Genomic DNA, 55,272 nt, shown 5'->3' with positions numbered 1-55,272 from the left:
GGGGGACGGACGAGGCGGCGGCGGCCGTGGTGAAGGGCGACGCCCGCATGGCGGAGGTGCTGCGGCGGGCGCTGCGTTCGCATGTGACGATGCCCGTCGAGCCGGTCATGGTGGTGCGCGGTTCGCGGCGCTGGCGGGTGCCCGCGTACGAGATCGAGGAGATGGTCCGGGAGCTGCTGGACCGGGACATGCGGTACGGGGCGGCGCACGAGGCGCTGCCGCAGCGCATCGCGCACGCCGTGCTCGTGCGGATGGAGGAGGCGGGCGAGGCGCCCGACGACCGGGTGCAGAACGCGGTGGCGCGGACCCCGGCGGTGAAGGCGGCCGTGAAGGCGGTCTGGCCGGCGGTCGATCCGTCGAAGCTGGTGCTGCGGCTGCTGTCGGACCCGGAGTTCCTGGCCGCGCACGCGGACGGGCTGCTGGGCGAGGACGAGCAGAAGGCCATCCTGTGGGCGAAGCCGGCCCGCAGTGTGAAGTCGGCGAAGTGGTCGGCGGCGGACGCGGTGCTGATCGACGAGGCGTCCGACCTGGTGGAGCGCACGCACTCGCTGGGCCATGTGGTGGTCGACGAGGCGCAGGACCTGTCCCCCATGCAGTACCGGGCGGTGGGGCGGCGCTGTTCGACGGGGTCGGCGACGGTGCTCGGGGACCTCGCGCAGGGCACGACGCCGTGGTCGACGCGGAGCTGGGAGCAGGCCCTGCACCACCTGGGGAAGCCGGACGCGGTGGTGGAGGAGCTGACGGCGGGCTTCCGTGTGCCGCGTGAGGTGATCGCGTACGCCTCGCGGCTGCTGCCGGTGATCTCGCCGGGTCTGACGGCGGTGGAGTCGGTGCGTGAGTCGCCCGGTTCGCTGTCCGTGCGGGAGGTGGCGGAGACCGGGGCGCTGGACGCGGCGGTCGTCGCGGCGTGCGAGGAGTCGCTGGAGCAGGAGGGGTCGACGGGTCTGATCGCCGCCGACGCCCGGATCCCGGCGCTGGAGGCGGCCCTGGAGGCGGCGGGCCACAGCTGGCTCTCGCCCGGCGAGGAGACGACGGCCGAGTCCCGGCTGACGCTGGTCCCGGCCTCGCTGGCCAAGGGTCTGGAGTACGACTACGTGGTGCTGGACGAACCGGCGGCGGTGGTCGACGGCGAGCCGGACGAGCGGACGGGGCTGCGCCGGCTGTATGTGGCGCTGACGCGTGCGGTGTCGGGGCTGATCGTCCTTCACGCGGCGGCGCTGCCGGACGAGTTGGGGTGAGGAGGAGGCGGTGTGCGGAGGTCCGCACACCGCCCCGGTTCAGCCGGCCGTGCACGCCCTCCCGTTCAGTTTGACGGTCCCGGGGTCGAGGGCCGCGCCGGTGACGCTGCTGTTGAACCCGAAGTCGACGCTCGCGCCGGGTGCGAGAGTGCGGTTCCAGGAGAGCGGGGCGGCGGTCACCGTCCGCCCGTACTGGGTGAGTTCGGCGCTCCAGGTGTGGCTGAGCCGCTGGTCGCCGGGGAGCAGCCAGGTGAGCGACCAGGGGGTGACGGCCTCGGTGCCGGTGTTCTTCACCGTGACCGTGGTGGTCGAGCCGGTGCTCCAGGGGTGCGAGGAGTAGGTGACGCGGCAGGAGCGGACCGGTCCGGCGCCGTCGCCCGCGTCGTCCAGGTAGGACGCGATGTAGGCGAGCGGGGCGTTCCAGTTGATGGCGACCTCGTTGGTGGCGTAGGAGCCGTTGTCGTCGAGGTAGCACATCGCGGCGGCGCAGCCGGTGAGCTTGGCCGCGGCCTCGGGGTCGCCGGAGGTGGGGGCGGTGAGGTTGGGGCCGCCCGCGAGGGAGCCGGCGGGCGGGTGCGGCAGGGCGGGGTTGCTCTGGTGCGCCCAGACCCGGTGGTGCTGGTTCTGGGAGCTGCGTTCGCCGTAGCCGGTGACGTAGGACTGGTTGAGGGGGTTGCGGCCGAGGAGGTAGTCGGTGCCGCGCAGGACGGCGTCGCGGTAGCGGTCCGTGCCGGTGAGGTCGGCGGCGGTGGCCAGCACGATCATGTTGTTGAGGACCTGGCTGTTGGAGCCCCAGACGTAGTTCTGGCCGGCGGGGGCGTACGGCACGCCGTAGAGCTGGTCCTCGGTCTGGGCGGCGTAGCGGTCGGCGGCCGTGGTCACCACGGAGCGGACCTCGGCGAGCTGGTCGTCGGTCAGGCCGTTGGGGACGGTGGCCAGGGTGAGGACGCCGAGCCCGGCGGTGCCGCCCCACCACATGCCGCCGTCGGCGGGGAAGGCGGCGTCGGTGTCACCGTGCAGGGGCGAGTCGAGGAGGGCCTGGCGGTAGGTCTCCTTGCCGGTGGTGGTGAAGAGTTCGGCGGCGGCCCAGTAGAACTCGTCGGAGACGTCGTCGTCGCTGTACGTGCCGCCGCCGGTGCCGTCGGCGGGGTCGGCGAGCACGTCCGGGTGGGCCTTCGCCGCGGTCCAGGCGGTTTCGGCGGCGGTGCGGCAGCGGGTGGCGAATTCCGCGTCGTACGGGGCGTAGAGCCGGGCGCACTGGGCGGCGGCCGCGGCCAGGTTGAGGGTGGCGGCGGTGGACGGCGGGTGGAGTTCGCGCTGCTGGGGGTCCTGGTCGGGCATCATCGGCAGGCCGGTCCACTGGGCGTCGTGGATCTTGTGGTGGACCATGCCGGCGAGGGGCTGTCCGGCGGGGACCTGCATGCGGAGCATGAAGTCGAGTTCCCAGCGGGCCTCGTCGAGGATGTCGGGCACGCCGTTGCCGTGTTCGGGCACGGCCAGGGCGCCGTCGCCGAGTTCGGCGGACTCGGCCGTGTCGGCGGTCAGGGTGCGCTCGTAGGTGTCCATGAGTTCGGCGACCGCGATGCCGCCGTTGACGACGTACTTGCCGTGGTCGCCGGCGTCGTACCAGCCGCCGCGCACGTCGAGCCGGTAGTCGCAGACGCCGGGCTGGCAGGGCACGTCCGTGTCTCCCTTGTTGGGGGCGACGCCGAGGTGTCCGGCGGGCCGGGCGTACTGCTCGCCGACGAGGTCGCCGTCGATCTCGATGCCGCTGCGGTTCTGGTAGAAGTACGCGAGCGAGTCGCGGCGCAGCGTGTCGTAGAGGTCGGAGCGGATCGAGAAGGGCTCGCTGACCTGGCCGTCCGCCTCGACGGTGTAGCCGTCGCCAGGGGTGGTGACGGAGCTGAAGTCGAAGGTGTGGACGTTCTGCCGGGACGTCGGGTCGGTGCCGCCGGGGACGGTGGTGCCGGTGGCGGCGGCGGTACCGTCGGCGGCGCGCAGGGTCCAGGTCAGGGGCTCGGCCGCGTCGGTGACGAGGGTGCCGTTCTTGGGACCGCGCGGGAGGTAGCCGACCTGGTTGACGCGGACCGGGGAGCCGGTGTCGGGCTCGTACACGGGCGGTTCGGCGCCGCCGCGCAGGGAGACGTCGTCGAGGCAGAACGTGCCCGCCGCGCCGCCGCCGATCTGGAAGGCGACCTGGGCCGCGTCGCGGTCGGTCGTCGCGGTGAAGACATGGGTGACCGGGACGGCCTCGGTGCCGATGGTGTCGGTGGCCGAGAGGTCGGTGGTGTACGGGTCGGTGGCCATCTGGACGTTGGTGTGGATGGCCAGCGGGGCGGTGGAGGTGGCCGTGTAGGTGAGGGTGTACGACTCCCCCGCGACGAGCGGGATGTCGTTCTGCCCGATGATCACGTCCCAGGGATTGGCGGTCCCGGCCGGCACGTCCGCGCAGAGGCGGCCGTCGGTGACGGCCGCGGTGGTGTTGGCGGTCCACCACCAGGGGGCGGTTCCGACGGAGAAGTCGCCGTTGGTGATCTGTTCGGGGGCCGGGTCGCCGTCCTCGGCGGCGGCTCCGGGGGCGGTGAGGGCGCCGCCGGCGAGCGCGGCGAGGGCCAGCGCGGCGAGGACGCGGCGCCTGCGGCGTGCGCGGGTGCGGCCCGTGGGGGGCGGGGGCGTGGAGGCGTTCACCGGGAGCCTTTCGGTAGGGGTGGGGGCACGTTCCGGCAACACGACAAACCCAGCGGTGTGGGAACGCTCCCACGGCATGCGAACAGCGCCGGGGAGGCACTGTGGGAGCGTTCCCACACCGCCGTGACGCCATTGTGAACGCCGGGGCGTTTGTTGCGCCAGGGTCATGACAGGAGCGCCTTGCCGGGCCGGGGTGCGCGTTCCGTTCGGTGGGTGGGGGTCCGGGGTCCCTCCGGGGAGACTCCTCAAACGACGAACGTGCGGGCACCACGCGTACGAACCCCGGTCTGTGTTCGTCGTTCTGCGGGGACTCCCCTGCACGCCCCCGGACCCGGCCGTCGTGCGTCTGCGACAAGTGGATCCACCGGCGGAAAGACGCTGAACCGGCGTCGGGTGGGGGCGTGCAGGGGTGTCCCCGCAGGAAATGGCGTACGACCCGAGTCCCCTACATACCCGGGTGAACACGCCATTTCCGAGGAGTCACCCCGGAGGGACCCCACCCCCACCCACCGAGCATGGGCGCACCCCCGCACCCCCGGAGGGCTACGCGTCGAGCACGTCGCGCCATTCGCGTACCGCCGCCGTGTCGACCGGCCCCGACCAGCCGCCCCGGCGGGCGGCGCCGCCGATGTGGAAGGCGTCGATACCGGCGTCCAGCAGCTCCGGCAGGTGCTCAAGACGCAGTCCGCCGCCGACGAGGATCTGCGGCTCGTACCCGGGCTCGCCCTTGCGCGCCGCCTCGACCACGAGCGTCGGGATGCCCTCGTCGACCCCGGCGGCCGAACCGGCGGTGAGATACGTGTCCAGGCCGGGCAGGTCCGCGAGGTCCTTGCGCAGTGCGTCCCGGTCGGCGGCGCGGTCGATCGCGCGGTGGAAGGTCCAGTGACAGCCGTCCAGCTCCGCCACGATCCGCTCGACGGCGACCAGGTCGGGGCGGCCCTCCGCGTCCAGGAAGCCCAGCACGAACTCGTTCGCGCCCTCGGCCCGCAGCTCGCGCGCCTTGCGCACGAGGACGTCGATGTCACCGGCCGCGAAGCCGTCGGCCACCCTGAGCATCACCCGCAGCGGAATGTCCACCGCGGCACGGATCGCCGCGAAGGTGGCACAGGACGGGGTGAGGCCGTCGGCCGCCATGTCGGTGACCAGCTCAAGCCGGTCCGCACCACCCGCCTGGGCGGCGACCGCGTCCTCCGCGTCGAGAGCGATCACCTCCAGGACTGCACGGTTGCTCATGGGAACCCAATCTTCCAGGAAGCAGCTATAGGTCTAGTCCAATGCCAGCCTACGGGGCGGTAGGCCCGGGGCGCAGCCTCACCGCGAACGTGAAGATACGCGAGGCCGGACGCCGGACCCGCGACCGGACGCGCGCGACCCCGGATTCCCCACCGGATCACCCTTGCGTTTACATAGGGGGTGGGGGTATACCTGAAGACGGAAGAGATACCCCCCAGGGGTATGAACGACCGAGTGGGAGACGACCGGGACGACACCCGGTCCGGAAACGGCCCGGTCGGGAAGGTCCCTACGAGCAAGGAGGCACCGTGTCCGCGCAGACCGCAGACACCATCGGCGTCACCGCGTCCGGTGACACCGCAGGTACCGGCGTCGCGACAGAGGTCGAACTCGCCATCGGCGGAATGACCTGTGCCTCGTGCGCGGCCCGGATCGAGAAGAAGCTCAACCGGATGGACGGCGTCGAGGCCACCGTCAACTACGCCACCGAGAAGGCCAAGGTCAGCTACCGGGGCGCGGACCTCACCGTCCAGGACCTGATCGCCACGGTCGAGAAGACCGGCTACACCGCCCACCAGCCCGCTCCCCCGGCCGCCCGGCCCGCCTCCGCGGACGCGGCTCCGGCCGGAGAGGCGGACGGGACGGCGGACGAGCTGCGCCCGCTGCGGCAGCGGCTGATCACGGCGGTGCTGCTCGCGGTGCCGGTGATCGCCATGTCGATGATCCCCGCGCTCCAGTTCGACAACTGGCAGTGGCTCTCCCTCACCCTGACCGCCCCGGTCGTCACCTACGCCGCCTGGCCGTTCCACCGGGCCGCGTGGACCAACGCCCGGCACGGCGCGGCCACCATGGACACGCTGATCTCGGTCGGCACCTCGGCCGCCTTCCTCTGGTCCCTGTGGGCACTGTTCTTCGGAACGGCCGGGATGACCGGGATGACCCACCCCTTCGAGCTGACCATCGGCCGCAGCGACGGCTCCGGGAACATCTATCTGGAGGCCGCCGCCGGCGTCACCGCGTTCATCCTGGCCGGGCGCTACTTCGAGGCCCGTTCCAAGCGGAAGGCGGGCGCCGCGCTGAAGGCCCTGCTCGAACTGGGCGCGAAGGAGGTCACCGTCCTGCGCGACGGCCGCGAGGTCACCGTGGACACCGCGGACCTGGTGGTCGGGGACCGCTTCCTGGTCCGGCCGGGCGAGAAGATCGCCACGGACGGCACGGTGGTGGAGGGCAGCTCGGCGGTCGACGCCTCGATGCTGACCGGTGAGTCCGTGCCCGTCGAGGTCGGCGTCGGCGACCAGGTGACCGGAGCGACGCTGAACGCGGGCGGCCGGCTGGTCGTGGAGGCGACCCGGGTCGGTGCCGACACCCAGCTCGCCCGGATGGCCAAGCTCGTCGAGGACGCGCAGAACGGCAAGGCCTCGGCGCAGCGGCTGGCCGACCGGATCTCGGCGGTCTTCGTCCCGGTCGTCATCGCGCTCGCCCTCGGCACGCTGGGCTACTGGCTGGGCACCGGGGAGGGTCTGACGGCCGCGTTCACGGCGGCGGTCGCCGTCCTGATCATCGCCTGCCCCTGCGCCCTGGGCCTGGCCACCCCGACCGCCCTCATGGTCGGCACCGGACGCGGCGCCCAGCTCGGCATCCTCATCAAGGGCCCCGAAGTCCTGGAGACCACCCGCCGCGTCGACACCATCGTCCTGGACAAGACCGGCACCGTCACCACCGGCCGCATGACCCTCCAGACCGTCCACACCGCCCCCGGCACCACCGAGACCGACGTCCTGCGCCTCGCCGGAGCCCTGGAACACGCCTCCGAACACCCCATCGCCCAGGCCGTCGCCACCGGAGCCACCGAGCGCACCGGAGCCCCGCTCCCCACCCCCGAGGACTTCGCGAACGTCCCCGGGCTGGGTGTTCAGGGTGTCGTCGAGGGCCACGCCGTCCTCGTCGGCCGGGAGCAGCTGCTGGCCGAGTGGGAGATCCGGCTGCCGGAGGAGCTTGCGCTCCGCAAGGCGGAGGCGGAGAAGGCGGGCCGGACCGCCATCGCGGTCGCCTGGGACGGCGAGGCACGCGCGGTCGTCGAGGTCGCCGACGCCGTCAAGGACACCAGTGCCGAGGCCATCGGGCGGCTGCGCCGCCTGGGGCTGAAGCCGATCCTGCTGACCGGGGACAACCGGGCGGTCGCGGAGTCGGTCGCCGCCGAGGTCGGGATCGACGAGGTGTACGCCGAGGTCATGCCGCAGGACAAGGTCGATGTCGTCAAGCGCCTCCAGGAGCAGGGCCGTTCGGTCGCGATGGTCGGGGACGGCGTCAACGACGCCGCCGCGCTCGCCCAGGCCGATCTGGGCCTGGCGATGGGCACCGGCACGGACGCGGCCATCGAGGCCGGGGACCTGACCCTGGTGCGCGGGGACCTGCGGGCCGCCGCGGACGCGATCCGGCTCTCGCGCCGGACGCTCGGCACCATCCGGACCAACCTGTTCTGGGCCTTCGCGTACAACGTGGCCGCGCTGCCGCTGGCCGCGATGGGGCTGCTGAACCCGATGATCGCCGGTGCGGCGATGGCGTTCTCGTCGGTGTTCGTCGTCGGCAACTCGCTGCGGCTGCGCGGGTTCCGCGCCGGCTCGTAGGCCCGTCGTACGACGGCCGGGCCCGGCTCCTCCAGGGGAGCCGGGCCCGGCCTTGTGCGGGGTGTCCGGGGCGGGTCAGCTGTCCGCCGGGACCCGGCCGCCGGTGTACCGCGCGAGGCGTTCTTCGAGGCGGGTGCGGCGCTCCGGCCACTCCTCGGCCGTGATCGAGAAGATCGCCGAATCGCGGAAGCGCCCCTCCTCGCCGGGCACGGAGGACCGGGACCAGTTGCGCAGCACGCCCTCGAAGCGCGCGCCGACCGATTCGATGGCGGCCCGGGACCGGCTGTTGCGGGCGTCGGTCTTCAGGTCGACCCGGCCCACCCCCCAGACCTCGAACGCGTGCCGGAACAGCAGGTACTTGGCCTCGGCGTTGATGCCCGTGCCCTGGGCGGAGGCGGCGAGCCAGGTGTAGCCGACCTCGATCGCGCTCAGGGTGTCCGGGCCGAGCCAGTGGCGCGGCTCCCAGTAGGACGTGGCGCCGACCACCCGTCCGGTCGTCCGGTCGATCTGCGCGTAGGGCGCGAGCTTTCCGGCGGCGACGCGGGCCAGCTGGGTGTCGATGTACTCCCCGGCCCCCTCCGGACCGGGGACCCAGGTGAATCCGTACGAGTCGCGGTTCTCCTCGGCGGCGCGGAACAGCCCTTCCGCGTGGTGGTGTCCCAGGGGCTCCAGCCGTACCCGGTCACCTTCCAGAACCGGTCCCTCCAACACGAAAGCCATCGTCCACCTGCCCAGTCGCCGTACGGAATGTCGTGCGCAGCCTTCCAGAGGCCGCGCGGCCCTGTCGTGCGGTTTTGTCCGTGCCGCGGCCCCTCAACGCACCCCCGGGCCTGCGGCGTTGTCAGTGGCCGCGCCTACGATCGGGCCCATGACGACCTGGCTGCACGACACGTTCCCCGACCATGAGGTGAACCTCGTGTTCGCCCGGGGCCTGCCCGCCGAGAGCTTCTTCGAGGGGCTGCGCGCGCAGGGCCGTCCACCGCTCGCCCACGGAGAGGCGGACGGCTGGGCCTGGGCCGTGCACGACATGATCGACGAGGAGGACGAGGACTACGAGTTGATCGATTACGACCGCGTCTGCCCGCAGGGCGCGGAGGTCGTCGTCTTCGTGACCGAGCCGTGCAGCGCGAAGGCGCACGGTCCCCAGTTCGAGTACCACCGCGACGGGCGCACGGTCCTCTTCTTCAGCTTCGAGGACTACGGGCAGCAGCGCGTCGGGGACAACCCCGACCATCTGTCGGCCGAGCTGCTCGCGGCGGGCCTGATCGGTCCCGGGTCGGAGTGCGAGGAGTGGAAGGACGGCACGCACGACTGCTCCGACCACTCGGACGACGACGAGATACGGCTGGTGCGGACGATCGCCGACGCCTTCGGCCTGCCCTCCCCGCCGCTGGCCGCCCTGCCGCCCGTCACCCGGGCCTCCGCCCCGCCGTTCGTCTCCCCCGGTCCTGCGGCCGGGGCGGGCCCGGTCGTCGCCCCGGGGACGTACGCCCTGCACGCCCGCGGGATCGGCGGGAGCGAGCTGGCCGCCGTATGCGCGGAGGCCGGGTATCCGGTCCGGACGGAGGGCGAGTCGGGCGGCTGGGCCTGGGTGACGTGGGACGCGGCGGCGGTGTCCGGCGGCAAGGTCTCCGAGCTGGCCGGTCACCTGACCGGGTACCGCTACACGGAGCGCTTCGGCGGGCCGGGCCGGGTCGAGACGGTGTTCCTCGCCGGCACCCCCGCGTGCACCTGCACGAACGGACTGAACCGCAGCATTCAGCACTGCGACGACCACCCCCTCCAGTTCATCAACAGCGGAGGAGGGTTCGGACGGACCTACTTCAACGTCAGCGGGGACCGCGCCTCACGGCGCCACGGGGATCTGCTGGTCGGCGCGTTGCTGGCGGCCGGAATAGTCGGACGTGACGCCTCTGCCGCCGGCGGTCCCCCGGTCGACGCCGACGGTTCCCTGACGCTGCGCATCATCGCGGACCATTTCGGGCTGCCCACGACCGCGTGACGGCGCACCGGCCGGGGCGCGGGCTCACCTCCGGCCGGCCGCCGGGGCGCGGACGAAGCGGACCGGGGTGCCCGGGACGGCCTGGGCGGCCGCGGCGAGCGCCGGTGCGGCGACCACGCCGACGACCGGATAACCCCCGGTCGTCGGATGGTCGTTGAGGAAGACGACCGGCCGTCCGTCAGGCGGGACCTGGACGGCGCCGAGCACCATGCCCTCGCTGGGCAGCTCGCCCGCCCGCCCGCGCGCGAGGGGCGGTCCCTCGGTGCGCAGGCCGATGCGGTTGCTCTGCGGGGCGACGCGGTAGGGCGCGGTGGTGAGCGTACGGAGGGCGGCGGGGGTGAACCAGGTGTGGCGCGGCCCGAGGTGCAGCGGCAGGACGAGCACCCCGGGCGCCCCGGCCCACGGCACCGCGTCGTCCACCGGGGCACCGCCCCGCACCGGCTGCCCGAGCGGCAGGACGTCCCCGTCGCGCAGGGGCGCCGGGCCCAGCCCGGAGAGCAGGTCAGCCGCCCTGCTGCCGAGCACCGGGGGCACCGCGACACCGCCCGCGAACGCCACATAGCCGCGCAGTCCGTGCTCCGCGTGCCCCACGTCCAGCACGGCACCGCCCGGCACCCGCACCGGGGCGCCCCACGCCACCGGCCGCCCGTCCACCGTCACCCGGCACGGCGCCCCGCCCACGACCACACGCACCGCGTGGTCCGGGCGCACCGCGCAGCCGGTGGCGGTCGTCTCCAGGAGCGCGGCCCCGGCGGGGTTCCCGGCCAGCCGGTTGGCCAGCCGCGCGGCCGGTGCGTCCAGGGCCCCGGCCCGTCCGACGCCGAGATGCGCGTGGCCCGGCCGGCCCTCGTCCTGCACGGTGGTCAGCGCACCGGCCCGGACGACGTGCAGGAAGGCGTACGGCGTCTCCGCGTCCCCGCCCTCCGTCGCCCCGTCCCGGGGCCCCGGCAGCACCGCCCCGCTCCCCGCGCCCCCGTACGGCGTCATCGCGCGGCCTCCACGAAGCGGACGCGGGTCCCCGGGGTCAGGAGGGCGGCCGGTTCGCGGGCCGGGTCCCAGAGGGGGGCGGGGTCCGGCAGATGCCCGATGAGCTGCCAGCCGCCCGGGGACGGACGCGGGTAGACCCCGGTGTACGGGCCGGCCAGCGCCACCGCGCCCGCCGGGACCCTGGTCCGGGGCGTGGCCCGGCGCGGCAGGTGGAGGGGGCCGGGCAGCCCGGTGAGATAGCCGAACCCGGGGGCGAACCCGCAGAACGCGACCCGGAATTCCGTCTCCGCGTGGATCCGGGCCACGTCTCCGGCGGCCACGCCCCAGGCCCCGGCGACCTCGGCCAGGTCCGGCCCGTCGTAGACCACCGGAAGCTCGACCACCGCACCGGAACCGGACGGCGGCGGCGGAACGGTCCAGGTCCGCAGCTCCCGGGCGAGCGCGGCCGCCCCGCCGGCGGCGATCCCGTCGAGGAGCACCGTCCGTTCGCCGGGCACGATGTCCCGCACCTGCGGCAGCGCACCGGCCGCGCGACGGCGCATCACCTCCGTGTGGAAGGCGTCCGCGTCCTCCCGGTGCGCCAGTTCCACGAGCAGGGCTCCGGGCCCGGCGGGCAGGACGGTCGGCGGGGCGGTGCGGGGGGCGGGGTGGCCGGTGTCCGTGCCGTGCCCCACGCCCACGGTCCGTTCCGCGCTCATGCCGTGAACGCCTGTACGGTGACGCCGGCTTCCTCCAGCGCGGTGCGCACGCGCCGGGCGAGGGCCGCCGCGCCGGGGGTGTCGCCGTGGACGCAGAGGGAGCGGGCGGCGACGGGTATGCGGCGGCCGTCGGCCCCGGTCACGGAGCGCTCGACGGCGAAGGCCACGCCCCGGCGTACGACCTCGTCCGCGTCGTGCACCACCGCGCCGGGCTCCGTCCGGGGGACGAGGGTGCCCTGCGGGGTGTAGGCGCGGTCGGCGAAGGCCTCCTCGACGGCGGGCAGTCCGGCGTCGGCGGCCCGGTCGAGCAGCCGGGAGCCGGGGAGCCCGAGGACGGCGAGACGGCCCCCGGCCAGCCGTACGCCCTCGATCACGGCGGCGGCCTGCTCGTCGTCGCGGACGGTGCGGTTGTAGAGGGCGCCGTGCGGTTTGACGTACGAGACCCGGGAGCCGGCGGCCTCGGCGAACACCCGCAGCGCGCCGATCTGGTAGGCGATCTCGGCGGCCAGTTCGGCGGCGGGCACGTCCATGGCGCGGCGGCCGAAGCCCGCGAGGTCGCGGTAGGAGACCTGGGCGCCGATCCGTACGCCGCGCTCGGCCGCCGCCGCGCAGACCCGGCGCATCACGGAGGCGTCGCCCGCGTGGAAGCCGCAGGCGACATTGGCGCTGGTCACGCAGGTGAGCAGGGCTTCGTCGTCGGTGAGCGTCCAGCGCCCGAAGCCCTCGCCGAGGTCCGCGTTGAGGTCCATGACCGCGACGGGGCCGGGCCGCCCCTGCGCGCCCGGTCCGTCCGTGAGTTGCGTCGGATTCGTCACGGGCGCACCGTAGCGCCCGCGCCGGGCCGCCGGTCCGGGTGTCTCAGCCGAAGAGGTTCAGCTCCGCCTCCCGTACGCCCTCCAGCGCGTACCGCGTCCCCACCAGAGGCCTGCCCGAGACCAGCCGGACGAGGGTGGCGCCGTCGCCCCGGTAGCGGCCGGGCCCGCGGTCCTCCCGCGCGGTGCCGACGGCCAGCTCCTCGCCGCTTCCGGTGAGTTCGGCGACGTACGCCGCGGCCTTGACCTGCCGGGCGCGTGGGCCGATCAGCCGCAGGGCGTACGGGAGTCCGGGCCCCTCGTACGCGCCGGGCAGGCCCCAGGCGGCGCGGACGTCGCCCGCGTGGATCCACTCGCCGAGGGCGACCGCGTCCAGCACCCCGCCCGCGGCGGCGATCGCGGCCCCTGCCTCGGTCATCCCGTGCTCCAGCTCGTCGATCACCTGCTCCACGGTCCAGCCGGCCCGCTCCGCGATGTCCCGGTCGTTGCACTCGGGGCTGAAGACGTCCGGTCCGAACCGGCTCTCCACCACCCGGTTCAGGGCGGAGCCGCAGTGCGCGAGCAGATCGCGCACCGTCCAGCCGGGGCAGGCGGTCCGCAGCTCGAAGTCGGCGGCCGGGGCGGCCCGGAGCAGCGGGACGAGGAGGTCCCGTTCGGTGCGGAGGAGGAGACCGGGCAGCTCGGGATCACGTGAGTCAGTCACGCGCCCATCCAATCACCGGGGCCCCCGGGCACCCGTCCGTGATACCGGAAACGCGCATACTCAATTACCCTGAGTATCAAGAGTGTTGGCAGTCACCCGGAGACTCCTGGAGCCGTCGTGTCCCTGTTGATCGATCTGGCCGGCCACCTTGCCCCCCACTTCTCCTTCTTCGCCTCCCGGGTGGCGGAGGGTGCCCTTCAGCGCGCCTCCGACCGGACGGTCGACGCCGGTGAGGACTTCTTCCGCGGCCTGGTCCGCCCGGACGCGCGGGCGGACGACGCCGGGGACGCGCTCCCGCCGGAGACCGCCGGTGAACTGCTCCGCATGTTCGGGGAGCTGGACCCCGCCGACCGCGCCCGGCTCGTGGAGGCGCTGCGGACCTGGCTGGACGGCTCCGCGGACGGCGCGGCCGATCTCGTCGGGCTCGTGGACGCCCGGCGGCCGGCGCCCGCTCCCGCCCCGTCGTCGATCTCGATGACGTCGACCGGCGACAACAACACGCTGATCGGCCGGATCGACCGGATCGAGAACTTCAACCCCGCCCCGAGAGCCGACCGGCCATGAGCCAGGACCCCGGCGGCGGACAGCGGGTCAACGTCCGGTCGACCGGTGACGGGAACACGCTCATCGGCTCGATCGGCGTGCTGATGCAGGTCTTCAGCCGGCGGGCCTCGTTCGTCACGGGCTGGCTGTTCCTCGTGCTGTCCGTCGTCCTCGCCGGGTACGCCGTGTGGAACTGGCCCGGCGGTTCGCGCGGGCAGTACGCCGTCTTCTTCGTCTTCCTGCTGCTCGCCTTCCTCGCCGCCGTCGCCCACATCGGCATCCGCGCGCCCGAGCGCGCCCGGACCGGTGGGGCGCACCCGGCCCCCCGGGACGGCGCACGGGCCCTGCTGCCGGATCTGCTGCTCATCGCCTCGCTCGTCTTCTCGCTGATCGGCTGGTGGTCGTTCCAGAACGTGGTGCGCGGCGGCGAGGTGACGACGGCGATCCAGGTGCGCGGGAAGCAGCCGCTGACCGACGCGCCGGGCAGTGTCCTCACGCTGACGATGCCGCAGCCGGACCGGGCCGACCGGCGGGACCGGCTGCGGCTCACCCTGGAGATCGGCGAGGACGACCCGGACGCGCCGGCCTGCTCCCACAAGACGCGGGTGGTGCTCACCGCGCTCACCGAGGGTGTCACCCCGCGCCAGTCCGACCTGCCCGCCCGTTCCACCACCGACTTCGCCCTCGGGGATCTCGCCGACCGGGCCGGTGCCTCCTTCGAACTGCGGGTGCGGACCGATGAGGGCTGCACCCTGCGGCTGGTGGACCGGCAGGGCGTCATGCACAACGACTGACGGACCACTCACCCAGGGAACGAGGCAGGAGAGATGGCAGGAGCAGCCCGGCACCGCCGGGCGAGGGCCGTCGCGGCGGCGCTCGCGGCAGCCGTTCTGTACGTGTCCACGACCGGCTGCGATTCCGACCCTCCGTCGATCCTCGACAACGACACGGAGGTCGGGGCCAAGAGCGACCAGCCCGGTACGAGCTACTCGCCGCACGACGGCGAGTACAACGGCTTCGACATCGCCGTGGTCGGCACGCTCATGAACATGCTCGGCTACGAGACCCCGCGCTTCAGCGGTGTGCTCTCCAAGAACCGGGCGAAGCTGCTGCACGACGGCGATGTGCAGCTGGTGGCGGCGACCTACTCCATCACCCCGTCCCGGATGGCGCCCAAGGACAAGGGCGGCGACGACCTCGACTTCGTCGGTCCGTACGCCTCCACCCAGCAGGGCTTCCTGATCCGGGACGCCGACCGGAGCATCCGGTCGCTGGCCGATCTCAGCGGCAAGGTCGTCTGCGTGTGGAAGGGCACCACGTCCGCGAACGAGCTGAGCAAACCGGCCCACGACAAGATCGTGAAGCGGGTCGAGGAGGACGCGAACTACTGCGTGAACGCGCTGAAGAACAAGGAGGTCGACGCGGTCTCCACGGACCAGCTGATCCTGTACGGGTTCATGGACGCCAATCCGTCGCTCCGGGTCGTGGACGGCATCAAGTTCGGGGAGCCCAACGACTACGGCATCGCCATGGCCAAGGGCCATCGCAAGGACTGCGTCCGGCTGCGCGACAAGCTCACGCAGTACCTCAGCAAGGCGACCGCCTGGGAGAACGACTTCCGGAACAACCTTCCGGCCGTCCCCAAGGCGACCCGTGACGAGGCCCGGCCCACCGAGGACGAGGTCATGGCCCTGTCCTGCGTGGACCGGCCGGGCGACAGCCCACCGGACTGACGGCCGGCGGAGAACTCCGTACAGGCCCTGGGGCGTGTCCTAGAGTCGCCGCCATGACCGAGAGCGCGCGGAGTCTCCGCACCCGCTGGCAGGACACCCTCGTCGCCGTCCGGGGCGGCGAGGGCCCCGATCCGCTGCCGTACGCCGACAACCTCCTGGCGCGGTGGGCCGAGCCCCAGCGCCGGTACCACACGACCGGCCATCTGGCGGCGGTGCTCGACCACGTCGACACGCTGGCCGCCCACGCCGAGGACGCGGACGCGGTCCGGCTGGCCGCCTGGTTCCACGACGCGGTCTACCGGCCGGACCGCTCGGAGAACGAGGAGCGCAGCGCCGTCCTCGCCGAGCGGGCCCTGGCCGAGGCGGGCGTGGACGCGGCGACGACGGCCGAGGTGGCCCGGCTGGTCCGGCTGACCGTCTCCCACGACCCGGCCCCCGGAGACCGCAACGGCGAGGTGCTGTGCGACGCGGACCTGGCGGTCCTGGCGGGGTCGCCGGAGGAGTACGCGGCGTACGCGGCCCGGGTCCGCGAGGAGTACGGCTTCGTGCCCGACGACGCGTTCCGGGAGGGCCGGGCGGCCGTGCTGCGGCAGCTCCTCGGACTGCCGAGGCTGTTCCGTACGCCGGAGGGGGCAAAGCGGTGGGAGGAGCGGGCCCGCCACAACCTCGCCACGGAGCTGGGCCTGCTCGCCGGCTGAGCGCGGACGGAAGCGGGGCGCGGGGGCTCGTGGGGCGGCTCGCCCAGACGTACGGGAATGCGGGGCACGATCGCACTGTTGCGAGGTGTCATGCCCGACTCCACCGCCAGCCGCACCCGTATGCCGCTCGCCGTATACATACTCGGCCTCTCGGTCTTCGCACTCGGCACGAGCGAGTTCATGCTCTCCGGGCTGCTGCCGCCGATCGCCGACGACATGAACGTGTCGATCCCGCGCGCCGGTCTCCTCATCTCCGCCTTCGCGATCGGCATGGTGATCGGCGCCCCGCTGCTCGCCGTGGCGACGCTCCGGCTGCCGCGCCGCACCACGCTCATCGCGCTGATCTCCGTCTTCGGCCTCGGCCAGGTCGCGGGCGCGCTGGCACCGACGTACGAGGTGCTGTTCGCCTCCCGGGTGGTCAGCGCGTTCGCGTGCGCCGGGTTCTGGGCGGTCGGGGCGGCCGTCGCCATCGCGATGGTGCCGGTGAACGCGCGGGCCCGCGCGATGGCGGTGATGATCGGCGGGCTCTCCATCGCCAATGTGCTCGGGGTGCCGCTGGGTGCCTTCCTCGGCGAGAACCTGGGCTGGCGCTCGGCGTTCTGGGCGGTCGGCGCGGCCTCGGCCGTGGCCCTCGTCGGGGTGTCGACGCTGATCCCCAGGATTCCGCTGCCCGAGGAGAAGCCGCAGCTCAAGCGGGAGATGGCGATCTACCGGGACCGCCAGGTGTGGCTGTCGATCGTGGTCACGGCGCTGGCGGCGGGCGGGGTGTTCTGCGCGTTCAGCTATCTGGCGCCGCTGCTGACGGACGTGGCGGGGCTGGACTCGGGCTGGGTGCCGACCGTGCTGGCGCTGTTCGGCGTCGGGGCGCTGGTCGGTACGACGATCGGCGGCCGGGTCGCGGACGCGCACCTCTTCGGGGTGCTGCTGAGCGGGATCGCGGCCTCGACGGTGTTCCTGGCGGCGCTGGCCCTGTTCGGGGCGAACCAGGCGGCGGTGATCGTCCTCTCGTTCCTGCTCGGCGTCTCCGCGTTCTACACCGCTCCGGCGCTGAACGCCCGGATGTTCAACGTGGCGGGCGCGGCCCCCACGCTGGCCGGGGCGACGACCACGGCCGCGTTCAACCTGGGCAACACCGGTGGCCCGTGGCTCGGCGGCACGGTGATCGACCTGGACCTCGGATACGCGGCGACCGCGTGGGCGGGGGCCGCGATGACCGTGCTCGCCCTGGCCGCGGTGGTGGTCTCGCTGCGGCTCCAGCGCCGGAGCCCCTCGGCGTCCCGGCTGGTGACGGGGGCCCCGGCGGCGGCGGCGCGGGACGCGGCGGAGGTGTGCGCGCCCACGTCGGGCGGCTGAGGGCGGGCGGTTCGGACAGGCGGCTCAGACGGACGGGAGCGGTCCGGGGGCTGCCGGGCCGGGGGCCGGGCGGCCCTTGGGGCGGCGCAGTCCGGCCTCGGTGATGCGGCGCACCAGTTCCTTGGAGCCGATCTGCCGGGCCCCGGCCCGCACGGCGTCCTCGTACCGGGCCGCCGGCACGTCGTAGTGGTCGCGTTCGAAGGCGCGGGGCGGGCAGCCGATGGACGCGGCGAAGGCGTGCAGTTCCTCGAAGGACACGTCGCTGACCAGGTGCGACCAGAACCGGCCGTGTCCGGGCCAGTCCGGCGGGTCGATGTAGACGGTCACGGCCGCAGTATCCCCGTCAGTCCGCCGACCGGGGCGACGGCCACCGCCGCCTTCGCGCAGACCCAGTGCGGGTCGGGGCCCAGCTCGGGCTCGACGTCCAGGGCGTGCGGGTCGCCCGCGTCGCAGACCGGGCAGAGCGGCCAGCGGCCGTACCGCTCCAGCAGGGCGTCCTGCACGTCCTGGGCGACGAGCCCGGTGAGGAACTCCGCTCCTTCCGGCCACTGCTCCACCCACCAGCGCCGGTGCGTCACCGCGTCCTCGACCAGCGAGACGATCTGCGCCTCCGCCACGTCTCCGGCGGCGAGATCGGCCATGACCAGTGCGCGGGCGGTGTGCAGCGCCTGCTCCAGGGGGTTCGTCTCCATGCAGCCATTGTCCACCCGGCGCCCGGACGCCCTGGCGAAAAGGGGGGTTGACGGACAGGAGGGTTGAAAATATCTTTCAAAGGTGACCCATGACCTGAAGGAAAGTTTCAGCCCGGATTCGCCGCCCGCGCCCGCCGCGCTGGCGGCCAAGGTGCGGACCCTCGCGCCGTCCATGACCCGCTCGATGCAGCGGGTCGCCGAGGCCGTCGCCGGTGACCCGGCCGGCTGCGCCGCCCTCACGGTCACCGGTCTCGCCGAGCTGACGGGCACCAGCGAGGCCACCGTGGTCCGCACGGCCCGCCTCCTCGGCTACCCCGGCTACCGCGATCTGCGCCTCGCGCTGGCCGGTCTCGCCGCCCACCAGCAGTCCGGCCGGGCCCCGGCCGTCACCGCGGACATAGCGGTGGACGACCCGATCGCCGACGTGGTCGCCAAGCTGGCCTACGACGAGCAGCAGACCCTCGCCGACACCGCCGCCGGGCTCGACACGGTGCAGCTGGGCGCCGCGGTGGCCGCCGCCGCGACCGCGCGCCGGATCGACATCTACGGCGTGGGCGCCTCCTCGCTGGTCGGCCAGGACCTCGCGCAGAAGCTCGCCCGCATCGGCCTGATCGCCCACTCCCACACCGACCCGCACCTCGCGGTGACCAACGCCGTGCAGCTGCGCTCCGGCGACGTGGCCATCGCGATCACGCACTCCGGCTCGACGGGCGACGTCATAGAGCCGCTGCGGGTCGCCTTCGACCGGGGCGCGACGACGATCGCCATCACCGGCCGCCCGGACGGGCCCGTGACGCAGTACGCCGACCATGTGCTGACCACGTCGACCGCCCGCGAGAGCGAGCTGCGCCCGGCCGCCATGTCCAGCCGCACCAGCCAGCTGCTGGTGGTCGACTGCCTGTTCATAGGGGTCGCCCAGCGGACGTACGAGACGGCGGCCCCGGCGCTCGCCGCCTCGTACGAGGCGCTGGCGCACCGCCACACCCCGCGCACCCGCTGACACCCGGCCCTCCGGCACCCGCACACACACGCACCCGCACCCGCACCCGCACCCGCACCCGCGGAACCGTACGTACGAGTTCAAGAAAGCAGAGCCGCTCTCCATGACCTCCCTCACCGACACCGGCGCCACCCCCTCCGACGGATACGGCTCCGACCGGCCCGGCTCCGACGGACCGGGTTCCGACGGATACGGCGAGCTGCGCGCCCAGCTCGCCACCCTCACCACCGAGGCGTTCCGCCCCGAGCTCGCCGAGATCGACCGGCTCGACACGGCGGAGATCGCCCGGATCATGAACGGCGAGGACCGTTCGGTGCCCGCCGCCGTGGGTGAGCGGCTGCCCGAGATCGCCGCCGCGATCGACGCCCTCGCCGAGCGGATGGCGCGCGGCGGCCGGCTGATCTACGCGGGCGCGGGCACGGCGGGCCGGCTCGGGGTGCTGGACGCCAGCGAGTGCCCGCCCACGTTCAACACGGACCCGGCCGAGGTGATCGGCCTGATCGCGGGCGGCCCGTCCGCGATGATCACCGCCGTCGAGGGCGCGGAGGACAGCAAGGAGCTGGCCGCCGCCGACCTCGAAGGCCTCGGTCTGACCGCCGACGACACGGTGGTCGGCATCTCCGCCTCCGGCCGTACGCCGTACGCGGTCGGCGCGGTCGAGCACGCCCGCGCGAAGGGCGCGCTGACCATCGGTCTGTCCTGCAACGCGGACTCCGCGCTGGGCGCCGCCGCCGAGCACCCGGTCGAGGTCGTCGTCGGGCCGGAGCTGCTGACCGGTTCGACCCGGCTCAAGGCCGGCACGGCCCAGAAGCTCGTCCTCAACATGCTCTCGACGATCACGATGATCCGGCTCGGCAAGACGTACGGGAACCTGATGGTCGACGTCCGCGCCTCCAACGAGAAGCTGCGGGCCCGCTCGCGGCGGATCGTCTCGCTGGCCACCGGTGCCTCCGACGAGGAGATCGAGGCCGCGCTCGCCGCGACGGACGGCGAGGTGAAGAACGCCATCCTCACGATCCTGGGCCAGGTCGACGGCCCCACCGCGGCCACGCTGCTGTCCGCGTCGGACGGCCATCTGCGCGCCGCCCTCGCCGCCGCCACCCCCCGCACCACCTGACCCACGCTCCACCTCCGCACCTCCCGCACAGCAAGGCACCACGCACCATGGCTACAGAAGACAAGAACCGCGCCACCGCCGCCGCGATCCTTCCGCTCGTCGGTGGCGCCGCGAACGTCAGCTCCATCGCCCACTGCATGACCCGGCTCCGGCTCGGGCTGCGCGACCGCTCCCTCGTCCAGGACGAGGCGCTGAAGGCGGTCCCCGCCGTGATGGGCGTGGTCGAGGACGACACGTACCAGATCGTGCTCGGCCCCGGCACGGTCGCCCGGGTCACCCCGGAGTTCGAGAAGCTGGTCGAGGAGGGGAAGGCCGGGGCGCCGTCCCCGGCTCCCGCCCCGGCCGACGGCGAGCCCGCCGCTCCGCTCACGGCGGAGGAGCTGGCCGCTCAGGGCGCCGCGATGAAGGCGGCCCGCAAGGCGAAGAACGCCACCCCGTTCAAGCTGTTCCTGCGCAGGATCGCGAACATCTTCGTGCCGCTGATCCCGGCCCTGATCGGCTGCGGCATCATCGCCGGCCTCAACGGCCTGCTGGTCAACCTGGAGTGGCTGCCCTCCGTCACCCCGGCCCTCGCCGCGATGGCCTCCGGCTTCATGGCGCTCATCGCGGTCTTCGTCGGCTACAACACGGCGAAGGAGTTCGGCGGCACGCCGATCCTCGGCGGCGCGGTCGCGGCCATCATCGTCTTCCCGGGCGTCGCGAACATCGAGGCGTTCGGCCAGAAGCTCTCCCCCGGCCAGGGCGGCGTCCTCGGCGCACTGGGCGCGGCCGTCCTCGCGGTCTACGTGGAGAAGTGGTGCCGGCGCTGGGTGCCGGAGGCGCTCGACGTGCTGGTCACACCGACGCTGACGGTCCTGATCTCCGGCCTGGTGACGATCTTCGGCCTGATGTACGTGGCGGGCGAGGTCTCCACCGCCATCGGCGACTTCGCCGACTGGCTGCTGTCCAACGGCGGCGCGGGCGCCGGTCTGATCCTCGGCGGCTTCTTCCTCCCGCTCGTCATGCTGGGCCTGCACCAGGCGCTGATCCCGATCCACACCACCCTGATCGAGCAGCAGGGCTACACGGTGCTCCTCCCCATCCTGGCCATGGCCGGGGCGGGCCAGGTCGGCGCGGCCCTCGCGGTCTACTTCCGCCTCCCGCGCAACGAGTCGATCCGCCGGACCATCAAGTCGGCCCTCCCCGCCGGTTTCCTCGGCGTCGGTGAGCCCCTGATCTACGGTGTCTCGCTGCCCCTGGGCCGCCCGTTCATCACCGCCTGCGTGGGCGGTGCCTTCGGCGGCGCGTTCGTCGGCTTCTTCAACCAGCTCGGCGACGCGGTCGGCTCCACCGCCATCGGCCCCTCCGGCTGGGCCCTCTTCCCCCTCCTGGACGGCAACCACGGCCTCGGCGCCACGATCGCCATCTACGCGGGCGGCCTCGTCGTCGGCTATCTGGCGGGCTTCCTCGCCACGTACTTCTTCGGCTTCAGCAAGGACCTCCTGGCCGAGTTCAACGTCTCCCAGGAAACCCCGTCCGACGCCCGCCCCCACCCCGCCCCGGACACCACCGCGGCCACCCCCGCGCAGACCCCGGCCGGGGTCTGACACCCACCCGCACACCGAAACGGCGGCATCCCCGGTCAGGGGGGTGCCGCCGTTTCTCCGTTCCGCGGATCGCCCACGGGTCACCGTTCCGCCCTCAGTGGGGGAACGCCTCCGTGTCGAGCGTGACGTCGAAGGGCCCCGGCAGCACGAGCGGCTTGCCGAACGGCACCGCGTCGGAGCGCTTGTACGTGCCGTCCTCGTTGGGCTCCGTGAACACCGTGGACATCGGGCCCCGGGTGTCGAACCGGTCGATCAGCAGATACACGGGCACAACCGCGCGGGCATAGGCGCGGTACTTCTTCGTGCGGTCGTCGCGGGCGTTGCCCTGGGAGGTGATCTCGGCGATGAGCAGCGCGTCGGCGGCGTCCATCGGGTTGTTCACCTCGGGGTCCGCCGCGTCGACCAACGCGGCCGACATCACCACGAGGTCCGGGACGTACAGCTTGTCGAGGGGCGCCACGTGAACGCCGAGGGTCTGGAAGACCTCCCACTCGTCGGGCAGGTGCGCGCACAGACGGCGGTGCACCTTGGCGGCGATGCTGTTGTGCAGCGCATGCGGCGGCGGTACCAAGACGATCTGCCCTTCGTCGATCTCGGCGCGCCACCCCTCGGGCACGTCCAGTTCCTGCCAGGTATGGAGCAGGTAGTCCCACGGGCGGCCTTCAGAGTCCTGCTGGTGCTCGACCATCGCGGCGGTCATCGCGGGTCCCTTCGTCTGAAGCCTGTCGGGTGGAGCGTAGATCGACGGTTGCGCGGCTCCGGGCCGCACGGCCCAGCGTCCCACGATCGTGTGAGCCACGCACCGAGCACCGCCCAGGGCTCACCGCCCCCGACTCACCGTTCCGACGGCTCCGGTTCCGTTTCCGTCGTCCGCGTCGGGCGGAGGGTGACGAGGGCGATGCCCGCGCAGCAGACCGCCAGGAGGAGGAGTTCGGCGGCGGAGGGGGCGGGGGCGGTGTGCAGGGCCCAATCGCCGAGGCGGACGGTGAAGGGGACGGCCAGTTGGACGGCGGCCGTGAAGACCGGGCCGCGGAGCAGGATCAGCCGGTGCTGTACGAGGTAGGCGGGGGCGTACACGACGCCGCCGAGCAGGACGATGCCGCCCATCGCCGTCCAGGTGGGCGGGTGCGCGATCAGGGCGGGCAGGGACATCGGGAGGAGCAGGCAGGTGGCGGCGGCCAGGAGCACCGGCAGGACGACGAGGGGCGGCAGCCCCGGCAGGCGTTGCCGGTAGAGGAAGCCGTAGACCGCGAAGGCGATCGTCGCGGCGGCGACCGGCAGCAGGCCCACGAGGTCCGGATCGCTCGTGTCCACGCCCAGGGCCGCGTAGCCGACGCCCGCCGCGCAGGCCAGGGCCGCGCCCGCCGTGCCGCGCGGCCCGGCCCGTTCGCCGAAGAACAGCGCGCCGACCGCGACCGACGCACAGGGCAGGAGGGCGACGACGAGGTTGGTGAGCGAGGTGCCGACCCGGGCGATGGACAGGAGCGTGCCGGCCGCGTACCCGGCGAAGCCGAGCAGGCCCAGCAGCCAGACGCTCCCCGGCCGCGCCGCGACCCGCCGCAGATCGGCCCGGCCGGACGCGGACGAGGCGGCGACGGCCGTCAGCACCAGACAGCACACGGCCGTACGGCCCACCGCGACGGTCAGCGGATCGGTGCCGGTGACCAGGGCGCCCGAGAGCAGCCAGGTTCCGGCGAGCAGCAGCACGAGAACGACCGGCAACGCGGGGCCGCCTTCCGGGAGGGTGAACGGGCCGGGGTCAGCGGACGGACGGGGCCGGGTCCTCCACCGGTACGCCTCCCGCCAGGGCCAGCAGCGCCGTGTGCGTCTCGCGGTCGGCCGCGGCGATCAGTCCGCCCGCGCCGGTGTGGACGGGGCCGCCGTCGATGCCGGTGACGACGCAGCCGGCGGCCTCGCACAGCGCGATCCCGGCGGCGAAGTGGACGCTGTCGCGCAGGCCGGTGCCCCCGTCGGTGACGTACGCGGCACGGCGTCCGGCGGCGACCCAGGCGACGGCCAGGGTGCTGGAGACGACGCGGGGGCGGAAGCGTTCCGCGAAGCCGGGGGCGGCCAGGAGGTCCACGGCGCGGAACTCCGGGGCGTGCGGGAACGGCGGGTCGAGGTTGACGTCGACGAGGGCGGAGGACGGCGAGGGGGCCGGCTCCTCGTCCACCCCGTCCCGGCGGACCCGGACCCGTACCCCGTCGGTCCAGAACACCTCGTCGTTGAACGGATCGGCGGACGCGGCGGCGGTGGTCGTATCGTCCGCCCGCAGCGCCACGTTCACCGCGACCAGCATGTTCCGCACCGCGTAGTTGAGCGTCCCGCACAGCGGATCCACCAGCCAGCGCCGCCGCGCCCCCGCCGCCCCGGTGGCACCGCCCTCCTCCCCCGTCACCGCGTCGTCCGGCCGGGCCGCCCGCAGTACGTCGAGGATCGCCTTCTCCGCCGCGAGGTCGGCGCTCGTGGCGAAGTCGCCGCCGGACTTGCCGAACGTCCGCAGGGCGGTGCCGTACATCTCACGGACCACGGCGGCACCGGCGAGGGCGGCGCGTACGGCCAGTTCGGCATCGCTCTCGGCACCGGGGCCCGCGGGCACACCCGCACTCATGCTTGTCATGCCCACAGGCTAACGAGGGGGTCCTCGCCGTCTCACGCCCCCACGTACGCCGCCAGATGCTCCCCCGTGAGCGTCGCCCGGCTCTTCACCAGGTCGGCCGGGGTGCCCTCGAAGACGACCTTGCCGCCGTCGTGGCCGGCGCCGGGGCCCAGGTCGATGATCCAGTCGGCGTGGGCCATGACGGCCTGGTGGTGCTCGACGACGATGACGGACTTGCCGGAGTCGACGAGGCGGTCGAGCAGGCCGAGGAGCTGTTCCACGTCCGCGAGGTGGAGGCCGGTGGTGGGCTCGTCCAGGAGGTAGACGCCGCCCTTCTCACCCATGTGGGTGGCGAGCTTGAGGCGCTGGCGTTCACCGCCGGAGAGCGTGGTGAGCGGCTGGCCGAGCTTGACGTAGCCGAGGCCGACGTCGGCGAGGCGTTCCAGAATGCGGTGCGCGGCGGGAAGCTTCGCCTCCCCGCCGCCGAAGAACTCCTCGGCCTCCGCGACCGACATCGCCAGCACCTCGCTGATGTCGCGCCCGCCGAGCTTGTACTCCAGGACGGAGGGCTCGAACCGCTTGCCCTCGCAGTCCTCGCACGGGGTGGAGACCCCGGCCATCATCGCCAGGTCCATGTAGATGACCCCGGCCCCGTTGCAGGTCGGGCAGGCGCCCTCGGAGTTGGCGCTGAACAGGGCGGGCTTGACGCCGTTCTCCTTGGCGAAGGCCTTGCGGATCGGGTCCAGGAGCCCGGTGTACGTCGCCGGGTTGCTGCGCCGGGAGCCGCGGATCGGGCTCTGGTCGACCGAGACGACACCCTCGTTCTGCGGGATCGACCCGTGGACGAGGGAGCTCTTGCCGGAACCGGCGACCCCCGTGATGACGGTGAGGACCCCGAGCGGAATGTCCACGTCGACATCGCGCAGGTTGTTCGCCGACGCGCCGCGGATCTCCAGCGCCCCGGTCGCCTCCCGGACCGTGTCCTTGACCGTCGAACGGTCGTCGAAGTGCCGCCCCGTGATGGTGTCCCCGGCCCGCAGTCCCTCCACGGTGCCTTCAAAGCAGACCGTGCCGCCGCCCGTACCGGCACCCGGCCCCAGGTCCACCACATGGTCCGCGATCGCGATCGTCTCCGGCTTGTGCTCGACGACGAGCACCGTGTTGCCCTTGTCGCGCAGCCGCAGCAGCAGCTTGTTCATGCGCTCGATGTCGTGCGGGTGCATGCCGATGGTCGGCTCGTCGAAGACGTACGTGACATCGGTGAGCGAGGAGCCCAGGTGGCGGATCATCTTGACGCGCTGCGCCTCGCCGCCGGAGAGCGTGCCCGCGGCCCGGTCGAGCGACAGATAGCCGAGGCCGATCTCCACGAACGAGTCGAGCGTCTGGCGCAGCGCGTCGAGCAGCGGCCCCACGGACGGTTCGTCGAGCCCGGCGACCCACTCGGCCAGGTCCCGGATCTCCATGGCGCAGGCGTCGGCGATGGAGATCCGCTTGATCTTGGAGGAGCGGGCCCCCTCGCTGAGCCGGGTGCCGTCGCACTCCGGGCAGACCGTGAAGGTGACCGCGCGCTCCACGAACGCCCGGATGTGCGGCTGCATCGCCTCCTTGTCCTTGGACAGGAAGGACTTCTGGATCTTCGGGATCAGTCCCTCGTACGTGAGGTTGACGCCGTTCACCTTGACCTTGACCGGCTCCCCGTACAGGAAGGCCTGGAGTTCCTTCTTGGTGTACTTCGCGATCGGCTTGTCCGGGTCGACGAAACCGGACTGTGCGTACACCTGCACGGTCCACTGGCTGTCGGACTTCCAGCCGGGGATCGTGAACGCGCCCTCCGAAAGCGACTTGGAGGCGTCGTACAACTGGGTGAGGTCGATGTCGGAGACCTTGCCGCGTCCCTCGCAGCGCGTACACATGCCGCCGGTCCGGTTGAACGTGGCCTTCACCGTCTTCTTGCTGCCGCGCTCCACGGTGATCGCACCGGCCGCGCGGACGGACGCGGTGTTGAAGGAGTACGCGCTGGGCGGGCCGATGTGCGGCTTGCCGAGCCTGCTGAACAGGATCCGCAGCATCGCGTGGGCGTCGGTCGCGGTCCCGACCGTGGAGCGCGGGTCGGAGCCCATGCGCTGCTGGTCGACGCTGATCGCGGTGGTGATCCCTTCGAGGACGTCCACGTCGGGCCGGGCCAGGCTCGGCATGAAGCCCTGCACGAACGCCGGGTACGTCTCGTTGATCAGCCGCTGCGACTCGGCGGCGATGGTCCCGAAGACCAGGGAGCTCTTCCCGGAGCCCGAGACCCCGGTGAAGACCGTCAGCCGGCGCTTGGGGATGTCGACGCTGACATCCTTGAGGTTGTTCACCCGTGCGCCGTGCACCCGGATCAGATCGTGGCTGTCACCCGAGTGCGCGGTGGCTGCCGGGGTCTGCGTGCTCTTGGCCCTGGTCATGAGTCTCCATCCGTGGGCGGGGCCGCCCCCGCGGCCCCGTCGATGTCACAAACGGCCGGGAGGTCCCGGTCCGGGGTCGTGCGGACGGTACGGTCCCGTCCTGACGTCGCCGTGCGGACGATACGGATCCGTCCTGGCGCATCCGTGCGGACGATACGGTCCCGTCCTCGCGCCGCCGTGCGGACGGTACGGTCCCGTCCCGACGTCGCCGTGCGAACGGTACGGATCCGTCCCGACGCCGCCGTACGGACGATACGGCCCCGTCCTGACGCATCCGCGTGGACGATACGGTCCCGTCCCGACGTCGTACGCACAGCGGTGGCGGCTCAGCGCGCCTGGACGCGGATCAGGTTGCCCGCCGGGTCGCGGAGGGCGAAATCGCGGACGCCCCACGGCTGGTCGGCCGGTTCCTGGACGATGTCGGTGGTGCCGGACTGGGCCTTCTCGAAGGCGGCGTCCAGGTCGTCGGTGGCGAGGAGCACCCGGGCGAAGGTGCCCTTGGCCATCATCCCGGTGATGGTGGCGCGCTCCTCGTCGGAGACGGACGGGTCGGCGTACGGGGGCTCCAGGACGATCGACGTCTCGGGCCGGCCGACCGGTCCGACCGTGATCCAGCGCATGGTCCCCTGCCCGACGTCGTTGCGCACCTCGAAGCCGAGAACGTCGCGGTAGAAGGCCACCGAGGCGTCCGGGTCGTCGTGCGGAAGGAACGTGGAGTGAATGTTGATGTCCATGTCCGCCACGCTAATCCGGCTTCCGGGAGGCCGCTTCTCGATTCCTGACCGGTCGCGAGACCTGCTTCTCGACGCAGGACGGGAGGCCGGCGCGGCTGTCGTCGGCCTGCTTCTTGTAGACGCTGGGCGACACCCCGACCAGCTCCGTGAAGCGGGTACTGAACGTGCCGAGCGACGCGCACCCGACCTCGAAGCACACCTCGGTGACGCTCAGGTCCCCCCGCCGCAGCAGCGCCATGGCCCGTTCGATCCGCCGGGTCATGAGATACCCGTACGGCGGCTCCCCGTAGGCCCGCCGGAACTCGCGGCTCAGATGCCCGGCGGACATGTGCACGCCCCGGGCCAGTTCCTCCACGTCGAGCGGCTGCGCGTACTCCCGGTCGATCCGGTCCTTGACCCGGCGCAGCCGCGCGAGGTCGCTCAGATGCTGTGCGGAATCGGTTCTGCTGCTCACCGTGGAATCGTGCCACGGTGAGCGGACGGATGACGGGAGTACGCGACAGCCGGTGCCGCGCGGTCAAGCGGTCGTACGGCCACGCGGTCGTACAGCCGCGCGGTCATGCGGTCATGCGGTCACCAGGTGCCCGGGGCGGGCGGCGGTACCACCTCCGGGCGGTCGTCGCAGGTGATCGTGTTGGGGAGGAGCCAGGGGGCGAGCCAGCCGCCGTCGTTGCCGCCGAGGTCGGTGAGGGCGAACTCGGAGCCGGTGGCGGGGAAGTTGAACGAGCCGCAGTTGTTGACGCCGACGGCGCCGACGTGGCGGGCGTCCACGTTCTCGAAGCTCGCTCCGCCGGCGGCGCGGGCGCTGAGCACGGAGGTGCCGGTGCCGTCGACGTGGATGTCCTTGAAGCGGATGCCCTTGATCTCGTACTGGTCCTTCACGGCCCAGTCGGAGACCAGCATGATCGCGTTGTAGGTGCTGTCGAGGTAGTGGTCGCCGGTGACGCGGATGTCGGCGTCGATGGTGCGGTCGAGGGCGAAGACCCAGAGCGCGCCGAGGCCGATGTTCCAGTTCAGTTCGTACGTACCGGCGCGGACGGCCGTGTTGTCGGTGAGGTCGAGCCGCCCGGCGAACGGTTCGGCGCCGAAGCGGGCGCCGATGTGCAGGGCGCTGCCCTCGCGGACGGGGTCGGCGACGAGGTTGTGCGAGACGGTGGTGTCGGTGCCGCCGTAGATCGCGATGCCGTTGGCGAGGACGGGCGTCTGGACGGTGTTGTGGTCGAAGGTGTTGCGGGCGTTCGCGGCCTTCTCGGACCACATGGCCAGTCCGTCGTCGCCGGAGTTCCGTACGAACGTGTTGGTCACCCGTGAATCGGTCACACCGGTGTGGAAGTTGATGGCGTCGGCGATCTGGTCGACGATCATGCTGTCGCTGATCCGCAGGTTCTTCATCGGCCCGTCGAACCACATGCCGACCTTGGTGTGGCTGATGTGCAGACCGCTGATGGTCGAATCGCTCATGGCGCCGCCGATGGCGTTGACCTGGTCGGTGTCGACGCGTTCGCGTACGTCGCCCTCGATGGCGAACCCGGAGAGGTGGACGTCGTGGCTGCCGCCCTCGGCGGCCGGCTTCCCGTAGAACCCGACCCCGGTGTGGACGGAGCCGTCGGCGGCGGGTTCGTCGAGGGTGACCTCGCGGCCCTTGATCTTCGTGTACCAGTTGCCCGCCCCGGTGATCGTGACGTCGTCGACGACGATGTGGCGGTCGACGCGGTACGTGCCCGGCGGGAGGTAGACCTTGAGGTGGGTGCGGCGGGCGAAGGCGATGGCCTTCTCGATCGCCCCGGCCGCGTCGCGCCGCCCGGTCGGGTCGGCCCCGAAGGCGAGGACGTTGGCGGCGAGGAGTTCGACGTGCGGCGCGCCGACGCGTTCGGAGTCCAGCAGGTCCACGACGGTGGAGACGCCGCCCCGGGCCCCGGCGGGGACGGTGAGCCGTACGGTGTCGCCCGCGCGGTACGTGCGGCCCAGGAGCAGCCGTTGCTCGTCGTAGAAGTGGGAGGGCCGGAAGGGCTTCGCGATCTCCGGCGCGGGCGTCGTGGCGGCGGGCACGCAGGCGCATTCGGTGATCCACCAGTCGGGGTGGAGCAGCCCGGCACCCGGGTCGTTGGAGAACGGGTACTGGTTGTACAGCCAGGAGTACTGCGAGGTCAGCGTCATCGTGGACCGCTTGGCCCCGTTCACCGCGACATCGAGCGGTGCGGTGGTCCCGCCGCCTCCCGGCGCGTCCGGAACGCTGTAGCGCACGGTGATCGCGTTGGCGGCGGCAGGCAGCGTGAACTCCACGTGCTGCCCCGGCTCCAGCCGCACCGCCCGGCGCCCGGACGCCTCCGACGGCAGCGTGTAGGCGGTGCGGTCGGGGCCGATGACGGTCCCGGTGGTGACCGCGTTCTCCGCCTCCTGCTCGACGAACGGCACCTTCGCGCCCCGGCCCGCGACGAGCTGCGGATCGAGCGCGGCCCGGGTGACGACGGGCCCGGCCGCCGGCGCGGCGGGCCGCGCCCCGGCCGGTACGGCGGCGAGCACGCCCGCCCCGACAGCGGCGGCGGTCAGGGCGGCGACGGCGGAGGCGTACAGCCCCGTACCGCGTGTCCGGCGGGGTCTTCGTGGCATGGCGGGGCCCGTTTCTCTGCGGAGGGGAGAGGGGTGGTGACGAGCGACAGTAGGGCGCGCGCATCACCGCCCACAAGGCCCATGCGAGAAGATTCCACACCACTGACGCGATAATGCGAAGCAGAATCATCTTTTTGCGTAACAACCGCCCGCGCTTGCAGCACTTGCAGACGGTTGCGCGCCCACCGACCCTCCGCCCGCGCCTCCCCTCAACGGGGCAGCTGCCCCTCCCGGTTGACCTCCGTCACCCGGGCTCTCAGCACCATCCCCCGCGAGGCGGGCCGTACGCAGTCGGGCGGACAGTCCCACTCCGCCCCGCCCCCGGGCGGCCGCAGCTGCACGTCCGGCCCGACCTGCCCCATGACCCGCCCGATCCGCCCGTCCCGGACGTCCACCACGTACGCCCCCGGCCCGGGCACCACCGCCTCGCCCTCGCCCCCACCCGGCTCACACGTCACGGCCGGACCTCCCCAGCCCTTCGAGCGCCTCGCTCAGCCGCAGCGCCGTATCGAGGTTGCAGCGCCCCAGGTCGACCAGGGGCACGGGCTCCTCGACGGCGTACGAGACCGGGTCCACCCGCAACGACGGCAGCACGACCCCGACCCCCGCGAACCCACCCTTCAACCGCGCCACCAGCTCCTCCGCCGTCCGCACCGTGCCCGCCACCGCTTTGCGCCGCTCCGTAGTCGTCATGATCCATTCCTTCCACTCTGAGTAGTTCCAACGCATACCCAGCGTGGCCATTTCGTCGATAGCCTGGAAGGACTACGGCTCCAACAACCGCACGTGTGCCACAAGGAGTTGTCATGCCAGGCCCCAGAAAGCTGGACCCCTCCTCCTCCCCCCGCGCCCTCCTCGGCGCCGAACTCCGCCACCGCCGCGAAGCCGCCGGCCTCTCCCAGACCGACCTCGGCGCCCCTCTCTTCGTCAGCGGCTCCTTCATCGGCCAGCTCGAATCCGGCGTGCGGCGCATGCAGATGGATCAGGCGGTGAAGTTCGACGAACTGTTAGGCGCGGACGGGTTCTTCGTACGGAACTGTCAGGCGCTGAAGAAGTCGAAGTACCCGGATCACTTCGCGGAGGCCGCCGAGGCGGAAGCGCGGGCGACCGAGATCAAGGAGTACGCGCCGCAGCTCATTCCAGGGTTGTTGCAGACGGAGGCGTATGCGCGGGCCGTGTTCGAGGCTGGTCGGCCCACCGCCACCGACAGCATGATCGACGACCTGGTGGCGGCCAGGCTTGAGCGCGCGCAGATTCTCGCCGATCCAACAGTGCCGATGTTGTGGGTAGTTCTGGACGAGTCGGTACTGCGCCGCACAGTGGGGGGACCGAGGACGATGGCAGCAGCGTTGCGGCACATCGCGGAGCTGGCCAGGCAGCGCAGAATCATCGTTCAGGTGCTGCCGTTCTCGGCGGGCGCACACGCGGCGCTGGAAGGGTCTCTCAAGCTGATGACCTTCCAAGACGCGCCTCCGCTCGCGTACCTCCAGGGCCTTGGAACCGGGCAGTTGCAGGACGACCCGGCCGCAGTCCGTCAGCACGAACTGGCCTACGATCTGCTGGCGGCCAACGCGATCCCACCGGCAGCGTCCCTGGCCTTGATCGAATCGGTGGCGGAGGATTACGACCATGAAGCTGAACAGCTCTGACCACGACCTGTCCGCGGCTACTTGGCACAAGTCCACATACAGCGATGCCAGCGGCGGCAACTGCCTGGAAATGGGCACCTGGCGCAAGTCCACATACAGCGGCGCGAGCGGCGGCGACTGCCTCGAAGTCCTCGACGGCAACCCCGACATCGTCCCCGTACGCGACTCCAAGGCGACCGACGGCCCGGCGCTGGTGTTCCGGGCGGGGGCCTGGTCGGCGTTCGTCAGCGGCCTCAAGGACGCGTAGCCCGGCCCGGTAGCCCCCGCACACCCCTCACCCCACCGGCTGGGTGAGGTTCACCGCGTTCCCGTCGGGGTCCTTGATGTGGGCGACGCGCTGGCCCCAGGGCATGTCGTTCGGGGCGCCGCCGACCGTACCGCCCAGGGCCTCCACCCGGGCGAGGGTCTTGTCGACGTCGTCGACGGCGATGCTGAGGAGGATGCGTGGTGCGGCGGCGTCGAGGGCGGGGGCGTCCTTGGGGGAGACGAGTCCGAGGTCGGTGTCGCCGATGCGGAGGCCGAGGTAGAAGACGGGACCCTTCTCGGGGACGCGGAAGATCTGCTCGGCGTCGAAGAGCTGGGTGTAGAAGTCGCGCATGACGTCGAGATGCGTGGTGACGATCACGGGCTGGATGGTGGACATGGGACGGCTCCATTCGACGACGGTCGTGTCCCTGTGCAGACCGTTCGGGGGCGGAGGATTCATCGGTGGGGCCGTGACCTCCCGCCGACGGGATGAAACCCGTGTGCGCTTCGCGCCCCGGCGTGCGGTGACGCGCCATGGGCGCAGGGAGAAATCCTCATGACCGCCGCAGATCAAGGGCCGGTCTCGGAGACATCCGAAACCGGCCCTTGACCATTTCCGAGAACCGGTCGGGTCCCGTGGCGGACCGGTCTCATGCGAGCGGTGTTATCGGGTCACGGCGAGGGGGTCGGGGAGTGTGTTCCGCCGGATGAGTCCTGCCGGTCCAACGTGTCCGCGAAGGCCCGGAGCGCATCGGCCAGTTCCTTCTTGGTGGGCAGTTCGTCCACCTTCTTCTCCAGGCCGTCGATGCGTTCCGCCAGTTCTTCCAGGGTGGCGGGGCTGGTGGGCTGTGACGTGGGCACGTCCGTGGGGGACGGGGACTCGGGATCGCTCCCTCCACCCGTATCGGCGCCGACGGAACCGCCGCCGTCGGTGCCACCCGAACCGCTGACGGAGCCACTGTCTCCGCCGCTGGTGTCTCCGCCGCCTACGGTGCTTCCCGTGTCGGAGGTCTCCGTGGGCACCGGAGTCGGGCCGGACGATCCGCCGTCCTCGTCCGCTGCCGCGATCGCCCCGCCCACGCCGAGTACCACTGCGGCTGCCGCAGCGGCCAGCGCCACTGCCATACGCCGCGTCCGGATTTTCCTTATGTGCGTCATCTTGTGGACGGTATTCGCTGATCAACGCGGAGGGTCTTCTTCCGCGGTTTTGGTGCCCGATGGGCTGCTCGCACAGGACGGGACAGGGCTCCGGTCAAACGCTGATCTCCTGATCGCGGACTGTGAACTGCGAACGGGAAACTGGGAACTGGGAACTGGGAACTGTGGATGATGGGGCGATGTCCGTCCGTACGGAGAGCCTGCCGCAGACCGCGCAGCCGCATATGAGGGTTCGGGTTCACACCGCTATCGGCTCCGCCGTGGTGCGCTGGCACGGTGACCCGCGAGAGGCCGACGGCCGGCACCTCATCGAATGGACAGTCGACGAGGACATCCGCTGGGGCGAGAACACCCGGCCGACCCCCGTCACCGAGCCGGAACTCCGGCAGGAAGGCGAACAGGTGATCATGATCGGTCGCCTGCACCTGACCGACGACGGTGCCGCTTGCCTCCGGATCGACCACTGGTCCGTGCTGTTCGACCTGGCATCACCCGTCCCCGCCGGCGTGGACGGATCGATGGTGCAGTTCAGCGTCGGGCCGGACAGGGTCGCCCTGTACCCCTACCGCGTCTGACGCAATCACCGACGACCTCCCGGCTCTTGTCCAGTCGCCTGATCCCGTGGTTACTGATCCCATGGTCAATACGGATCCGGCGCCTCCCCCGACGGACGCCCTGCCGGGCGCTCACGCCCCTACGGCGGTCCGACGGCTGCACGGATGGCTCGGTACGGCGGTGGCGGCGGTCCTCGCCCCGGCCACGGCAGCGCTGCTCAGCCGTGTGTGGGACACCTGCGACGTGGGGGTGAACAACGCGGCCAACAGCGGGTTCCTGCTCTGGCTGTTCATTCCGGCGATGGGGACGGTCCTGCTGCTGACATGGGTCGCGGTCGGCACCCTTCTCGGCCGCCACCCCGTCCCCCACGCCATCGCCCTCGCGGTGGCCCTTCTCGCCGTCGCCTGGTGCGCCCTCTCCCTGTTCTGGGAGGGACCGGCGACCCCGGCATGCCCGGGTGGGGTGCCGGGGTGGTGGCCGGGTTTCGTGCCGGTGCCGGGGTTCTGAGAGGGGTTCGTTCTCGTAGGACCGGGCTCCCGGGCCCCCCGCCCTCGGTACACACTGTCCCCATGCTCCCCGACCGGCTCCTCTGGCGTGATCCCCGGCCCGTTCCTCCCTTCGACCCGCAGGACCCGGTGACCGTGGTCGTCCGCGATCCGGCGTTTCACGAACCGGCGGACGGGGACGACTGCTCGGTGTTCGGGTACGCCTGCCGGACGCATGGGAGGGCCTACCGGCGCGGGGGCTGTGGGGACGGGCCGCATGTCGTCGCGTTGGAGTGCGAGGAGCACGGGCTGGAGAACATGGAGCCGCAGCCGGCGATGCTGCTGTTCCCCGAGGGGTTCGATCCGCTGTTGGACGAGGCGCAGTTGGCCCGGTTGCGGGAGGACGAGGGGGACGGCGTCTGAGTGCGGGCGGCGCGAGGGCCGGGAGTTCGGACCGTACGGCTACGCCCCGTCCGCCGACTGCCCGATCTCGATGACGACCTTGCCGAACGGGCGGGCCGATGCGTAGTGGTGGTAGGCGGCCACGGCGTCCTCGAAGGGGAAGGTGCGGTCGAGGACCGGGCGGAGGCGGTGGGTGGTGATGAGGTCGTTCATGGCGAGGAACTGGGCCCGGCTGCCGACGGCGAGGGCGCGGACGGTGGCGGCGCCGGCGAAGAGGAGGCGGGGGTCGAGGGGCGGCCAGTCGCCGGTGACGGAGCCGACGAGGGCGAGGTGGCCGTCCACGGCGAGGGACTTCAGGGACTGGTCGAGCGCGCCGGCGGTGTGGACGACGCGGTCGGCTCCGCGCCCGGCGGTGCGGTCGCGGGCCAGGGCGGACCAGTCGGGGGCGGTGCGGTAGTTGATCACCTCGTCGGCTCCCAGGGCACGGAGGAGGGCTTCCTTCTCGGGGCGGCCGGTGGTGGCGATCACGCGTGCGCCCAGGGCCTTGGCGAACTGCGCCGCGAAGAGGGAGACGCCGCCGGAGCCGGTGACGAGGACGGTCTGTCCGGCGCGGATGCCCCGGCCGTCGCCGGTGAGGGCGTTCCAGGCGGTGACGGCGGCGCAGGGCAGGGTGGCGGCCTCCGCGTACGAGAGATGGTCGGGGACGGGCACGAGGGCGTCCTCGGGGAGTACGGCGCGCTCGGTCAGCATGCCGTCGAGGGAACCGCCCAGTTGTGGCAGGTACGCGGGTCTCAGCGGGCCGTCCAGCCAGTACGGGAACAAGGTGGCCGCCACCCGGTCACCCGGGCGCACCCTCCGCACGTCCGGCCCGACCGCGACGACCTCGCCGGCCCCGTCCGAGAGCGGCACGACGTCCGGCTTGACGGGCAGCACGTACTGACCGCGTATGACGAGGAGTTCACGGAAGCCGAGCGAGGCGGCGCGGACCGCTACGGCGACCTCGCCCGGTCCGGGGGTGCGCGGCCGGTGCGTACGCAGGGACAGGCCCTCGATCCCGGCGCCGGAGTCGACGTGGTAGCTGCGCACCTGTGCGGGGCGGTCCGTGTTCATCGTGGTCATCCCTCGATGAACTGGTGATCGCGGACGATACGGCCGTCGGGGCCCAGCACCAGGATCTCCAGTCCGGCAGCGGCGATCCGACCGTCGTCGCGGGCCACCATCTCCCAGGTGAACTTGACGAGGTTGTCGATCCGGTCGGCGTCACCGCGCGGCCGGAACACGTACGTGCCCGGCGCGACGAACTCCTCGTGGGCGCGCGTCACCCGGAAGTCCAGGGCCCGGTGGCCGCGCGCCTCCAGGACGAGACGGTCGAAGCCCAGCAGGTGAGCGTTCCGGCGCATCTCCTCGGGCGGCTGGAGGAGATGGACCGCGTCGGGGGCCCAGAGCGCGCGCACGGCGGCGCGGCGGTGGTCCGCGTCGGGTTCGTTCCAGACGGCCACGTAGCGTTCGGCCAGCTCGCGGGTGTCGGGGTCGGTCATGGGGTCCTCCTCATGGGCGCTTTCGCGGGGTGCGGCACCGACCCTGCTTTCGCCGGGCGGTGAGCGGCAATTCCCCGCAGGGAATCGCGCGGAGGCGTCCGGGCGGGCTACACAGGAGGGGTGATCAGTGAATCGGCGGGGGCCGGGCTCGCGGGAGCCTTGCGGGAGTGGCGCGTCCGGCGGCGCGTCAGCCAGCTGGAGCTGGCCGTACGGGCCGGTACGACGCAGCGGCACGTCAGCTTCATCGAGAGCGGGCGGTCCGTCCCCGGCCGCTCGATGATCATCCGGCTGGCGGAGTCCCTGGAGGTGCCGATGCGCGAGCGCAACGACCTGCTCCTCACGGCCGGGTTCGCGCCCGTCTACCCGCAGACCCCGCTGGACGATCCCCGGCTCGCACCGATCCGTACCGCCCTCGACCAGATCCTGCGCGGCCATCTGCCCTACCCCGCCGTCGCGGTGGACCGGCACGGCGATCTCGTCTCGGCCAACGAGGCCTTCCACGCCCTCACCGCGGGGGCGGCCCCGCATCTGCTCGTGCCCCCGGTGAGCGTCCCCCGGGTGCTCCTGCATCCGCAGGGCCTCGCCCCGCGCATCGTCAACCTCGGCACCTGGGCCTGGCACGTCATCGACCACGTACGGGCCGAGAGCGTACGCAACCCGGACGACCGGCTCCGGCGGCTGGCCGACGAACTCACCGGGCTGGTGCCGCCCCGGCCGCGCGAGACACCGCGCCACCTCGGCTTCGCCGTACCGCTGCGTCTGCGGGCCCCTGATCCGGACGACAGCAGGGAGCTCACCCTCGTCACCACGCTCACGCACTTCGGCACCGCCGCCGATGTCACCGTCGCGGAACTGCGGCTGGAGGCGTTCCTGCCGGCCGACGAGGAGACGGCGGCCCTGCTGGCCGAACTGCTCAAGCCGTAAGCGCGACGGGGCCGGAACCCGCCGTCAGACGTCCCGTACCCGCGCCAGCCGTTCCCGTACCGCGTCGGCCTCCGGGTCGTGGAGGGCGTCGAAGAGGGCGGCGGCGGCCTGCCAGGCGCGTCGGGCGTCGGGGGTGCGGCCGGTGGCCTCGTGGGTCTCGCCGAGGCGGACGAGGGTTTCGGCCTCGTGGTAGCGGTCGGCGGAGGCCCGGAAGAGGGTGATGGCCTCGTCGTAGCTGGCGAGGGCGCGGTCGTAGTGGGCGAGGCGGTGGTAGGCGTAGCCGAGGCTGTCGAGGGTGGCGGCCTGGCCGTTGTGGTCGCCGGTGCGGCGCTGGTGGGCGAGGGCCTGGCTGCAGCTGTCGATGGCGCGGGCGTAGTCGCCCTCGGAGGCGTGGAGCCAGCCGATGGCGTTGAGGGTGCGGGCCTCGCCGTCGCGGTTGCCGGAGAGCCGGTGGAGGCGGAGGGCTTCGTTGCCGTGGCGCAGGGCCTCGGCGGACCGGCCGGCCATGAAGCAGAGTTCGACGTAGTTGTGGAGGGTCTGGGCCCGGCCGGCGGTGTCGTCGAGGGCGGTGTAGAGGTCGAGGGCCCGGCGCAGCCGCGCCTCGGCGGCATCGGCCCCGCCGAGGCGGGAATGGGCGCGGGCCAGCAGACGGCAGGCCATGGCCTGGCCGGCCGGGTCGTCCGCGCGTTCGGCGGCGGCGAGCGCGGTCTCCTGCACCGCGCGCTGGTCCTGCCACAGGCCGTGCGGCGCGAGGTAGGCGGTGATCGCCCAGGCCAACTGCCAGCAGTACGTGTCGAATCCGTGCCGCGTGGCCTGGGCCGCCGCCCGCAGCAGCACCTGGAGTTCGGCGGCGAACCAGGCCAGCGCGGCATCGGCGCCCGCGTCGCACGCCGGGTCCATCCCGTCGTACCCGAGGCTCGGTACGGGGGTGATGGCGTTCCACTGCGGCTGTACGAGGACGGCGGCGCGGTGGGCCCGGTGGAGCAGGTGGTCGTAGAGCCGTTCGCGGGCGGCGTGCCGCTCCTCCCGCGACTCCTGGGTGCGGGCGAGTTCGGCGGCGTGCGCCCGTACGAGGTCGTGGAAGACGTACCGTCCGGGCGTCTGCTCCGTCAGCAGGTGCAGCCGGGTCAGCTCCCGCAGGCGGGTCCGTACGTCCCGCTCCGGGGCGCCCGCGAGCGCGGCCGCCGCGCCCGGTGTCAGCTCCGGCCCCGGGTGCAGCCCCAGCAGCCGGAACAGCCGGGCCCCGTCGGCGGTCAGGGCGCGGCACGACCAGGTCATCGCCCGCCGCGCGTCCGCGTCCTCCATCGCGTCCAGCACGGCCCCGGCGGGCCGCAGTTCGGCGGCGAAGGTGTGCAGGGGGAAGGACGGATGGCCCGCCACGCGCCCGGCGACCACCGCGAGGGCCAGCGGCAGCCGCCCGGTCGCGGCCACGATCTCCGCCGCGGCGGCCGGTTCGGCCGCCACCCGCTCCCCGAGGTGCCGGACCAGGACCCCGATGGACTCCGCCTCCGTCAGCACGTCCAGGCCGACCGGCCGCGCCCCCTCCCCCGCCACCAGCCCGCCCAGCCGCTCCCGGCTGGTGACCACGACCGTGCTGTGCCCGGCACCGGGCAGCAGGGGCCGTACGTGCGCGGAGTCCCGCGCGTTGTCCAGGACGACGAGCATCCGGCGCGCGGCCAGCAGGCTCCGGAACAGTCCCGACCTGGCCTCCTCCCCGGCCGGGATACGGGACTGCGGTACGCCCAGCGCCTCGATGAACCCCTGGAGCGCGTCGGCGGCGGGCAGCGCGCCCTCCTCGTCGTACCCGCGCAGGTTCACGTGGAGCTGCCCGTCGGGGAAGCGTTCGGCGACCCGGTGCGCCCAGTGCAGCACCAGCGCGGACTTCCCGACCCCGGCCATGCCCGTCACGGCGATGATCGTCGCGGTGGGCGGGCGACCGGCCGGTCCGGCCGTCAGGCAGGTGTCGAGCGCGGAGAGCGCGGCCCCGCGGCCGACGAAGTCGGCGGTGACGGGCGGGAGTTGCCGGGGGATGTCGGACGACGGCGCTTCCGAGGGGGGTGGTGTGCCTGAGGAGGGGGTTTCGTTCGAGGCCCCTGGTGCCGGACCGGCCCCCGGCCCGCCCGTCACACCCGTTTCCGCCGCACCCGGCCCCGTGGACTCCGGCCCGCCCCGCTGCCGGAGTATGTCCTCGTGGAGGCGGGTCAGCTCCGGGCCGGGTTCGAGGCCCGTCTCACGGACGAGTTCGTCGCGCGCCCGGCGGTAGGCCTCCAGCGCGCCGGACAGGTCACCGGTGCGGTGCAGGCCGAGCATGAGACGGGCCCAGGCCCGCTGCCGCAGCGGATGCGCGTCGACGAGGTCCCGCATGCGGCGGACGACCTCCGCGCAGCGGTCCTCGCCGAGGAGGGCCGCCGCGAAGTCCTCCTCGGCGTGGCAGCGGCGCTCCTCCAGCCGGGCGGCCCAGCGGGTCAGGACGTCCGGGACCGGCAGTCCGTCGAGGACCGGGCCGCGCCACAGCTCCAGAGCCAGGTTCAACTCCTGGCAGGCGAGCGCGGTGTCCCCCTGCGCCAGGGCCCGTCTGCCGTGTGCGGCGGCCTGGTCGAAGAGGTCGATGTCCCGCTGTCCCGGTCCGACCAGCAGCAGATAGCCGCCGGGGGTGCGCACCAGGCCCTCACCCAGGACACTGCGCAGACCCCTCACGTACGTACGGCGGTTGGCGGCGGCCGAGGGCGGCGGGTCCTCGCCCCACAGCGCCGCGTCGAGGACGGCGGCGGGCACGGCCTCGGACGGCCGGCTGAGCAGAGTGGCCAGAACCAGACGCTGTTTGACGGAACCCAGCTCCATGGCCACGTCACCGCGGTAGGCCGCCAGCGAACCGAGAAGAGCGAAACGCATCCCTCATCACCCCACCCGCAGGGCGCCGGCTCACCGCGCGGGCCAACGCCTCGTTGTACGCGTGCTGTACGCAGAATATGCGCTGGTCAGCTTAGCGTTCCGCTTGTTCCGAGCAAGTACTCGTCAAGCACCGAACCCGCACCCAGCTAGGAGCAATGCGATGCGTATGTCCCGGAGGGCCGTGCAGGCCGCCCTGACCGCAGCCGTCCTCGGCGGTTCCATGATCGTCACGGCGAGCCCGGCCATGGCGGCGACCGTGGCACCGTCCTGCGTCACCCGCATGGTGACCGAAACCACCGACGGCTTCGACGTGCTGCTCATCAACAAGTGCAGCACCACCGTCTCGGTGAAGGTCGACGTCTCCCTGGCTCCGGACAGCCCGTGTTACGTGATGTCGAAGGGCACCAGCAAGATGTTCTACTACCACGGCATCCTCGGTAACTACACGCGCACCATCACCTGCTGACGCCTGCCGACGACCGCACCCTCGTCCCCCTGCGCACGGGTACGGGCCTCCTTCCCCCATCGGGCCCGTACCCGTCACGCGCCTTCGGTGAAGATCCGATGCAGGGTGCATCCCGGCCATGGCCCCACCGCCACGCCTCCCCGTACCCTCAAGCCCCTTCCGTCCCAGCGGCCTTGAGCCGGGACGCCTACGCATCCAGGGGGATCACGCCATGGGAACCGTCATTCCGACAGCGATCGTCATCATCTTTCTCGTCCTCCTGGTGATCTGGATCATCTCCGCGTTCACCGGCGGCCGGAGGCGCTGAGCGATCGTCCGGCCCGAAGCTCAAGGGGCGAGATCCGAGCGCTCTTTACGAGGAATGGGTGGAGGGTCACTTCCCACCCTCCCGCCCTCCTGGCCGGCACCCAACGCCCAGCACCCGGCGCCGGGGAGAGTCCGCGCACGGAAAGATCCACCCAGGGGGTTGACTTTCCGCGATCGGCTTGCGACCTGCCGTCATCACGCTCTAGCGTCAGCCCCGACCAAGACGGCCCCCACCGGTGCAGAAACACCGAGCAGGGGCCTGACCAGTTCGATCGAAAACGGCGATCTCATGGCTGTCGACGAGTTTAGTGCCGCCCCCTCCCCTGACGTACTGGAGCGCCACCCGATGGCGAGCCCCGGTTACGGCAAGCGCTCCACCCCCGGTCAACTCCGGGCCACCGGACATGACTTCGCCCACCTCCGCCCTCGCGACGCGGCTGTCGCCGCTTATGTCGACGGGCTGTGCGACGGGGCCGACATCTCCGTGAAGACGCTCGCCAAGGTGCTGCCGTACGGGCAGTGCGCCTTGCGGACGACGCTGAACCGGCTCCAGGAGGCCGGGCATCTGCGGCGGGGCAGGGAGTGCGTCGAGGCGGACGGGGTGCTGCTCTGGGTGACGCGGACCTTCTTCTCCCGTACGGCGCGCGACGACGCGTGGTGGACGGCCTTCGCGCAGGGCGACGCGCCTTGGGACGCGCCCCGACGCCCCACCCGCTCAAGGGCGTTCGTCCTGCTCGCCGCCCTCGGCCGGACCGCGCCCGTCCTCACGCTGTCCGCCGCGCACTGCGCGGCGCTGGAGCCGCGCGTCGCGGAGTGGTTCGACCGGGGCGCCACCGAGGCCGAGATCCTGAACGCGCTGACGCAGGGGCTCCCCGTCCCCGTCCACAGCGCCTTCCACCTCGTCGGCGCCCGCCTGCGCGACAAGCTGCCGCCCGCCCGCCACGCACCCGCCCGGCCGGCCGTCGTCCTGCGGTCCCTGGAGTGCGGCGAGTGCCAGGCCCCCGGCAGCCCGGAGGCCCTGCGCGGCGGACTGTGCGGGGCGTGCCGGGGCGGCCCGGACACCGGCTCTCCGCACGGCGGCCCGGCGGACGCGGTGCCCGCGCAGCTCGTACGGGAGCGGATGAACGCCGTACGGGAGGGGCTGGTGCCCCGGTCGGAACGTGTTCCCCGGTCGTCGAGCGTGCGCCGTCGCGGGCGCTGACGGGTTCCCCGATCAGGCACTCAGGGGGCGGACCTGCCGTTCGCGTTCCGTGCCCCGTCGGTGCGGGTCGTGAGGTCGTCGTCCGTGATGGCGCGGACCACCCGGCACGGTGTCCCCATGGCCACGCTCATCGGCGGAACGCTGCGGCTGACGACGCTGCCCGCACCGATCACCGATCCGTAGCCGATGCGCACCCCCGGCAGCACGACCACGTTGCTGCCGATCCACACCTTGTCCTCGATGGTGATCGGCTCCGAGAACCGACCGAAGTCCGCACGCCGCTCCGGGTGCACGGGGTGCCCCGTCGTCGTCAGCGTCACGCTCGGCGCGATCATCACCCCGTTCCCGATCCGGATCTCCACATCGTCGACGAACGTCAGGTTCACGTTCCCGAAGAAGTCGTCCCCGAGGTGCACACGGCTCCCGAACGCCGCGTGGAACGGCGGCAGCAGCACCGTCCGTTCACCGACCGACCCGAAGATCGCGGTCAGTAGCGCCCGGCGCCGCTCCTCCTCGTCCGGCGGCGTCATGTTGTACGCGAAGATCTCCCCCGCCCGCCGCTCCCCGGCCTGGAACGCCGCTTCGGACTCGGTGTAGACGAGCCCCTCGGCTATGCGTGCCAGCACTTCTTCCCTGGACACCTGCGTCACGGCGGAAGGCCCCTTCTCTGCTCCCCCGGCCCCCACGAACGAGCCGGGCGCTGCTGACGGAGGACCGAGGCTAGCCGATCGGGTTCAGGAGGCGGGATCACCCGCCTCCCCCGGCAGCAGCAGCACCGAGTCCGCGTGCACCGTGAGCCGGATCGGTACGAACTCCTGTGCGTCCAAACGGTGTTCGCCCGTTCCGGGGTTCTGGGCGTAGCGGGGGTGGGCGGTGGGGGCGAGTTGCCAGCGGATGCGGTGGCCGGGGGCGAAGCGGTGGGCGGTGGTGCCCATGGGGACGGTGAGGTGGGCGGGTTCGCCGGGGGTGGTGCGGAGTGGGGCGATGCCGTCGCAGAGGTTGGTGGAGCGGCCCTGGGGGTCGACGTCGCAGAGGCGGGTGAAGACGTCGCCGTGGCCGGTGTCGGTGGAGGCGCTGATGCGGGCGGTGACGGGGCCGAGGACGGTGAGGGGTTCGGTCAGGGGCGGGCCGGTGAAGGTGAGGACGTCGTCGCGGGCCTCCAGGGCCGCGTTGTCGCGGGGGCCCGCGGTGCGGGAGAGGAGGGGGCCGCCGAGGGTGGGTGCGGGGTCGGCCGGGTCGTGGCGGACGGTGGCCAGGGGGGCGTCGTCCGTGGGGGGCTGGGGGGTGAGGTGGCCGTCGGGGGTCGGGTGCCAGGAGGTGGTGGCGGGGGCGGGTGGCCAGGCGTCCAGGTCGCGCCAGCCGGTCTCGGCGTCGGAGCCGGAGCCGCCGACGTGGACGCGTACGGGGGTGGGGCGCAGGGCCGAGCGGTCGCCGCAGAGGTGGGCGCGGAGCCAGGCCAGGGTGTCGGCGAAGACCTCGGGCCAGCCCTGCTGGAGGGCGGAGGTGTGGGTCCAGGGGCCGACCAGCAGCGTGCTCTCGGTGCCCGCGCGGCGCAGCCGCTCGTACTGCGCGAAGGTCTGCTCGGCGAGGACGTCGTACCGGCCGGTGATCAGGGCGGTGGGGACACCGGAGGTGTCGGCGGCCCTGGCGGTGGACGCCCCCTGCCAGTACGGGTCGTCCGCGTCGGGGTGGGTCACCACGTCGTCCAGCCAGGGCACGTCCGTCCCGAGCGCCGCCGTGTAGGAGCCGCGCAGCGGGCGGGCCGCGGTGATCGCGCGCATCCCGCGCTGGAGGCGCAGCGTCGCCCTGATGAGGGGCAGCATGCCGCGCTGCTGGTAGGTCATGCCCGCGCCGACCGCGAGCGCGGTCTCCAGATGGAGCACCCCGTTCGTGTGGAAGAGGGCGTACGGATCGTGCAGGCCGACCTGGACCGCCATGGCCTTCAGCTCCGGCGGCGGGTCCAGGGCCAGTGCCCACTGGACGTAGCCGAGGTAGCTGGGGCCGACCGTGCCCAGGGTGCCCGTGAACCAGGGCTGTTCCCGCAGCCAGGCCACCGTCGCCAGGCCGTCCGCGGCCTCGTTGCGCCAGAGGTCGAAGGTGCCGCCCGAGCCGCCGGTGCCGCGGCAGCTCTGGAGGACGACGTGGAAGCCCTGTTCGGCGAAGAGGATCCCGTACTGCGGGGACCACGGCACGCCCCGCCCGTAGGGCGAGCGGACCAGCAGGGTGGGGAAGTCGCCCGCGTCCCGGGGGAAGTAGTGGTCGGTGACCAGCGCGCTGCCGTCGGCCGCCGGCACCGTCAGACCGGACTCCCGGGCGACCTTGTGGCGGGCGGCGGGCAGCCCCTTCCAAGTGGCCCGCATCAACCGCGCGGACAGCGGCGGCTTCGCCGACGGGGGCGCCCAGGAGGACTTCGGCCGGTCGGCATGCGCGGGTGTTGTCATCGTTCGCCTCCGTCGCTCACATCATTCTCGTACTGTGTACGAGAATAGCGGACGCGTCGACGCCCCGGATGATGGGGTACGGGCACGGCGGGACGGGACAGCCGTGCGAGGAACAAGGAAGGGAGCGGCGCGATCGTGAGCCGTACGGACGGGGCCGGGGAGCAGGAGGGCGGGAACGCCGCCCGGGGCGGGGGTGCCGCCCGGGGCGGGGGTGCCGCCCGGGGCGGGGGTGCCGCCCGGGGCGGGGGTGCCGCCCGGGGCGGGGGTGCCGCCCGTCACGGGGGCGTCGATCCCAGACAGCTCTGGCTCGCGCACGGCGGACCCCGGCGGGGGCGCCGGCCCGCCTTCAGCCGGGAGGCGATCACCGCGGCCGCCGTGGCCCTGGCGGACGCCGAGGGGATCGACGCCGTCACCATGCGGCGGGTCGCCGCCGAGGTCGGCGCGGGCGTCATGTCGCTCTACAGCTACGCGCCCGACAAGGAGACGCTGCTGGACCTGATGATCGACCACGTCGCCGGCGAACTGCCCGCGTCCGGCCCGCTCACCGGCGACTGGCGCGCCGACCTCAAGACCATCGGCCACCAACAACGCGCCCATATGCTCCGGCACCCCTGGCTGCCCGCCGCCGTGCAGGACCCCCGCACACCGGGCCCCCGCACGCTCGCCTTCCTGGAGCACGCGCTGGCCGCCCTGCGGCCCAGCGGGCTCGACGGGGCGGCGCGCCTGGAGGTCTTCGCCCAGCTCACCTCGTTCGTGGCGGCCCAGGTGGCCTTCGAGGTCGGTCAGGCACGGGTGGCCCGGGATCCCGGCCGGGCCGCCGCCGAAGCGCTCTATCTGGCCGAGGTCGCCGCCGACGGCAGCCATCCGGAACTGGCCGAGGCGCTGGCGACCGCCGGCCGGCCCGCCACCCCGGACGCCGTGTTCGACCGCTTCCTCACCCGTCTCGTCGACGGCCTCGACGCGGGCTGAGCCCGGACGCGCGGAAACACCGGACGCGCAAAGACACCGGCCCCCGGGGACGAGTCCCCGGGGGCCGGTGTCTGCGTACTGCTGGTCCGCTGATCCGTCAGGATCAGAAGTCCATGTCACCGCCCGGCATGCCGCCCGGGGCGCCCGCGGCAGCGGCCTTCTCCGGCTTGTCGGCGATGACGGCCTCGGTGGTGAGGAAGAGCGCGGCGATGGACGCGGCGTTCTGCAGGGCGGAGCGCGTGACCTTCGCCGGGTCGAGGATGCCCTCGGCGATCATGTCGACGTACTCGCCGGTCGCGGCGTTCAGACCGTGGCCGACGGCCAGGTTGCGCACCTTCTCGACGACGACGCCGCCCTCAAGACCACCGTTGACGGCGATCTGCTTCAGCGGGGCCTCCAGCGCCAGCTTGACGGCGTTGGCGCCGGTCGCCTCGTCACCCGAGAGCTCCAGCTTCTCGAAGACGGCCGAGGCCTGGAGCAGAGCCACGCCACCACCGGCGACGATGCCCTCCTCGACGGCGGCCTTGGCGTTGCGCACCGCGTCCTCGATGCGGTGCTTGCGCTCCTTGAGCTCGACCTCGGTGGCGGCACCGGCCTTGATGACGGCCACGCCGCCGGCCAGCTTCGCCAGACGCTCCTGGAGCTTCTCGCGGTCGTAGTCCGAGTCGGAGTTCTCGATCTCGGCACGGATCTGGTTGACGCGGCCCTGGACCTGGTCGCTGTCACCGGCGCCGTCGACGATCGTCGTCTCGTCCTTGGTGATGACGACCTTGCGGGCGCGGCCGAGCAGGTCGAGACCGGCGTTCTCCAGCTTGAGGCCGACCTCCTCGGAGATGACGGTGCCACCGGTGAGGATGGCGATGTCGCCGAGCATGGCCTTGCGGCGGTCACCGAAGCCCGGGGCCTTGACGGCGACGGACTTGAAGGTGCCACGGATCTTGTTGACGACCAGGGTCGACAGGGCCTCGCCCTCGACGTCCTCGGCGATGATCAGCAGCGGCTTGCCGGACTGCATGACCTTCTCCAGCAGCGGAAGGAGGTCCTTCACGTTGCTGACCTTGGAGTTGACGATCAGGATGTACGGGTCGTCCAGGGACGACTCCATGCGCTCCATGTCGGTGGCGAAGTACGCCGAGATGTAGCCCTTGTCGAAGCGCATACCCTCGGTGAGCTCCAGCTCCAGACCGAAGGTCTGGGACTCCTCGACGGTGATGACGCCTTCCTTGCCGACCTTGTCCATGGCCTCGGCGATGAGCTCGCCGATCTGGGTGTCGGCGGCGGAGATGGAGGCCGTCGAAGCGATCTGCTCCTTGGTCTCCACGTCCTTGGCCTGCTCCAGGAGGGCGGCGGAGACGGCCTCGACGGCCTTCTCGATGCCCCGCTTGAGAGCCATCGGGTTCGCACCCGCGGCCACGTTGCGCAGGCCCTCGCGGACGAGCGCCTGGGCGAGAACGGTGGCGGTGGTCGTACCGTCGCCGGCGACGTCGTCCGTCTTCTTGGCGACCTCCTTGACCAGCTCCGCACCGATCTTCTCGTACGGGTCCTCCAGCTCGATCTCCTTGGCGATGGACACACCATCGTTGGTGATCGTGGGGGCGCCCCACTTCTTCTCGAGGACGACGTTGCGACCCTTGGGGCCAAGGGTGACCTTGACGGCGTCGGCGAGCTGGTTCATGCCGCGCTCGAGACCGCGCCGGGCCTCCTCGTCGAACGCGATGATCTTGGCCATGTGAAGTGGTCCTCCCGGACAGGGGTGGATTGCTCCGGACCGAGTGGCGCCCGCGACGGACGGCCTGCGTGCCGGTGGTTCCTTGCCCCACCGGACCTGCGGGCCTCACCGGCCCGGTCCAAGTTCTGTCACTCTCACCTGGAGAGTGCTAAGCCCAATGATTAGCACTCGACCCCCTTGAGTGCAAGCGCCTCCCTCCGGAGTGTGGACAACCGGAGGGGCGGCCGGGGGCGACGGGAGGGGCGGCCGGGCAGGTGGACGCACACGCGCGGAGGGCCCGTACCCGGGGATGCTTCCCCTGGGTGCGGGCCCTCCGTGCCTGAGTGGCGTCGTTGACCGACTGCGTCGTGTCCGGCCGGGCTCAGCCGACGGCGAGCTTGACCATGTCCGCCTGCGGCCCCTTCTGGCCCTGCGAGATCTCGAACTCAACTCGCTGACCCTCTTCGAGGGTGCGGTACCCGTCCATCTGGATCGCGCTGTAGTGGACGAAAACATCCGCACCACCGTCGACCGCGATGAAGCCGTACCCCTTCTCCGCGTTGAACCACTTGACGGTGCCCTGAGCCATGCCTAACTCCCCTATTACTGGCCCTTTCACAGGACCGCACTTCGCGGACCCGGGTCAGAACCCACCCTCCGTCAGGAGAGGGTGCGTGCGCCGGAACGCGTCGACCGCGGCTGAATGTATCTGCCCAACTGCCCTCTGCAACAGGTCAATCGGACGAGAATTCTGAGCAGCCACGATCGCCCGAATACGGGGAATTCATAAGATTCCAGGGCAAGTCGGGCCAGGCAAAGGCCACTTATGGCGCAAGGTGCTCGAACACTTTGGCTGCATCTTGTCGTGGCCGGGCGCATTCTCGTATGCGGGCGGCACGGGCAGCGGAGGGGACTTCCCACACTCTACCGCGCTCAACCATGCAGAATTGCCCCCTCCGCTTCTCTCGCGGAGGGGGCAATTCTGGTGACGCGGTGGAGTCGGGCCGCCCGGAGCGGCCCGGGGATCAGCAGCCGCCGGCGACGGCCGGGATGATCGAGATGCCGGCGCCGTCCGGGGTGGCCGTGTCCAGGCCGCCCTCGAAGCGGACGTCGTCGTCGTTGACGTACACGTTCACGAAGCGGCGGAGCTTGCCCTGGTCGTCCAGGACGCGGGCGGCGATGCCCGGGTGGTTCTTCTCCAGGGACTCGATCACCTCGGAGAGGACGGCGCCCTCCGCGGGGACCTCGGCCTGGCCGCCGGTGTAGGTGCGGAGGATGGTGGGGATGCGGACCTTGACGCTCATGGTGTGCCCTTCCTGAAGTCTCGGGTGATCGAAAGCTACTCAGTTACCGGCGAGTCCGGCCGCGCGGAACGCGTCGAGGTTCGGCCGGATCGTGGCCGTCGCCTGAGAGGTCTCGGCCACCGCGTCCAGGGTCTTGAGGCCGTCCCCGGTGTTCAGGACCACGGTGGTGAGCGCCGGGTCGAGCAGGCCGTCCTCGATGAGCTTCTTCGTCACGCCGACGGTCACACCGCCCGCGGTCTCGGCGAAGATGCCCTCGGTGCGGGCCAGCAGCTTGATCGCGTCGACGATCTGCTCGTCGTTCACGTCCTCCACCGCGCCGCCGGTGCGGCGGGCGATGTCCAGGACGTACGGGCCGTCGGCCGGGTTGCCGATCGCGAGGGACTTGGCGATCGTGTTCGGCTTCTGCGGGCGGACCACGTCGTGGCCGGCCTTGAAGGCGGCGGAGACCGGGGAGCAGCCCTCGGCCTGGGCGCCGAAGATCTTGTACGGCTTGTCCTCGACCAGCCCGAGCTTGATCAGCTCGCGCAGCCCCTTGTCGATCTTGGTCAGCTGGGAGCCGGACGCGATCGGGATGACGATCTGGTCGGGCAGCCGCCAGCCGAGCTGCTCGCAGATCTCGTACGCCAGGGTCTTGGAGCCCTCGCCGTAGTACGGGCGCAGGTTGACGTTGACGAAGCCCCAGCCCTCGCCCAGCGGGTCGCCGATGAGCTCGGAGCAGAAGCGGTTGACGTCGTCGTAGTTGCCCTCGATGCCGACCAGCTCGCCGCCGTACACCGCGGCCATGACGACCTTGCCCTGCTCCAGGTCGTGCGGGATGAAGACGCAGGAGCGCAGGCCCGCGCGGGCGGCGGCGGCGCCGACGGCGCCGGCCAGGTTGCCGGTGGAGGAGCAGGACAGGGTGGTGAAGCCGAAGGCGCGGGCGGCCTCGACGGCGATCGCGACGACGCGGTCCTTGAAGGAGTGCGTCGGGTTGCCGGAGTCGTCCTTGACGTACAGGCCGCCGGTGACGCCCAGCTCGCGGGCGAGGTTGTCGGCCTTGACCAGCTTGGTGAAGCCGGGGTTGATGTTGGGCTTCTCGGCGACGTCGGCGGGCACCGGCAGCAGCGGCGCGTAACGCCAGATGTTGTCCGGACCGGCCTCGATGCGCTTCTTCAGCTCCTCGGGAGAGCCGCTCGGGAGGTCGTACGCCACTTCGAGCGGCCCGAAACAGGACGCGCAGGCGAAGATCGGGCCGAGGGCGAATCGCTCGCCGCATTCGCGGCAGGAAAGCGCGGCGGCGGGACCCAGGTCCGGGGAGGAATCGGTGTGAACTGCGACAGTCTCAACAGCCATGATGGCGAGGCCCTTTCTCCTCATCTTCCTCATGGCGCGTTTCGCCACGAGACGGAATTGGCACCTTCCCCACCGAACCTCGCGGTCGGCAGGAGGGTTGCCGGGACTTCAACGGGCCGTTCCCTCTGTCCCTCTGGATGAGCGCTGTGGCACCGGATCGTGGGCGCACCATGGATCCGGGCGTTTATCGGCGGACGGACCCCGGCATGCGATGGCCATCTGCGTTGTTCAAGACTGTAACCGAAGCACCGGAGGGTTGAGATAGTCGTCCGGTCCGCGAGATGGATCACATACAGGGAGTGCCGACCGTGCTGGAAGAGGTCGAACGCTGGCTGGCCAGGCGTTCCTGGTCGGCCGCCGACCGTCCGCTGGACCGTCTGCTGGCCGCCAGGGCCGGTCTGGGGGCCGGGGACCCGCACGGCGGAAGCGTCAGCGTGGTGCTGCCCGCGCTGAACGAGGCGGAGACCGTCGGTGACATCGTCGCGACGGTCCGGCGCGAGCTGATGGAGAAGGTCCGGCTGGTCGACGAGCTGGTGGTGATCGACTCCGGTTCGACGGACGCCACCGCCGAGGTGGCCCGCCGGGCGGGTGCCCGGGTGATCCACCGGGACGCGATCCTGCCGCGTCTGCCGGCCGTCCCCGGCAAGGGCGAGGTGCTGTGGCGGTCACTCCTGGTGACCGGCGGGGACATCGTGTGCTTCGTGGACGCGGACCTGAGGGAGTTCTCCGCGGACTTCGTCTCGGGCATCGTCGGACCGCTGCTGACCGACCCGTCGGTGCAGTTCGTCAAGGCCATGTACGACCGCCCGTTCGGGGACACCGCGGGTCAGGGCGGCCGGGTCACGGAGATGGTGGCGCGCCCGCTGCTCAATCTGCACTGGCCGCAGCTGGCCGGTTTCGTCCAGCCGCTGGGCGGCGAGTACGCGGTGCGGCGCTCCCTGCTGGAGCGGCTGCCGTTCCCGGTCGGTTACGGGGTGGAGCTGGGCCTGCTGGTCGACGCCCTGCACACCGTGGGCCTGGACGCCCTCGCGCAGGTGGACGTCGGGGTCCGCCGCCACCGCCACCAGGACGGCCAGGCGCTCGGCCGGATGGCCGCCGCGATCTACCGGACCGCGCAGCTGCGGCTCTCCCGGGGCCATCTGGTCCGCCCCCATCTGACCCAGTTCGAACGCGGTGAGCACGGCTTCGTCCCGCACACCTATCCGGTGGACACCGAGGAACGGCCGCCGATGCGCGAGATCGAGGAGTACGTTTCAGGCCGCGCGGCCTGACTTCGCACGTTTGGGCGGTTCGTGATCGGGCTAGATTCCGCAACATGGTCTCCGAGCACGCCCCGCAGCCCGCTGCCCAGGTCCTCGTCGCGTCCAACCGCGGCCCGGTCTCGTACACGCTCCGTGACGACGGCACGCTCGACGCCAAGCGCGGCGGCGGCGGGCTGGTCTCCGGGCTGAGCGCCGTCGACGACAAGATCTGGGTCTGCGCCGCCCTGGGCGACGGCGACCGCGAGGCGGTCCGCAGAGGGGCCGCCGAACCGGGCGTCCGGATGCTCGACATCGACGCGGACGTGCACGCCGACGCGTACAACGGCATCGCCAACTCGGTCCTCTGGTTCATCCACCACCTGCTCTACCAGACCCCCGTCGAGCCCGTCTTCGACGCGGAGTTCCGGCGGCAGTGGGCGTCCTACGAGGCCTACAACCGGGCCTTCGCCGACGCGCTCGCCGAGGAGGCCGGACCGGGCGCGGCGGTCCTCGTGCAGGACTACCACCTGGCCCTGGTCCCCGGCATGCTCCGGGCGCTCCGCCCCGATCTGCGGATCGGGCACTTCTCGCACACCCCGTGGGCGCCCGTCGACTACTTCCGGCTGCTGCCCGACGACATCGCCGAGCAGCTGCTGCGCGGCATCCTCGGGGCGGACCGGGCGGCGTTCCTGACCCGCCGCTGGGCCGACGCGTTCCTCGCCTGCTGCACGGACCTCCTCGGCGGCACCGGACACACCCGCGTCGGGGTGCACGGGCTGGGCGCCGACGGCGACTTCCTGCGCCGCCGGTCGCACGAACCGGACGTGGACGAGCGGATGGCGGCCCTGCGCGAGCAGGTGGGCCCCGGCCGGAAGACGATCGTCCGCGTGGACCGCACGGAGCTGTCGAAGAACATCGTCCGCGGACTGCACGCCTACCGCGCCCTGCTCGACGCCCGGCCCGAATGGCGCGGCCGCGTCGTCCACATCGCCTTCGCCTACCCCTCCCGCCAGGACCTGGCCGTCTACCGGGAGTACACCGAGGAGGTGCGCCGCGTCGCCGACGGCGTCAACGAGGCGTACGGCACGGCGGACTGGACCCCGGTCGTCCTGCACGTCGAGGACGACTTCGCCCGCTCCCTCGCCGCGTACCGGCTGGCGGACGTCGCCCTCGTCAACCCGATCCGGGACGGCATGAACCTGGTCGCCAAGGAGGTCCCGGTCGTCTCCGACGAGGGCTGCGCGCTGGTCCTGTCCCGGGAGGCGGGGGCGTACGAGGAGCTGGGCGAGGACGCGCTCGTGGTCAACCCCTACGACGTCTCCGCCACGGCCGTCGCGCTCCACGAGGCCCTGACCATGGCCGGTGACGAACGGGCGGACCGCACCCGCAGGCTCGCCGAGGCGGGCACGGCGCTGCCGCCGCAGCGCTGGTTCCTGGACCAACTGGAGGCGCTGCGGCGGGAGTAGGGGCGGCGGTCAGCCCTTGCGTTCCCGGATCCGGTCCGCGAGCGCCCGCAGGAAGCCCACGACCGCCTCCGGGCCGGGGAGCGACAGGTCGGCGCGTTCGGCCAGTTCGGTGACCTCGGTGCTGCCGCTGCAGACCAGCAGGCCCGGGGTGCCGCCGGCGCGGAGCTTCTCCACCGCCGCGTACGCGGCGAGGTCGCCGAGGTCGTCGCCCGCGTAGAGCACCGACTCGGCGCCCACCTCGCGGAGGTAGCGGGTGAGGGCGACGCCCTTGTCCATGCCGGGCGGGCGCAGTTCCAGGACGAGGCGGCCCGGTTCGACGATCAGGCCGTGCCGGGCGGCGAGTTCGCCCAGGGGGCCGCGCAGCGCCTCGAAGGCGCCCTGCGGGTCGGCGGCGCGGCGGGTGTGGACGGCGACGGCCTGGCCCTTCTCCTCGGTCCAGGTGCCGTGCCAGGCGTCGAACCGGTCGAGCACGCCCGGGAGTTCGGCCCGGACGGCGGCGACGCCGGGGTGCGGGGCCGGGGTGGTGACGGTGCCGGTGGCGGCGTCCCAGCGTTCGGCGCCGTAGTGGCCGAGGACGACGAGGTGGTCCAGGCCGGGCACTCCGGCGAAGCCGCCGCGCCGGACCGCGACGCCGGCCTGCCGGCCGGTGATCACGGCGACGGAGGCGACCAGCGGGGAGAGCGCGACCAGGGCCTCGACGGCGCCGGGATGGGCGCGGGCCTGTTCCGGGTCGGGGACGATGTCGGCGAGCGTGCCGTCGAAGTCGAGCGCGACGACCGCGCGGCCGGGCCGGGCCAGGAGCGCGTCCAGACCCTCCTGTCCGGCGGCGGTGTCGGGGGTCGGCAGAGGCGGGGTGTGCGGGTGGCTGCCCATGGTTCGAGCGTAGCCGTGCGACGGCCCGGGTGCCGGGGTTCGGGGTCTGTCCCCGGGCGGGGTCCGTGCCGGTCCCGGCGGGGTGAAGCCGTGGTGATGCCGAGGCGATACGGCGGCTGGCTAGCGTCCCCGCAGATGTCCACGAGGGAGGCACGCATGTCCGGCGACCGGATGTCCCAGGCCTGGGACTGGCTGAGCACGTACCCGATCCATCCGCATCCCGAACTCGGGCGCGACGGAGTCGTCTGCCCGTACATGGTCAAGGCGATCCGCCGCCGGTACGTCACCATGGAGGAGTTCGACGCGACCCAGGGCGACGAGGCGCTGATGGCGCTGGCCCGGAAGCTGCGGGCGGGGGTTCTGGAGAAGGCGGCGGAGCTGGGCTCCGACCGGCTGTACCTGGTGGGCATGGCCGTGCCGTACGGGCTGCCCGAGCCGGAGCTGAAGGCGATGGTCGCCCGGGTGCACGCGGCGCTCAAGCCGGAGTTCGTGGCGCTCGGGCTGATGATCGGCGACTTCTGGCCCGAGCACGAGACGATCGGGCTCCACAACGACGACTTCCGGCCGTTCACCAGCCCCATGCCGCTGCTGGGCATGCGCCACATCACCCCGGCCGATCTTCCGTTCTTCGTGAAGCACGAACCCGACCCGGACGACCGGCTGCGCCTCCTGGCGAATTTCCGGCGGCTTTTCGAGGGCCGGCTGAACGCCCATTGGACGGACCGGCTGAACGAGTCCGTACGCGAGGCCGAGAAGGAACGGGACAGCGCGCGCGTTCCCGCCTGAACCAGGGCCGACCCGAAAGGCAGGTGATACCGGTCATGCACCAGGAGGCCGAATGCCATGTCTGGCTGCAGCGGCCGCTGACCCGCCCCGCGTCCTGGTTCGGTCTGCTGGAGCCGGCGGAACTCAGCCGCTGCTCCTCCTATGTGCAGGAACTCGACCTGGCCCGCTTCGTCACCGGGCGGGTGCTCGCCAGGACCGCGCTCGGCGCGCTGCTGGGGGCACCGCCCGAGACGGTCCGGCTGCGCACCCGGTGCGCGGAGTGCGGCGGGGCCCACGGCAAGCCCGAGGCGGTCGGCGCGGCCGCAGGCTGGGAGCTGTCGATCTCGCACTCCGGCGAGGTGGTGGCCGTGGCCGTGGTCCGCGGCAAGGCCGTCGGCGTGGACGTCGAGGAGTTCCCCGGGCCCTCGGACCGGGCCCGCGAGCCCGCCCCGGGAGGGCTCGCGGGGGTGCCCGCGGAGTTCGAGCTCGTGCTGACCGACGAGGAGCGGACCGTCGTGGCCGCGCTGCCGCCCCGGGACCGGGCGCGGGCCTGCCTCACGTACTGGACCCGCAAGGAGGCGGTGCTGAAGGCGACCGGCGAGGGCCTGTACACGGCCATGACCGATCTCGGCGTCACACCGCCGCACGCCCCCGCCGCGCTGCTGCACCGGCACGGTCCGGGGGGCGGTACGCGGTCGCTGCCCGCGCTCGCCGATCTGCCCATGGACGGGGCCTACCACGGGACGGTGGCCGTGCTCGGTGCCCGTTCCGTCGCCGTACGCATGCACAGCGGCGCGGAAATGCTGTCCGAACGGTTCCGGTAAATCCGCTCGATAACGGAAGGAAAACCCGCCCGGTTAGCTTCGGGACATGGATCGCCACCCGGCACGCACCGCACGGGAAACGGGCTCGGTCCAGCGCTCTTCTCAGCTCATTCTTTCGGTTTCGGAACAAGGAGATGCCCAGTGATCAAGTCAGTCGTCATCGTCGGTGGAGGAACCGCGGGATGGATGAGCGCCACCTACCTCAAGGCCGCCTTCGGTGACCGCATCGACGTCACGGTCGTGGAGTCCGCCCGGGTGTCGAGCATCGGTGTCGGCGAGGCCACCTTCAGTACGGTCCGCCACTTCTTCGACTACCTCGGTCTCGACGAGACCGACTGGCTGCCGCACGTGGCCGGTTCGTACAAGATGGGCATCCGTTTCGAGAACTGGCGCAAGGCCGGCGACCACTTCTACCACCCGTTCGAACGGC

The 55,272-nt window shown here is 72.4% G+C and carries 55 protein-coding genes and 1 riboswitch (2 of these 56 running past the window's edge); of the genes, 25 read left to right on the top strand and 30 right to left on the bottom strand.

What is annotated here, in order from left to right; translation table 11 throughout:
- A protein-coding gene (locus ACZ4FH_RS24200) for a HelD family protein (RefSeq protein WP_467307271.1) crosses the window boundary here: on the top strand, window positions 1-1,238 show its 3' portion. Its footprint begins 838 nt before the window's first position; 1,238 of the gene's 2,076 nt are visible here — the last part of the coding sequence; the start codon falls outside the window, past its left edge; the stop codon is at window positions 1,236-1,238.
- Between the two features lie 39 nt (window positions 1,239-1,277).
- Here ACZ4FH_RS24200 and ACZ4FH_RS24195 read toward each other — a convergent pair whose 3' ends face one another.
- Window positions 1,278-3,926 carry a glycoside hydrolase family 9 protein gene (locus ACZ4FH_RS24195; RefSeq protein ID WP_467307270.1) on the bottom strand — a complete coding sequence of 883 codons (2,649 nt, stop codon included), beginning with the start codon at window positions 3,924-3,926 and terminating at the stop codon, window positions 1,278-1,280.
- A gap of 543 nt (window positions 3,927-4,469) precedes the next feature.
- Window positions 4,470-5,159, bottom strand: a complete 690-nt coding sequence (locus tag ACZ4FH_RS24190) for a copper homeostasis protein CutC (protein WP_383651440.1) — start codon at window positions 5,157-5,159, stop codon at window positions 4,470-4,472.
- Window positions 5,160-5,467: 308 nt separating this feature from the next.
- Between ACZ4FH_RS24190 and ACZ4FH_RS24185 the strand changes: the two genes are divergently transcribed.
- Entirely contained in the window at window positions 5,468-7,786 is a 2,319-nt protein-coding gene (locus tag ACZ4FH_RS24185; RefSeq protein WP_467307269.1) for a heavy metal translocating P-type ATPase, read from the top strand.
- A 75-nt stretch (window positions 7,787-7,861) separates the two neighbouring features.
- Here ACZ4FH_RS24185 and ACZ4FH_RS24180 read toward each other — a convergent pair whose 3' ends face one another.
- The gene (locus ACZ4FH_RS24180; RefSeq protein WP_467307267.1) at window positions 7,862-8,506 is read right to left on the bottom strand and encodes a GNAT family N-acetyltransferase; all 645 of its coding nucleotides are present in this window, start codon (window positions 8,504-8,506) and stop codon (window positions 7,862-7,864) included.
- 148 nt (window positions 8,507-8,654) lie between these two features.
- Here ACZ4FH_RS24180 and ACZ4FH_RS24175 point away from each other — a divergent pair, with 148 nt between their 5' ends.
- Window positions 8,655-9,788, top strand: a complete 1,134-nt coding sequence (locus ACZ4FH_RS24175) for a hypothetical protein (RefSeq protein WP_467307265.1) — start codon at window positions 8,655-8,657, stop codon at window positions 9,786-9,788.
- Window positions 9,789-9,812: 24 nt separating this feature from the next.
- Here ACZ4FH_RS24175 and ACZ4FH_RS24170 read toward each other — a convergent pair whose 3' ends face one another.
- From ACZ4FH_RS24170 to ACZ4FH_RS24155, 4 genes are all read right to left on the bottom strand, one after another.
- Window positions 9,813-10,775 carry a 5-oxoprolinase subunit C family protein gene (locus ACZ4FH_RS24170; RefSeq protein WP_467307264.1) on the bottom strand — a complete coding sequence of 321 codons (963 nt, stop codon included), beginning with the start codon at window positions 10,773-10,775 and terminating at the stop codon, window positions 9,813-9,815.
- The gene (locus ACZ4FH_RS24165; RefSeq protein WP_467307262.1) at window positions 10,772-11,473 is read right to left on the bottom strand and encodes a 5-oxoprolinase subunit B family protein; all 702 of its coding nucleotides are present in this window, start codon (window positions 11,471-11,473) and stop codon (window positions 10,772-10,774) included. The genes ACZ4FH_RS24170 and ACZ4FH_RS24165 overlap by 4 nt, the downstream gene beginning before the upstream one ends.
- On the bottom strand, window positions 11,470-12,222 hold the full coding sequence (locus ACZ4FH_RS24160) for a LamB/YcsF family protein (protein ID WP_467307299.1): 753 nt from the start codon (window positions 12,220-12,222) through the stop codon (window positions 11,470-11,472). Before ACZ4FH_RS24160 ends, ACZ4FH_RS24165 begins: the two co-directional genes overlap by 4 nt.
- A gap of 109 nt (window positions 12,223-12,331) precedes the next feature.
- Window positions 12,332-12,988, bottom strand: a complete 657-nt coding sequence (locus tag ACZ4FH_RS24155) for a maleylpyruvate isomerase family mycothiol-dependent enzyme (RefSeq protein WP_467307261.1) — start codon at window positions 12,986-12,988, stop codon at window positions 12,332-12,334.
- Between the two features lie 117 nt (window positions 12,989-13,105).
- Between ACZ4FH_RS24155 and ACZ4FH_RS24150 the strand changes: the two genes are divergently transcribed.
- The 5 genes from ACZ4FH_RS24150 (at window position 13,106) to ACZ4FH_RS24130 (ending at window position 17,315) form a co-directional block, all read left to right on the top strand.
- Entirely contained in the window at window positions 13,106-13,552 is a 447-nt protein-coding gene (locus ACZ4FH_RS24150) for a hypothetical protein (RefSeq protein WP_467307260.1), read from the top strand.
- Complete coding sequence (locus ACZ4FH_RS24145) at window positions 13,549-14,325, top strand: hypothetical protein (protein WP_467307258.1); 777 nt, start codon at window positions 13,549-13,551, stop codon at window positions 14,323-14,325. Before ACZ4FH_RS24150 ends, ACZ4FH_RS24145 begins: the two co-directional genes overlap by 4 nt.
- Window positions 14,326-14,358: 33 nt before the next feature.
- Window positions 14,359-15,264 (top strand): transporter substrate-binding domain-containing protein, encoded by a 906-nt coding sequence (locus ACZ4FH_RS24140; protein ID WP_385113370.1) that lies wholly within the window; start codon window positions 14,359-14,361, stop codon window positions 15,262-15,264.
- Between the two features lie 53 nt (window positions 15,265-15,317).
- Complete coding sequence (locus tag ACZ4FH_RS24135) at window positions 15,318-15,962, top strand: HD domain-containing protein (RefSeq protein WP_467307257.1); 645 nt, start codon at window positions 15,318-15,320, stop codon at window positions 15,960-15,962.
- 120 nt (window positions 15,963-16,082) lie between these two features.
- On the top strand, window positions 16,083-17,315 hold the full coding sequence (locus ACZ4FH_RS24130) for a Cmx/CmrA family chloramphenicol efflux MFS transporter (protein WP_467307298.1): 1,233 nt from the start codon (window positions 16,083-16,085) through the stop codon (window positions 17,313-17,315).
- A 24-nt stretch (window positions 17,316-17,339) separates the two neighbouring features.
- Here ACZ4FH_RS24130 and ACZ4FH_RS24125 read toward each other — a convergent pair whose 3' ends face one another.
- Both ACZ4FH_RS24125 and ACZ4FH_RS24120 read right to left on the bottom strand, forming a co-directional pair.
- A complete protein-coding gene (locus tag ACZ4FH_RS24125; RefSeq protein WP_467307255.1) occupies window positions 17,340-17,642 on the bottom strand; it encodes a DUF4031 domain-containing protein in 303 nt (100 codons plus the stop codon).
- Window positions 17,639-18,007, bottom strand: coding sequence for a hypothetical protein (locus ACZ4FH_RS24120; RefSeq protein WP_467307254.1), 369 nt, complete (start codon window positions 18,005-18,007; stop codon window positions 17,639-17,641). Before ACZ4FH_RS24120 ends, ACZ4FH_RS24125 begins: the two co-directional genes overlap by 4 nt.
- A gap of 82 nt (window positions 18,008-18,089) precedes the next feature.
- Here ACZ4FH_RS24120 and ACZ4FH_RS24115 point away from each other — a divergent pair, with 82 nt between their 5' ends.
- The 3 genes from ACZ4FH_RS24115 to ACZ4FH_RS24105 all read left to right on the top strand — a co-directional run bounded on the left by ACZ4FH_RS24115 (window position 18,090) and on the right by ACZ4FH_RS24105 (window position 21,710).
- On the top strand, window positions 18,090-19,007 hold the full coding sequence (locus ACZ4FH_RS24115) for a MurR/RpiR family transcriptional regulator (RefSeq protein ID WP_383651020.1): 918 nt from the start codon (window positions 18,090-18,092) through the stop codon (window positions 19,005-19,007).
- A gap of 103 nt (window positions 19,008-19,110) precedes the next feature.
- Window positions 19,111-20,124: an N-acetylmuramic acid 6-phosphate etherase gene (gene murQ, locus ACZ4FH_RS24110; protein ID WP_467307252.1), complete on the top strand. Its 1,014-nt coding sequence runs from the start codon at window positions 19,111-19,113 to the stop codon at window positions 20,122-20,124.
- Between the two features lie 47 nt (window positions 20,125-20,171).
- Entirely contained in the window at window positions 20,172-21,710 is a 1,539-nt protein-coding gene (locus tag ACZ4FH_RS24105) for a PTS transporter subunit EIIC (RefSeq protein WP_467307250.1), read from the top strand.
- A gap of 94 nt (window positions 21,711-21,804) precedes the next feature.
- Here ACZ4FH_RS24105 and ACZ4FH_RS24100 read toward each other — a convergent pair whose 3' ends face one another.
- From ACZ4FH_RS24100 to ACZ4FH_RS24060, 9 genes are all read right to left on the bottom strand, one after another.
- Window positions 21,805-22,410 carry a Uma2 family endonuclease gene (locus tag ACZ4FH_RS24100; protein ID WP_467307249.1) on the bottom strand — a complete coding sequence of 202 codons (606 nt, stop codon included), beginning with the start codon at window positions 22,408-22,410 and terminating at the stop codon, window positions 21,805-21,807.
- A gap of 134 nt (window positions 22,411-22,544) precedes the next feature.
- Complete coding sequence (locus ACZ4FH_RS24095) at window positions 22,545-23,432, bottom strand: DMT family transporter (RefSeq protein WP_467307248.1); 888 nt, start codon at window positions 23,430-23,432, stop codon at window positions 22,545-22,547.
- Between the two features lie 37 nt (window positions 23,433-23,469).
- A complete protein-coding gene (locus ACZ4FH_RS24090) occupies window positions 23,470-24,330 on the bottom strand; it encodes an inositol monophosphatase family protein (RefSeq protein ID WP_467307247.1) in 861 nt (286 codons plus the stop codon).
- Window positions 24,331-24,362: 32 nt separating this feature from the next.
- Window positions 24,363-26,753, bottom strand: a complete 2,391-nt coding sequence (locus ACZ4FH_RS24085; protein ID WP_467307246.1) for an ATP-binding cassette domain-containing protein — start codon at window positions 26,751-26,753, stop codon at window positions 24,363-24,365.
- 326 nt (window positions 26,754-27,079) lie between these two features.
- Window positions 27,080-27,487, bottom strand: a complete 408-nt coding sequence (locus tag ACZ4FH_RS24080; RefSeq protein ID WP_383651027.1) for a VOC family protein — start codon at window positions 27,485-27,487, stop codon at window positions 27,080-27,082.
- Between the two features lie 10 nt (window positions 27,488-27,497).
- Window positions 27,498-27,941: a helix-turn-helix transcriptional regulator gene (locus tag ACZ4FH_RS24075; RefSeq protein WP_467307244.1), complete on the bottom strand. Its 444-nt coding sequence runs from the start codon at window positions 27,939-27,941 to the stop codon at window positions 27,498-27,500.
- A gap of 119 nt (window positions 27,942-28,060) precedes the next feature.
- Window positions 28,061-30,097, bottom strand: a complete 2,037-nt coding sequence (locus tag ACZ4FH_RS24070) for a glycosyl hydrolase family 28-related protein (RefSeq protein WP_467307243.1) — start codon at window positions 30,095-30,097, stop codon at window positions 28,061-28,063.
- A gap of 209 nt (window positions 30,098-30,306) precedes the next feature.
- Complete coding sequence (locus tag ACZ4FH_RS24065; RefSeq protein WP_467307241.1) at window positions 30,307-30,555, bottom strand: hypothetical protein; 249 nt, start codon at window positions 30,553-30,555, stop codon at window positions 30,307-30,309.
- Window positions 30,545-30,790, bottom strand: coding sequence for a hypothetical protein (locus ACZ4FH_RS24060; protein WP_450682219.1), 246 nt, complete (start codon window positions 30,788-30,790; stop codon window positions 30,545-30,547). The genes ACZ4FH_RS24065 and ACZ4FH_RS24060 overlap by 11 nt, the downstream gene beginning before the upstream one ends.
- 113 nt (window positions 30,791-30,903) lie before the next feature.
- On the opposite strand from ACZ4FH_RS24060, the gene ACZ4FH_RS24055 reads away from it, so the two are divergent.
- Window positions 30,904-31,746: a helix-turn-helix domain-containing protein gene (locus ACZ4FH_RS24055; RefSeq protein WP_467307239.1), complete on the top strand. Its 843-nt coding sequence runs from the start codon at window positions 30,904-30,906 to the stop codon at window positions 31,744-31,746.
- Window positions 31,727-31,993, top strand: a complete 267-nt coding sequence (locus ACZ4FH_RS24050; RefSeq protein WP_467307237.1) for a DUF397 domain-containing protein — start codon at window positions 31,727-31,729, stop codon at window positions 31,991-31,993. Before ACZ4FH_RS24055 ends, ACZ4FH_RS24050 begins: the two co-directional genes overlap by 20 nt.
- A 27-nt stretch (window positions 31,994-32,020) precedes the next feature.
- On the opposite strand, the gene ACZ4FH_RS24045 is transcribed toward ACZ4FH_RS24050, so the two are convergent.
- Both ACZ4FH_RS24045 and ACZ4FH_RS24040 read right to left on the bottom strand, forming a co-directional pair.
- Entirely contained in the window at window positions 32,021-32,389 is a 369-nt protein-coding gene (locus ACZ4FH_RS24045; RefSeq protein WP_467307236.1) for a VOC family protein, read from the bottom strand.
- 275 nt (window positions 32,390-32,664) lie between these two features.
- A complete protein-coding gene (locus ACZ4FH_RS24040; protein ID WP_467307235.1) occupies window positions 32,665-32,853 on the bottom strand; it encodes a hypothetical protein in 189 nt (62 codons plus the stop codon).
- A gap of 476 nt (window positions 32,854-33,329) precedes the next feature.
- Between ACZ4FH_RS24040 and ACZ4FH_RS24035 the strand changes: the two genes are divergently transcribed.
- The 3 genes from ACZ4FH_RS24035 (at window position 33,330) to ACZ4FH_RS24025 (ending at window position 34,613) form a co-directional block, all read left to right on the top strand.
- Window positions 33,330-33,725, top strand: a complete 396-nt coding sequence (locus tag ACZ4FH_RS24035; RefSeq protein WP_467307233.1) for a hypothetical protein — start codon at window positions 33,330-33,332, stop codon at window positions 33,723-33,725.
- Between the two features lie 46 nt (window positions 33,726-33,771).
- Window positions 33,772-34,212, top strand: coding sequence for a hypothetical protein (locus ACZ4FH_RS24030; RefSeq protein ID WP_467307232.1), 441 nt, complete (start codon window positions 33,772-33,774; stop codon window positions 34,210-34,212).
- A 62-nt stretch (window positions 34,213-34,274) separates the two neighbouring features.
- A complete protein-coding gene (locus ACZ4FH_RS24025) occupies window positions 34,275-34,613 on the top strand; it encodes a hypothetical protein (protein ID WP_467307231.1) in 339 nt (112 codons plus the stop codon).
- 39 nt (window positions 34,614-34,652) lie between these two features.
- Here the strand turns inward: ACZ4FH_RS24025 and ACZ4FH_RS24020 are convergent, their stop codons facing one another.
- Both ACZ4FH_RS24020 and ACZ4FH_RS24015 read right to left on the bottom strand, forming a co-directional pair.
- Window positions 34,653-35,711, bottom strand: coding sequence for a zinc-dependent alcohol dehydrogenase family protein (locus ACZ4FH_RS24020; RefSeq protein ID WP_467307230.1), 1,059 nt, complete (start codon window positions 35,709-35,711; stop codon window positions 34,653-34,655).
- A complete protein-coding gene (locus ACZ4FH_RS24015) occupies window positions 35,708-36,130 on the bottom strand; it encodes a hypothetical protein (RefSeq protein WP_467307229.1) in 423 nt (140 codons plus the stop codon). The genes ACZ4FH_RS24020 and ACZ4FH_RS24015 overlap by 4 nt, the downstream gene beginning before the upstream one ends.
- 120 nt (window positions 36,131-36,250) lie before the next feature.
- On the opposite strand from ACZ4FH_RS24015, the gene ACZ4FH_RS24010 reads away from it, so the two are divergent.
- Window positions 36,251-37,054 (top strand): helix-turn-helix domain-containing protein, encoded by an 804-nt coding sequence (locus ACZ4FH_RS24010; protein WP_467307228.1) that lies wholly within the window; start codon window positions 36,251-36,253, stop codon window positions 37,052-37,054.
- A gap of 24 nt (window positions 37,055-37,078) precedes the next feature.
- Here the strand turns inward: ACZ4FH_RS24010 and ACZ4FH_RS24005 are convergent, their stop codons facing one another.
- Entirely contained in the window at window positions 37,079-39,946 is a 2,868-nt protein-coding gene (locus ACZ4FH_RS24005) for an AfsR/SARP family transcriptional regulator (protein ID WP_467307227.1), read from the bottom strand.
- Between the two features lie 160 nt (window positions 39,947-40,106).
- Here ACZ4FH_RS24005 and ACZ4FH_RS24000 point away from each other — a divergent pair, with 160 nt between their 5' ends.
- Both ACZ4FH_RS24000 and ACZ4FH_RS23995 read left to right on the top strand, forming a co-directional pair.
- A complete protein-coding gene (locus ACZ4FH_RS24000; RefSeq protein ID WP_467307225.1) occupies window positions 40,107-40,412 on the top strand; it encodes a beta-Ig-H3/fasciclin in 306 nt (101 codons plus the stop codon).
- Between the two features lie 595 nt (window positions 40,413-41,007).
- Window positions 41,008-41,919: a hypothetical protein gene (locus ACZ4FH_RS23995; protein WP_467307223.1), complete on the top strand. Its 912-nt coding sequence runs from the start codon at window positions 41,008-41,010 to the stop codon at window positions 41,917-41,919.
- Window positions 41,920-41,939: 20 nt separating this feature from the next.
- On the opposite strand, the gene ACZ4FH_RS23990 is transcribed toward ACZ4FH_RS23995, so the two are convergent.
- Window positions 41,940-42,569, bottom strand: a complete 630-nt coding sequence (locus ACZ4FH_RS23990; protein ID WP_467307222.1) for a sugar O-acetyltransferase — start codon at window positions 42,567-42,569, stop codon at window positions 41,940-41,942.
- 84 nt (window positions 42,570-42,653) lie between these two features.
- A complete protein-coding gene (locus ACZ4FH_RS23985; protein WP_467307220.1) occupies window positions 42,654-44,360 on the bottom strand; it encodes a CocE/NonD family hydrolase in 1,707 nt (568 codons plus the stop codon).
- Window positions 44,361-44,495: 135 nt separating this feature from the next.
- On the opposite strand from ACZ4FH_RS23985, the gene ACZ4FH_RS23980 reads away from it, so the two are divergent.
- Complete coding sequence (locus ACZ4FH_RS23980) at window positions 44,496-45,329, top strand: TetR/AcrR family transcriptional regulator (protein WP_467307219.1); 834 nt, start codon at window positions 44,496-44,498, stop codon at window positions 45,327-45,329.
- Window positions 45,330-45,432: 103 nt separating this feature from the next.
- On the opposite strand, the gene groL is transcribed toward ACZ4FH_RS23980, so the two are convergent.
- The 4 genes from groL to thrC form a co-directional block, all read right to left on the bottom strand.
- Window positions 45,433-47,058, bottom strand: coding sequence for a chaperonin GroEL (gene groL / locus ACZ4FH_RS23975; RefSeq protein ID WP_383651048.1), 1,626 nt, complete (start codon window positions 47,056-47,058; stop codon window positions 45,433-45,435).
- 361 nt (window positions 47,059-47,419) lie between these two features.
- A complete protein-coding gene (locus ACZ4FH_RS23970; protein WP_003967346.1) occupies window positions 47,420-47,626 on the bottom strand; it encodes a cold-shock protein in 207 nt (68 codons plus the stop codon).
- Between the two features lie 436 nt (window positions 47,627-48,062).
- Entirely contained in the window at window positions 48,063-48,341 is a 279-nt protein-coding gene (locus ACZ4FH_RS23965; protein ID WP_383651049.1) for a MoaD/ThiS family protein, read from the bottom strand.
- Between the two features lie 39 nt (window positions 48,342-48,380).
- A complete protein-coding gene (gene thrC / locus ACZ4FH_RS23960) occupies window positions 48,381-49,673 on the bottom strand; it encodes a threonine synthase (protein ID WP_467307218.1) in 1,293 nt (430 codons plus the stop codon).
- A 17-nt stretch (window positions 49,674-49,690) separates the two neighbouring features.
- A riboswitch (SAM riboswitch) is annotated at window positions 49,691-49,817 on the bottom strand.
- A gap of 164 nt (window positions 49,818-49,981) precedes the next feature.
- Here thrC and ACZ4FH_RS23955 point away from each other — a divergent pair.
- A complete protein-coding gene (locus ACZ4FH_RS23955) occupies window positions 49,982-50,944 on the top strand; it encodes a glucosyl-3-phosphoglycerate synthase (protein ID WP_383651065.1) in 963 nt (320 codons plus the stop codon).
- A 44-nt stretch (window positions 50,945-50,988) separates the two neighbouring features.
- Window positions 50,989-52,380 carry an alpha,alpha-trehalose-phosphate synthase (UDP-forming) gene (locus ACZ4FH_RS23950; RefSeq protein WP_467307216.1) on the top strand — a complete coding sequence of 464 codons (1,392 nt, stop codon included), beginning with the start codon at window positions 50,989-50,991 and terminating at the stop codon, window positions 52,378-52,380.
- Between the two features lie 9 nt (window positions 52,381-52,389).
- On the opposite strand, the gene otsB is transcribed toward ACZ4FH_RS23950, so the two are convergent.
- A complete protein-coding gene (gene otsB / locus ACZ4FH_RS23945; protein WP_467307215.1) occupies window positions 52,390-53,253 on the bottom strand; it encodes a trehalose-phosphatase in 864 nt (287 codons plus the stop codon).
- 135 nt (window positions 53,254-53,388) lie between these two features.
- On the opposite strand from otsB, the gene ACZ4FH_RS23940 reads away from it, so the two are divergent.
- The 3 genes from ACZ4FH_RS23940 to ACZ4FH_RS23930 all read left to right on the top strand — a co-directional run.
- The gene (locus tag ACZ4FH_RS23940; RefSeq protein WP_467307213.1) at window positions 53,389-54,039 is read left to right on the top strand and encodes a DUF6875 domain-containing protein; all 651 of its coding nucleotides are present in this window, start codon (window positions 53,389-53,391) and stop codon (window positions 54,037-54,039) included.
- 35 nt (window positions 54,040-54,074) lie between these two features.
- Window positions 54,075-54,842, top strand: coding sequence for a 4'-phosphopantetheinyl transferase family protein (locus ACZ4FH_RS23935; protein ID WP_467307212.1), 768 nt, complete (start codon window positions 54,075-54,077; stop codon window positions 54,840-54,842).
- 141 nt (window positions 54,843-54,983) lie between these two features.
- Window positions 54,984-55,272 carry the 5' end (the start) of a tryptophan halogenase family protein gene (locus ACZ4FH_RS23930; RefSeq protein ID WP_467307211.1) on the top strand. The gene runs 1,253 nt beyond the window's last position, so 289 of the gene's 1,542 nt are visible here — the first part of the coding sequence; the start codon lies at window positions 54,984-54,986; its stop codon lies off the right edge, out of view.

This window comes from Streptomyces sp. NPDC024555 (assembly GCF_055559335.1).
The sequence above is the reverse complement of the archived record's forward strand: the minus strand, read 5'-3'. Positions and strand labels throughout refer to the sequence as shown.

Bases quoted from the DNA above. Each gene is read 5' to 3' on its own strand.
- ACZ4FH_RS24120 (WP_467307254.1), bottom strand. From the start codon at position 18,007: ATGGAGACGAACCCCCTGGAGCAGGCGCTGCACACCGCCCGCGCACTG.
- ACZ4FH_RS24015 (WP_467307229.1), bottom strand. From the start codon at position 36,130: ATGACCGACCCCGACACCCGCGAGCTGGCCGAACGCTACGTGGCCGTC.
- otsB (WP_467307215.1), bottom strand. From the start codon at position 53,253: ATGGGCAGCCACCCGCACACCCCGCCTCTGCCGACCCCCGACACCGCC.
- murQ (WP_467307252.1), top strand. From the start codon at position 19,111: ATGACCTCCCTCACCGACACCGGCGCCACCCCCTCCGACGGATACGGC.
- ACZ4FH_RS23995 (WP_467307223.1), top strand. From the start codon at position 41,008: ATGGCTGTCGACGAGTTTAGTGCCGCCCCCTCCCCTGACGTACTGGAG.
- ACZ4FH_RS24190 (WP_383651440.1), bottom strand. From the start codon at position 5,159: ATGAGCAACCGTGCAGTCCTGGAGGTGATCGCTCTCGACGCGGAGGAC.
- ACZ4FH_RS24160 (WP_467307299.1), bottom strand. From the start codon at position 12,222: ATGGACCTCAACGCGGACCTCGGCGAGGGCTTCGGGCGCTGGACGCTC.
- ACZ4FH_RS24070 (WP_467307243.1), bottom strand. From the start codon at position 30,097: ATGCCACGAAGACCCCGCCGGACACGCGGTACGGGGCTGTACGCCTCC.
- ACZ4FH_RS24020 (WP_467307230.1), bottom strand. From the start codon at position 35,711: ATGACCACGATGAACACGGACCGCCCCGCACAGGTGCGCAGCTACCAC.
- ACZ4FH_RS24060 (WP_450682219.1), bottom strand. From the start codon at position 30,790: ATGACGACTACGGAGCGGCGCAAAGCGGTGGCGGGCACGGTGCGGACG.
- ACZ4FH_RS24105 (WP_467307250.1), top strand. From the start codon at position 20,172: ATGGCTACAGAAGACAAGAACCGCGCCACCGCCGCCGCGATCCTTCCG.
- ACZ4FH_RS24005 (WP_467307227.1), bottom strand. From the start codon at position 39,946: ATGCGTTTCGCTCTTCTCGGTTCGCTGGCGGCCTACCGCGGTGACGTG.
- ACZ4FH_RS24050 (WP_467307237.1), top strand. From the start codon at position 31,727: ATGAAGCTGAACAGCTCTGACCACGACCTGTCCGCGGCTACTTGGCAC.
- ACZ4FH_RS24130 (WP_467307298.1), top strand. From the start codon at position 16,083: ATGCCGCTCGCCGTATACATACTCGGCCTCTCGGTCTTCGCACTCGGC.
- ACZ4FH_RS24140 (WP_385113370.1), top strand. From the start codon at position 14,359: ATGGCAGGAGCAGCCCGGCACCGCCGGGCGAGGGCCGTCGCGGCGGCG.
- ACZ4FH_RS24080 (WP_383651027.1), bottom strand. From the start codon at position 27,487: ATGGACATCAACATTCACTCCACGTTCCTTCCGCACGACGACCCGGAC.
- ACZ4FH_RS23950 (WP_467307216.1), top strand. From the start codon at position 50,989: ATGGTCTCCGAGCACGCCCCGCAGCCCGCTGCCCAGGTCCTCGTCGCG.
- ACZ4FH_RS24055 (WP_467307239.1), top strand. From the start codon at position 30,904: ATGCCAGGCCCCAGAAAGCTGGACCCCTCCTCCTCCCCCCGCGCCCTC.
- ACZ4FH_RS24180 (WP_467307267.1), bottom strand. From the start codon at position 8,506: ATGGCTTTCGTGTTGGAGGGACCGGTTCTGGAAGGTGACCGGGTACGG.
- ACZ4FH_RS23970 (WP_003967346.1), bottom strand. From the start codon at position 47,626: ATGGCTCAGGGCACCGTCAAGTGGTTCAACGCGGAGAAGGGGTACGGC.
- ACZ4FH_RS24165 (WP_467307262.1), bottom strand. From the start codon at position 11,473: ATGAGCGCGGAACGGACCGTGGGCGTGGGGCACGGCACGGACACCGGC.
- ACZ4FH_RS24035 (WP_467307233.1), top strand. From the start codon at position 33,330: ATGTCCGTCCGTACGGAGAGCCTGCCGCAGACCGCGCAGCCGCATATG.
- groL (WP_383651048.1), bottom strand. From the start codon at position 47,058: ATGGCCAAGATCATCGCGTTCGACGAGGAGGCCCGGCGCGGTCTCGAG.
- ACZ4FH_RS24135 (WP_467307257.1), top strand. From the start codon at position 15,318: ATGACCGAGAGCGCGCGGAGTCTCCGCACCCGCTGGCAGGACACCCTC.
- ACZ4FH_RS24175 (WP_467307265.1), top strand. From the start codon at position 8,655: ATGACGACCTGGCTGCACGACACGTTCCCCGACCATGAGGTGAACCTC.
- ACZ4FH_RS24025 (WP_467307231.1), top strand. From the start codon at position 34,275: ATGCTCCCCGACCGGCTCCTCTGGCGTGATCCCCGGCCCGTTCCTCCC.
- ACZ4FH_RS24170 (WP_467307264.1), bottom strand. From the start codon at position 10,775: ATGACGCCGTACGGGGGCGCGGGGAGCGGGGCGGTGCTGCCGGGGCCC.
- ACZ4FH_RS24100 (WP_467307249.1), bottom strand. From the start codon at position 22,410: ATGACCGCCGCGATGGTCGAGCACCAGCAGGACTCTGAAGGCCGCCCG.
- ACZ4FH_RS23985 (WP_467307220.1), bottom strand. From the start codon at position 44,360: ATGACAACACCCGCGCATGCCGACCGGCCGAAGTCCTCCTGGGCGCCC.
- ACZ4FH_RS24090 (WP_467307247.1), bottom strand. From the start codon at position 24,330: ATGACAAGCATGAGTGCGGGTGTGCCCGCGGGCCCCGGTGCCGAGAGC.
- ACZ4FH_RS24045 (WP_467307236.1), bottom strand. From the start codon at position 32,389: ATGTCCACCATCCAGCCCGTGATCGTCACCACGCATCTCGACGTCATG.
- ACZ4FH_RS23935 (WP_467307212.1), top strand. From the start codon at position 54,075: ATGCACCAGGAGGCCGAATGCCATGTCTGGCTGCAGCGGCCGCTGACC.
- ACZ4FH_RS24085 (WP_467307246.1), bottom strand. From the start codon at position 26,753: ATGACCAGGGCCAAGAGCACGCAGACCCCGGCAGCCACCGCGCACTCG.
- ACZ4FH_RS24000 (WP_467307225.1), top strand. From the start codon at position 40,107: ATGCGTATGTCCCGGAGGGCCGTGCAGGCCGCCCTGACCGCAGCCGTC.
- ACZ4FH_RS23965 (WP_383651049.1), bottom strand. From the start codon at position 48,341: ATGAGCGTCAAGGTCCGCATCCCCACCATCCTCCGCACCTACACCGGC.
- ACZ4FH_RS24145 (WP_467307258.1), top strand. From the start codon at position 13,549: ATGAGCCAGGACCCCGGCGGCGGACAGCGGGTCAACGTCCGGTCGACC.
- ACZ4FH_RS23940 (WP_467307213.1), top strand. From the start codon at position 53,389: ATGTCCACGAGGGAGGCACGCATGTCCGGCGACCGGATGTCCCAGGCC.
- thrC (WP_467307218.1), bottom strand. From the start codon at position 49,673: ATGGCTGTTGAGACTGTCGCAGTTCACACCGATTCCTCCCCGGACCTG.